Below are 56,072 nucleotides of genomic sequence, written 5' to 3'. Positions count from 1 at the left end.
TCGTTAAAGAAGTTGCGAAGCATTTTGCCGAGCATCGGCCCTCTCCAAATGACCGGGGTATTCTCTTCCACGAAGAAGCCCATCGAGATGACCTTTACGCCGAACCGTTCAACGGGAACGATTCGGTTGTTTGCCATTTGCGGGCGTTCCTCGATCCCCATCATATCCGGCACGCTGAATCCGTAAATGTCGGCGTCCACGAGACCTACCCGCTTGCCGAGACGCGCCAAGGCAACGGCCAGGTTGACCGTCACCGTCGATTTGCCTACACCGCCTTTGCCGCTCGCGATAGCGATGAACTGTACGCCCGATGCCGCATCCAGAAGATTCGGCGCTTGCTCGGCGGGTGCCGCCTGCTGCGCTGCCCCTGTCTCCTGCACCAAGCGAGCCGCTTCGCTGCGCTCGTAATCGGAGATCGGACGGAACCGCAGATGCACCGACGCGACCCCTTCGCCGGTAAAGGCTTCCGTTATTACCCGCTGCAGCTCGTCTTTATAAGCTTCGTCCTCGGCCGAAAGCAAGAGCGTTGCAGAGACCTGGTTCTCTTTCACCATCATATCACGTACAAATTTCAAATCGGTCAGCGGCAACCCGAATACCGGATCGATCAAATGCTGTACCGACGCTAACAATTGCTCCCTAGTTAACACTCTCGTCACCCCAGCCTTATGGTTGTTATCTCTACTGCTTTCACTGAGGATCATTATACCATAATTTTAATTGGTGCCCACTTTTTCACCGGAGTAATAACGAAGAATGCCTTGATAAATGGAAGCGGCGACCTTTTTCTGGTAGGCCGGATCCCGCAGTATCTTGGCTTCCGGAGGGTTCGACAGAAAGCCGACCTCGACCAGAGCGCTCGGAATCTTCATCGCTTTAAGCAGATAGATTTCCTTATCCGACTGCTTCGCTACCCGGTCGGTATTGTCCAGATTTTTGCGCAGCTCAGCCTGGATTAAGGCGGCCAGCCTGGCGCTGTCGGTTTGACCCGGGTAAAAGAAGGTCTGTGCGCCCGACCACTTCGGCGAGGGGATGGCATTCAAATGGACACTTACCAGAAGATCGGATTTTTGCTGCGTTATAAACTCTGCTCGCTTCAGTAAATCCTCCGTTTTCCTGCGGCTGTACCCTTTGGTCTGCGGATCCGCCAAATCGGTATCATCCTCGCGGGTCATGACGACAAGCGCGCCGGCTTCCTGGAGATAATCCCGGACATAACGGGTGATCGCCAAATTTACGTCCTTCTCGGACAAGCCGTCTTTGCTGACGGCGCCCCCGTCCGGCCCGCCGTGGCCGGCGTCGAGCGCAATGATTTTGCCCGAAAGCGGCATCGTCCAATAGGTCCATGTTTTGGTTGCGGGCAGCTCGTACGTGAACATGAACAGCATCAGTGCGATCAAGAGAGCCGACATTACAATCTTCAGCCCGCTGTGTAAGGTCAGCCAGACAATGACCCTCTTCTTTCTTCCGAACATGAAAAAATCCACCTCACATCCCCATAGACTCCTTACTATCTATATGGGACAGGGTGGACAAATATACGTTACCGCAAAGACAGGCTTAAACTTGATATTCCGGTTCTCTCATGCCTTCAATGAGAATCTTGGCGACCTCCGGACGGGAGAACTCCGGCGGAGGGCACTCTCCCGCGCGCAGCAGCGCCCGGACCTTCGTACCGGACAGCGTGAGATGGTGCTCTTTGCCGTGCGGGCACGTTTTGCTCGAAGCCATATTGCCGCATTTGGTGCAGAAGAAGCTGTGCTCGAAGAACATCGGTGTAATCCCAAGCTCCTCCGCCGTGAAGTTGCGGAAAATTTCCTGCGCCTCATACGTTCCGTAATAGTCGCCAACGCCGGCATGGTCGCGGCCTACGATAAAATGCGTGCAGCCGTAGTTTTTGCGGACCATCGCATGGAATATCGCTTCGCGCGGACCGGCATAACGCATGGCTGCCGGGAACACGCCCAGAAAGACGCGGTCTTCCGGATAGTAATTCTCAAGAAGCGCCAAATAGCTCTTCATCCGCACATTCGCCGGCACGTCATCGGATTTCGTCTCACCTACGAGCGGGTTCAGGAAGAGGGCGTCGACGATTTCCATGGCACATTTCTGAATGTACTCATGGGCACGGTGAACGGGATTGCGCGTCTGGAAGCCGACTACGGATTTCCAGCCTTTTTCCGCGAAAATTTTACGGGTTTCCGCCGGATCGAAGTAAAACTCCTCGAATTTCTCCGGCTTCGGACGGTTGAGCACGCGAACCGGTCCGCCTACATAAGTAGCCGGCTTCGTAAACAGCTTCTGTACGCCCGGATGCTCCATTTCGTCGGTTTTGAACACTTTAACCGCTTCATGCCGTTGATCGACGTCATAGACGCTCTCAACGGTAATGATCCCATATACAATGCCGTCATTTTCCCCGACAAGGGCTACTTCTTCCCCGATCTCAAAGCCGTGAGCCGAATCCGGTTCAACGCCCAACGTAATCGGAATACTCCATACGTTGCCGTCCGCCAGACGCATGCGCTCGACGACGGAGGTATAATCCTGTTCGTTCATAAAGCCTGTCAGCGGGGAAAATGCCCCTACGCCGATCAGATCGAGGTCGGAGACGGTCCAAGCGTTTACTTTCAACCGGTACAGCTTCTCCGCTTTCTTCAGCAGCTGCTCGCGCTCTGCCCCTTCCGCTACGCGGTTAATCAAAGTCCCGCCGTGCGGACGAATGGTTTCTGTCATGGTAAATTCCTCCCAGCCGCGAATTGTTGTTTGTAGTATGACCTCAGCTTATTTATGCAAACCGCATTCCGTCTTCTCAAAGCCTGCCCAACGTCCCGCTCTAGGATCTTCTCCAGCCGCAACCGGACGCGTGCAATGCTCGCAGCCGATGCTTGGGTAATTGCGGTCATGCAGCGGGTTGTAAATGACATTATTGGTGCGGATATAGTTCCAAACATCCTCCGAGGTCCAGCCGGCCAGCGGGTTGAACTTCACCAAACCGAACTTCGTATCGTATTCCACTTTCTTCGTGTTGGCGCGCGTAGGAGCCTGGTCACGGCGAATCCCCGTAATCCAAGCGTCGTAGTTTTTCAAAATATCGGTCAGCGGATCGACCTTCCGGATATTGCAGCACTGCGTAGGATTGCTCTTCCACAGCTCATCGCCGAACTGGGACGCTTGTTCGTCAAGGGTCAGCTTAGGAAGTACTTGAACGAATTCCAAGCCGTAGCGCTCTTGAAGCTGGTCGCGGGTTTCATAGGTTTCTTTGAAGTGGACATTCGTATCCAAGTAAAAAATATCGGTCTTCGGGCTGATCTTCTGGAGCATGTCGACGAGTACGACGTCTTCAGCCCCGAAGCTACAAGCCAGCGTAATGCTTGGGAATCTTTCTACCGCCCAGGCTAAAAGTGCTTCCGGCGATTGATTCTCGAACTCTTCAGCCGCTTGATGGATGAGCGCTTCTTTTTCCAATAAATTCATAGGTATAAGTACCTCCCATATTAATTCCGAGTATTATCATACGATTTATAAAGATTAATTTCATTATATCGTATCCCGACCTTTTGTCAATTTAAAATTTTGTAGGCGCTAGACTATCTTATTAATCTCAAGATCATTAGGTGAACGCGGATATGCAAAAAAAAGCCTCCTCGATCCGAGATCGAAGAGGCTTCGTTGTACAGGATACAAATTAACGCTTGGAGAACTGAGGCGCGCGACGAGCGGCCTTCAAGCCGTATTTCTTACGTTCCTTCATCCGTGGGTCACGAGTGAGGAAGCCGGCTTTCTTCAAGGAGCCGCGGAGCTCCGGATCTGCCTTCAGCAGAGCGCGGGAGATACCGTGACGGATTGCACCGGCTTGTCCGGAAATACCGCCGCCATGTGCAAGAACCAGTACATCATATTTACCCAAAGTTTCAGTCAGGTTCAAAGGCTGCTTAACGATCAGCTTCAAAGTTTCCAGACCGAAATATTCATCCAATTCACGCTTATTGATAACGATCCGGCCTTCGCCTGGTACCAAGCGTACGCGTGCTACCGAGTGCTTACGACGGCCAGTGCCATAATATTGAACTTGTGCCACAAGACAGTCCTCCCTTTAATTAACCGCGAAGTTCCCAAACTTCTGGTTGTTGTGCTTGATGCGGATGCTCAGAACCGGCGTATACTTTCAGCTTCGTCTTCAAACGGCTGCCCAGACGAGTCTTCGGAAGCATACCGTGAATCGCCAGCTCCAACAGGCGCTCAGGCTTGTTGTTCAGCATGTCTCCGGCGGAGGTCACTTTCAAACCGCCTGGATGCAGGGAGTGACGATAGTACATTTTGTTTTGCAGCTTCTTACCGGTCAGTACGATCTTCTCGGCATTGATGATCACGACGAAATCGCCGGTATCGACATGCGGAGTAAATTGCGGCTTGTGTTTGCCGCGCAGAATGGTAGCCGCTTCGCTCGCCAGACGGCCAAGCGTCTTGTCCGCAGCGTCGATGATGTACCATTTGCGTTCAACTTCATTAGGCTTCGCCATATATGTGGTACGCATGAAATGTTCCTCCTAAATCTATATCTGCCATGCAGGTTCGTAATAAATTCATAGTCATTTGTAATGGTTTCAGGACCCGGGGCCGTGGGGTAGCCAGTCAAGAAACACCAATTGATATCTTACACCATTTTGGCCCGGATATCAAGGGGATTTCCGTTATTCCGGATAAAAAACTTCCCACAGCATGAGACCGTGCGGCATAGCCGTCGGCCCGGCAGAAGCGCGGTCCTTCGCCTCCAGAATGGAACGCATATCGAGGCTCGTTCTTTTGCCTTCCCCCACTTGCAGCAGGGTTCCGACAATAATACGCACCATATTGTATAAGAAGCCGCTTCCGGACAAATAAATATGCACAGCAGTCGATTTCAAGTCCTCGTCCCAGGGATCACACTCCAGCCGCGCTTCGTAGATCGTCCGCACCGTAGATTTCTTCGTATTGCGTACCGAACAATAGGAGACAAAATCGTGCTGCCCGACGAGATGCTGCAGCCCTTCCCGCATCTCATCCAAATCCAGACGTGTCGGATGATGGAACTCCATATACCGTTTGAACAGATCCGGATACTTGCCGTACCGGATCGTATAACGGTAAGTCTTTCGTTTGGCCGATCTGCGCGCATGGAAGTGGTCAGGAACGATTCTGGCATGCCGCACCACGATATCGTCTGGAAGCCGGGCATTGAGGGCCAGTGCCCACCGTTCTACGGGGATTTGCGAGGCGGTAACGAAATTAAATACTTGTCCTCTCGAATGCACTCCGGCATCCGTTCGGCCCGAAGAAATCACTTTCACTTCCTCGCCGGTAAGTATCTTGATTCCCTGCTCCAGACATTCCTGAACGGTAATTTTGCCGGGCTGGACCTGAAATCCATGATAAGCCGTACCGTCGTAGCTGACGGTCATACATATGTTTCTCACGGCCGACCTCCGTGTATCCCCAATCCCTTTTCAGCCTACAAAAAAAAGGGTTTCATCAGAATCGTAAAGATCCCGTCCACCCTTTCCTATCCTTTGATTAAGCTCGATCAACCAGCTCTAGGTAAACCATAGGAGCTGCATCGCCGCGGCGAGGTCCGAGCTTCAAGATGCGAGTATAGCCGCCTTGACGCTCAGCGTAACGAGGAGCCAGATCAGCAAACAGCTTTTGAATCGCATCCTGGTTCTCATTCGCAGCTTCACGACGAACGAAAGAAGCCACTTGACGACGAGCGTGCAAGTCTCCGCGCTTAGCCAGGGTGATCAGTTTCTCCGCAATGGAACGCAGCTCCTTAGCTTTCGCTTCAGTTGTTTGGATGCGTTCATGTATGAACAAGTCGGTTACTAGGTCGCGAAACAATGCTTTCCGCGCGCTAGAGTCACGACCCAACTTTTGGTATGCCATGGGTAGATCCTCCTTCTGCTTGATTATGGAGGTTCCGTCTAAGTACGCTTAATCTTCCATCCGCAAGCCCAAGCCAAGCTCTTCGAGCTTTTCTTGCACTTCTTCGAGAGATTTGCGGCCCAGATTCCGAACCTTCATCATATCTTCTTCGGTTTTAGTAATCAATTCTTGCACCGTGTTGATGCCTGCGCGCTTCAGGCAGTTGTAGGAACGTACAGAAAGATCCAGCTCTTCGATAGTCATCTCAAGCACTTTCTCTTTCTTGTCCTCTTCCTTCTCTACCATGATCTCGGCATCCTTCGCTTCGTCGGTCAAACCGACGAACAGCAAGAGATGCTCCGTCAAAATTTTGGCGCCCAAGCTTACGGCTTCTTCCGGTCGGATACTACCATCGGTCCAGACTTCGAGGGTTAGCTTGTCATAGTTTGTGACTTGGCCGACACGAGTGTTCTCCACACTGTAGTTGACGCGGGTGATTGGAGTATAAATCGAATCGATCGGAATGACGCCGATCGGCTGATCTTCCCTCTTATTCTTATCCGCAGCAACATATCCGCGGCCGCGGCTGGCATGAATTCTCATGTGCAGACGGGCATCGGATGACAGCGTCGCAATGTGCAGATCAGGGTTCAGGATTTCCACATCGCTATCGCCTCGAATATCGCCGGCCACAACAGCTCCTTCCCCTTCAGCATCAATCTCCAACACTTTCTCTTCATCGGAGTGAATTTTGAGGGACAACCCTTTCAGGTTAAGGATAATCTCCGTCACGTCTTCCATAACACCAGGAATGGTGGAGAATTCGTGGAGAACTCCGTCGATATGCACGGAGTTGACAGCAGCCCCCGGTAAGGATGACAGCAGGATCCGGCGAAGCGAGTTGCCAAGCGTCGTACCGTAGCCTCTTTCCAAAGGCTCTACGACAAACTTGCCATACGTTCCGTCTTCGCTGGAAAGAACCGTCTCTATCTTCGGCTTTTCGATTTCGATCATGGTTTAACCCTCCTTCAAACGTCGTTTCCCTCGGGATAACATAAGACGCATAGAACGTGCAGTATGCCTATCCAAATAGTATTCACAACTTTTGGATATTTATACCACTTAGCTTAGCAATCCTGAATTAGACACGACGACGTTTTGGAGGGCGGCAGCCGTTATGAGGAATCGGAGTCACGTCTTTAATCAGGTTTACTTCCAAACCTGCTGCTTGCAAAGAACGGATAGCCGCTTCACGGCCTGCTCCAGGACCTTTAACCATAACTTCAACAGCTTTCATGCCATGCTCCATTGCAGCTTTTGCAGCGGATTCGGCAGCCATTTGAGCGGCGAAAGGGGTGCTTTTGCGGGAACCCTTGAAGCCCAGGTTACCTGCGCTTGCCCAGGAGATTGCGTTGCCGTGCGGATCCGTGATCGTTACGATCGTATTGTTGAACGTAGAGCGGATGTGCGCTACGCCGGAATCGATATTTTTACGGTCACGACGTTTGGTACGAACGACCTTATTCTTTGGTCTAGCCATTTTGAGTTACCCCCCTTACTTCTTCTTATTAGCTACCGTACGACGAGGACCTTTGCGCGTACGAGCGTTGGTTTTGGTACGTTGTCCGCGAACAGGCAGGCCACGGCGGTGACGAACGCCGCGATAGCAACCGATCTCGATCAAGCGCTTGATGTTCAGGGCGATTTCACGGCGAAGGTCGCCTTCCACCTTCAGCGTCTTGTCGATGATATCACGGATTTTGCTCACTTCATCTTCCGTCAGATCGCGAACGCGAGTCTCCGGATTGATACCGGTTTGCGCAACGATTTTTTGTGCCGTTGTATTACCGATCCCGAAAATGTAAGTCAACGCGATAATAACGCGTTTGTCACGAGGTAAATCTACACCAGCGATACGTGCCATTTAGTCAGGCACCTCCTTATCCTTGTTTTTGTTTATGCTTCGGATTTTCACAAATGACCATAACGTTTCCTTTGCGGCGAATGACTTTGCATTTCTCGCAAATCGGCTTGACCGATGGTCTTACCTTCATGGTTGTTACCTCCTCCAAGTTTTCCGAAGGAAAACTAGTTCGTAAGAGTGTGCTTAAGTTTGCGATGCATCTCAGCTTCACAGTACTGCTATATGTTGTACGGAGCCTTCCTGCTTAACCTCGCTAAACCACATTACTATAGTTTAACATAAGAAAGCCCGCAATGTAAGGCTCGGTGTAACTTTCCAACCCGATCCTTGGTGTTGATTCCGATTTATTTAAAACGATAGGTTATACGGCCTCTGGTCAAATCATACGGCGAAAGCTCGACAGTCACTTTATCGCCCGGAAGAATCCGGATAAAGTGCATTCTGATTTTACCGGATACATGAGCAAGTATCTTATGACCGTTCTCCAGTTCCACCTTGAACATTGCATTCGGAAGAGGTTCAATCACTGTACCTTCAACTTCAATCACATCTTCTTTGGCCACAGTCATTCTCCTTTCTCTAGCGCTTCGTCTGCTGGTTCCACATACTTATTCAGTGCAAATCGCAGCTTCCCGTTCGTAACACGGCCCGTCTCCCGTATACTGTCCGCAACTTCCGGACTCGTCAGGGGCAGAAGCTCGAGATGAAGTATATTTTTCTTCTTGGGCTGATCGAATTTCCGTTTGTCGCCGTCTGCAATCCACACGTATCGTTGGTCTACGACGCCGATAATGACGGCGTACTTCCCGGAGTCTCTTCCTCGATTCACCCAAACGATTTGTCCGATATGCGGAGGGTTTAGCATTTCCATCATCTTTACCTATACGCTCTGCTTAGTCAGTATCTCATAACCGTCAGGCGTAATTGCAATGGTATGCTCAAAATGCGCGCACAGTGTGCCATCCACCGTGACAACCGTCCAATTGTCCTCCAGGGTTTTTACATAACGTTCCCCTGCAATGACCATCGGCTCGATTGCCAGTACCATGCCAGGCTTTAAACGCGGGCCGTAACCGGCTTTGCCGTAATTCGGTATTTGCGGCTCCTCATGAAGCTGCGTACCGATCCCGTGTCCGACATATTCCCGAACCACCGAAAAACCTTCATCCTCAATCACTTTCTGTATCGCCGCCGAGATCGTATATAAGCGTACATCCGGCTTCGCTTCCGCGAGGCCTGCATACAAGGATCTTTCCGTCACGTCGAGCAGCTTTTGAGCTGTTTCCGAGATGGTGCCTACACCGTAGGTCCAAGCCGAATCTCCATGGTAGCCTTTATACTGGGCACCGATGTCGATACTGATAATATCGCCGTCTTGGAGCTTGCGGGCACCGGGTATGCCATGAACCAATTCATCATTGACCGAAGCACAGATACTGCCGGAGAAACCGTTATAGCCTTTAAAAGATGGAATTGCACCCTGACTGCGAATAAAGTCTTCTGCGATTTGATCGAGCTCTTTGGTTGTAATATCGGGCTGAATGGACTTTCGGAGCAGCCGGTGCGTCTCGGCCACGATCCGTCCAGCTTCGCGCATCAATTCCAATTCAGCAGCTGACTTACAAATGATCATTCCGCTTGCCCTCGCAATAGTGAACTGATTTGTGCAGTAACCGTATTAATTTCTTGCTCACCGTTAACCTCACGCAATATTCCCTTGTTACGATAATACTCCAGAAGCGGAGCCGTCTTATTGAGGTACTCGTCTAGACGCGTACCTACTTTCTCCTCGGTATCATCCGAACGCTGGTACAACTCACCAGAACATTTGTCGCATACATTCTCAATTGCAGGGGGGTTAAACAAGATATGATACGTAGCTCCACAAGATTTACAGATGCGTCGGCCCGTTAGACGTGCAAGCAGCAAATCACGATCTACACTTAAGTTGATCACGTGATCGATCGATTTTTGCAAAGAAGCCATCATTCCGTCCAGCGCTTCCGCCTGGGAGATGGTCCGTGGAAAGCCGTCGAGCAGAAAGCCTTTGTTGCAATCCGGCTGAGCCAGCCGCTCACGTACGATTCCGTTCGTGATTTCATCCGGAACGAGCAAGCCTTGATCGACGAATTTCTTCGCTTCAAGACCGAGCGCCGTTTCCTGCTTCATAGCCAGTCGAAATGCATCACCCGTCGAAATATGCGGGATCTGAAATTCAGTTACGATTCTCTCCGCCTGAGTACCTTTACCTGCACCAGGAGGCCCCATAAAGATGATATTCATCTGATTTCCTCCCCCAATGCATCTTCCGATGCTAACAGCAATATAGGGGCCGATAGCGGCAAGCACTATCAGAACCGATCCTGAAAGATTCTTTCAGGATGGCAATCCCGTTTATGATCGGCCCTTGGGCGATCTTGAATCGACATTGCCCCCTATTTGCTATTTATTGATGAAGCCTTTGTAATGGCGTTTGATCAGTTGGCTTTCGATTTGTTTCATCGTTTCCAGACCGACACCGATCACGATCAGAAGCGAAGTGCCCCCGATACGAACCGAGTTAGGCAAACCTGCCAAACTGCCAAGAACCATAGGCAGAATGGAGATCGCGGCCAAGAAGAGTGCGCCGGATAAAGTAATTCTTGTCATTACACGCGTCAAGTATACCGAAGTCGTCTTGCCGGGACGGATGCCCGGAATATAACCACCGTTCTTCTTCATCTGATCCGCCATTTGTACAGGGTTGATCTGTACAAAGGTGTAGAAGTAAGTGAACCCGATGATCAGCAAGATATACAACACCATACCGAGCGGCTGCGTATAGTTCAGATTGGTGATGATCCAATCCGCTACCGCGTTGCCTCTCCAGAAGCTTGCAATGGTCGGCGGGAATACCAGCAGCGACAGGGCGAAGATGACCGGAATAACACCCGCCGCGTTAACCTTCAGCGGAATGTGGGTCGATTGACCACCGAACATCTTGCGGCCGACTACGCGCTTGGCATATTGCACCGGAATTTTCCGAACGCCTTGCTGTACGAAAATGACACCGGCGATAATGGCAATAACCACGATCGCGATGATCACCATTTTAATAATGTTTAGGAAAAGCGCATCCCCGGCTTGAGCAAACTGTGTTTTGTAAATTTGCTGAATGCCTGTAGGAATTGCTGCCACAATCCCCGCGAAGATGATAATGGAAATACCATTTCCAATGCCATTCTCGGTGATTTGTTCCCCTAACCACATCAGAAAAGCAGTACCCGCCGTAAGTACGATTGCGATCAAGGCATAGGTTGTGAACGTTGGGTTAATAACCAAACCGTTGTAGATCCGGTTAAACCCGATCGCCAGCCCGAAGGCTTGAACCAAGCCAAGAACAATTGTACCGTACCGCGTGATCTGCCCTAACTTCTTTCTTCCTACTTCTCCTTCTTTGGCCCATTGTGTGAACGTCGGGATGACGTCCATGGATAGGAGCTGCACAATGATTGATGCCGTAATATAAGGCATAATCCCCATCGCGAAGATGGAGAATTGGAACAGCGCCCCACCGGAGAAAGTATTCAGCAAACCGAAAACATCGTTCGAGTTAGCTTGGTCTTGAAGTTTCAAGATGCTTGTGTTGATGTTAGGTACCGGAATAAAAGCACCAATTCTGTAGACGATCAGCACCAGCAAGGTGAACAGGATCCGTTTTCTCAAATCGTCTACTTTTAGAATATTGGATATGGTACGTAACATTAAATCACCTCGGTTTTACCGCCGGCAGCCTGGATTTTCTCTACCGCAGATTGAGAGAACTTGTTGGCTTTTACATTCAGTTGAACCGTTACTTCACCGTTGCCCAAAATCTTGATGCCGTCTTTCGGGTTCTTGACGATGCCGGATTCAAGCAGAACGTCCGGAGTAACTTCCGTACCAGCTGCAAACTTGTTCAGCTCTTCCACATTAACAACCGCGAATTCTTTGCGGAATTGGTTGTTAAAGCCACGCTTCGGCAAGCGACGATACAGCGGGTTCTGACCACCTTCGAAACCAGGACGTACGCCACCGCCGGAACGGGCGTTTTGCCCTTTGTGACCGCGTGTAGAAGTTTTACCCATGCCGCTACCGATACCACGGCCTACACGTTTGCGGGACTTACGAGCTCCTGGAGTAGATGTAAGTTCATGCAATTTCATCGTTTGCACCTCCTCTAAGCTTTGTTATAAATCAATTTATGCTTCGACTTCGTTCACTTCAACCAGATGACTTACTTGATTGACCATACCGCGAATAGCGGCATTGTCAGGCTGCGATACGGTTTGGTGCAACTTCTTAAGTCCAAGAGCGGCAACGGTGCGGCGCTGTGCTTCATTGCGGCCGATCAAGCTGCGCTTGAGGGTAATTTGCAATTGCTTAGCCATGGTATCCCTCCTAACCTAAGAGTTCTTCAACGGTTTTGCCACGAAGCTTAGCAACCTCTTCGGCACGCTTCAGGCGCTGCAAGCCTTCCAGCGTCGCGTTAACCATGTTGATGGAATTCGAAGATCCGAGGGACTTCGTCAGGATATCGCCTACGCCAGCCAGTTCGAGTACGGCACGAACAGGGCCGCCGGCGATCACGCCGGTACCTTTGGAAGCCGGCTTCAGAAGAACGCGGCCCGCTCCGAAATGTCCGGTAACCAAGTGAGGAATGGTTGTTCCAACGATAGGCACGTGAATCAGGTTTTTCTTAGCATCTTCGATACCTTTGCGAATCGCGTCTGGTACCTCACCTGCTTTACCGATTCCGGCGCCTACCCAACCTTTACCGTCGCCCACAACTACGAGCGCGCTAAAGCTGAAACGACGACCGCCTTTTACTACTTTAGCAACGCGGTTGATATGAACGACTTTTTCAGTCAGCTCTAAAGTATTGGGATCAATACGCAAGTCCTTTACCTCCTTGTAAATAGATTAGAATTCAAGACCTGCTTCACGAGCAGCGTCAGCAAGTGCTTTTACACGTCCATGGTACAAGTAACCGCCGCGGTCAAATACAACTTTCTCAACGCCGGCTTTCTTAGCGCGTTCTGCGATAAGAGCTCCGACTTTCGTAGCTGCATCCACGTTACCGCCGTTGCCCAGACCTTCCTTCAGCTCTTTATCTTGAGTGGAAGCGGCAGCGATAGTTACGCCTTTGACATCGTCGATCAGTTGAGCGTACATATGTTTAGAGGAACGGAAAATGTTGAGACGTGGGCGTTCAGTCGTTCCTTGAATTTTCTTACGAACACGAAGGTGTCTTTTCAGACGCGCTTTGTTCTTGTCGCTTTTTGTAATCATTCGAGGTTCACTCCTTTCGAGTTGTTGCGTAAAACCGGGTTAAGCCGTCAGACTAAGAAGCTTACTTCTTCTTACCGGCTTTACCCTCTTTACGAAGAATGCGTTCACCTTCGTACTTGATACCTTTGCCTTTATACGGCTCCGGCGCACGAACGGAACGAATTTTTGCTGCAGTAGCACCAACAAGCTCCTTGTCGATACCTTTAACGATAATTTTGGTGTTGGTCGGCACTTCGAACTCGATACCGTTCGCTGGCTCGATCTCAACCGGATGGGAGTAACCTACGTTCAAAACCAGCTTGTTGCCGGATTTGTTCGCACGGTAACCAACCCCAACCAGATCAAGATTTTTTACGAAACCATCCGTTACACCGCTCACCATGTTTTGCACTACACTGCGGGTCGTACCGTGCAGGGAACGATGCAGTTTGTTGTCAGAAGGGCGCTCAACGGTAAGTTGGCTTTCTTCGACATTCAACTTCATATCTTTATGAAGTTCGCGGCTCAGCGTTCCTTTCGGACCTTTCACCGTAATCAATGTATTGTCTAAAGTCACGTTAACTCCACTTGGGATCGTGATGGGCTTGCGACCAATACGGGACATGTTTTGCACCTCCGTTCATTCAAAATCAGAATTACCAAACGTAGCAGATAACTTCTCCGCCGGCTTTGGATTGACGAGCATCTTTATCCGTCATCACACCTTTGGAGGTGGAGAGGATGGCGATACCAAGGCCGCCGAGTACGCGCGGAACCTCTTGGCTTTTTGCATAAACGCGCAGTCCAGGCTTACTGATTCTTTTCAAACCTGTGATAACACGCTCTTGGTTCGGACCATATTTTAGGAACAAGCGGATAATGCCTTGCTTGTTATCCTCTACATATTCAGCGTCACGGATGAAACCTTCCTTCTTGAGGATCTCAGCGATATCCTTCTTGATCTTCGAAGCCGGAATTTCTACCGTTTCATGACGAACAACGTTTGCGTTGCGAATGCGTGTAAGCATATCTGCAATTGGATCGGACATAACCATGAATGTAAACCTCCTTCCCGAAACTTTGAGTTTTACCAGCTTGCTTTCTTAACGCCAGGAATCTGGCCTTTATATGCCAATTCACGGAAGCAAATTCGGCATATTTTGAATTTCCGCAGTACGGAATGCGGGCGACCACAACGTTCGCAACGTGTATAAGCTTGCACCTTGAACTTAGGCTCACGCTGCTGCTTAATCTTCATCGAAGTTTTTGCCACTTCTCGTTTACACCTCCTGGGGGTTTCCAAACGAAACTTGCTTCGCGGGCAAGTTTTCTTATTTGGTAAACGGCATACCTAATTGGGTAAGTAATTCACGGGACTCTTCATCCGTTTTGGCAGTCGTTACGATAACGATATCCATACCGCGTACTTTATCGACTTTATCGTACTCCACTTCCGGGAAGATGAGCTGCTCTTTCAAACCGAGCGTGTAGTTGCCGCGGCCGTCGAACGCTTTGTTCGATACCCCGCGGAAGTCACGTACGCGAGGAAGAGCGACATTGAACAATTTGTCAAGGAAGTGATACATACGCTCGCCGCGCAGCGTCACTTTTACACCGATAGGCATATTCTCACGCAGTTTGAAGCCTGCGATGGATTTTTTCGCACGGGTAATGACTGGCTTTTGACCTGCAATCAGCTGCAGATCGGAAACCGCCGTATCCAGTACCTTGGAGTTGGAAACCGCTTCGCCAACACCCATGTTGATAACTACTTTCTCGATCTTAGGAACCTGCATCACCGTGCTGTAGCTGAACTTTTGCATCAGCGCGGGCGTGATTTCGTTCAAGAAACGATCCTTCATTCTTGCTGTCATGATGGGATGTACCTCCTTTCCATACTTTTACGTTTAATCGATAACTTCGCCGGACTTTTTCGCTACGCGAACTTTTTGGCCGTTATCCAGTACTTTGTAACCTACGCGAGTAGGCTGCCCGCTCTTCGGATCTACCAGCATCACGTTGGATACGTGGATCGGAGCTTCTTGCGTGATGATGCCGCCTTGCGGATTTTGCTGCGATGGCTTGGAGTGCTTCTTGATCATGTTCACACCTTCAACCAGCACACGGTTCTCACGAGGGAATGCAGCGATAACGCGGCCTTTCTTCCCTTTGTCTTTACCGGTAATAACAAAAACCGTATCGTCTTTCTTCACGTGCAATTTATTGTTATGGGACTCGAGTTTCTTCGGTTGTTTTGGCATTTTGATTACACCTCCTACAAGCTTCCTTGCGAAAGCTTTTTCGTAGCATCCTTACTTGAATGCCTTTATCGGTAATTAGATAACCTCTGGAGCGAGGGAAACGATCTTCATGAAGTCTCTGTCACGAAGTTCGCGAGCTACCGGTCCGAAGATCCGTGTGCCGCGCGGGCTCTTATCTTCTTTCACGATAACTGCCGCATTCTCGTCAAAAGTGATGTAGGATCCGTCTTTCCGACGAGCACCGCGTCTCGTGCGGACGACTACCGCTTTAACAACGTCACCCTTTTTGACAACGCCGCCTGGTGTTGCTTCTTTCACGGAGCATACGATCAGGTCGCCGATGTTAGCCGTACGACGTCCCGTACCACCCAACACGCGGATACACATGAGCGATTTCGCACCAGAGTTGTCAGCTACATTCAATCGAGTAAATGGTTGAATCATTGTGTATTACCTCCTTCCGGACTTCGTAGCCAGAACGTTATATTAAACGATAACCGCTTTTTCGACGATCTCGATCAGTCTCCAGTTCTTGTCTTTGGAGAGCGGACGAGTTTCCATGATGCGAACCACGTCACCGATCTTCGCTTCATTGTTTTCGTCATGAGCTTTGAATTTCTTCGTATATTTAATCCGCTTGTGGTAGAGATCATGCTTCTTGTAAGTCTCAACCGCAACAACAATGGTTTTATCCATTTTGTCGCTGACGACTTTGCCCACTTGCGTTTTACGCTCGTTGCGTTCAGCCATTCTGAGATCCTCCTCTCTCATTCATTAACTAGTGATTCCCAATTCTCTTTCACGCAAAATAGTTTTTGCCCGGGCAATCTCTTTGCGGACTTTCTGAATTTGTACGGGATTATCCAGTTGACCGGTAGCCAGTTGAAAACGGAGGTTAAAGAGTTGCTCTTTAAATCCGGCAATCTTTTGTTCGATCTCAGCAGTGGTTAAGTTGCGAAATTCACTAGCTTTCATTTGCTTCACCACCCACTTCTTCTCTTTTCACAAACTTCGTCTTGATCGGCAGCTTGTGGGATGCGAGACGCATGGCTTCACGGGCGATTTCTTCGCTTACGCCGGCAAGTTCAAAGAGCACTTTACCAGGCTTCACTACGGCAACCCATTTCTCTACATTACCTTTACCGGAACCCATCCGCACCTCGAGAGGCTTCTGGGTGATCGGCTTGGAAGGGAAAATCTTGATCCATACTTTACCGCCCCGCTTGATATAACGGGTCATCGCGATACGGGCAGCTTCGATTTGACGGTTGGTTACCCAAGCCGGCTCCATCGCTTGCAGGCCGTATTCGCCGAAATGAACTTCAGCGCCGCCTTTAGCTTGACCGCGCATATTGCCGCGGTGCTCTTTGCGGTGTTTTACACGTTTAGGAACTAACATGAATTAGTTGCCTCCTTCCGTAACAGCCTTTTTCTTAGCCGGAGGAAGAACTTCGCCACGATAGATCCATACTTTTACGCCAATTCGACCATATGTGGTATGAGCTTCAGCTGTACCATAATCGATGTCCGCACGCAGTGTATGAAGAGGAACCGTACCCTCGCTGTAACCTTCCGTTCTGGCGATCTCAGCTCCGCCTAAGCGACCGCTAACCGATGTTTTGATACCTTTAGCGCCGGATCTCATAGTTCTTTGAATTGCTTGTTTCAACGCACGACGGAACGATGTACGGCGCTCCAGTTGTTGTGCAATGCTCTCAGCAACCAAGATGGCATCGAGGTCTGGGCCTTTAATTTCAGTGATGTTAATATGGATCTTCTTGCCGTTCGTCAGCTTGGACAAGTATCCGCGGATCACTTCGATCTCGGAACCGCCTTTGCCGATAACCATACCTGGCTTCGCAGTATGAATCGTAACGTTCACACGGTTTGCCGCACGTTCGATTTCAATGCGAGAAACAGCAGAGTCTTTCAATTTCGTTTTCAGATATTCGCGGATCTTAACGTCCTCCATGAGCAGATCGCCGAAATCTTTGCCAGCGTACCACTTGGATTCCCAATCGCGAATAATACCAATTCTTAGTCCTACCGGGTTTACTTTCTGACCCACACGTTATCCCTCCTTATTTCTCAGATACCACTAATGTAATGTGGCTGGTACGTTTATTGATGCGGCTCGCACGGCCCATTGCGCGAGGACGGAATCTTTTCAGAGTCGGCCCTTGGTCAACGAAGACTGTTTCAACCACCAGATTGTTAACGTTCAGGGAGTAGTTATGCTCTGCATTGGCAATAGCCGAGTTCAGCAGCTTCTCCACGATCGGGGATGCCGACTTCGGAGTGTGGCGCAGAATTGCGATCGCTTCGCCCACTTGCTTACCACGGATCAAGTCCACTACGAGTTGTGCTTTGCGGGGTGCAATGCGCACATATCTTGCAACAGCTTTGGCTTGTGTCATGGAATGTACCTCCTCTCATTCAAAAAAGCTTTCTTATCCAATCATTGAATTAGCGTTTGCCCGTTTTCTTATCATCACCGGAGTGACCTTTGTAAGTACGAGTTGGCGCAAATTCACCGAGCTTATGTCCAACCATATCTTCCGTTACATAAACCGGTACATGCTTCTTGCCGTCATATACAGCAAAAGTGTGTCCGATGAATTGCGGGAAAATTGTAGAACGGCGCGACCAAGTTTTGATCACGGTTTTCTTCGTGCTTTCGTTGCCCAGAGCCTCTACTTTTTTCAAGAGGTATCCATCAACGAAAGGTCCTTTTTTCAAGCTGCGACCCATGCTTCGTTCCTCCCTTCTTTAACCACACCCGTAAACGAATTACTTCGTGCGGCGGCGAATAATATATTGGTTAGAAGCCTTGTTTTTCTTCCGTGTTTTGTAGCCAAGCGTCGGTTTGCCCCAAGGAGACATCGGGGATTTGCGTCCGATCGGGGAGCGGCCTTCACCACCACCGTGAGGGTGATCGTTCGGGTTCATGACGGAACCGCGCACTTCAGGACGTTGTCCGAGCCAACGGGAACGGCCGGCTTTACCGATTTTGACGAGCTCGTGGTCTTCGTTACCTACGGAACCGATGGTTGCGCGGCAAACTTTGAGCACTCTTCTCATTTCACCGGAGGAAAGACGAACGATAACGTATTGCTCTTCTTTACCGAGCAGTTGCGCTTCTGTACCAGCCGCGCGAACCAATTGACCGCCTTTGCCAGGCTTCAGCTCGATGTTGTGAATCACAGTACCTACAGGGATGTTTTCCATCGGAAGCGCGTTGCCGAGTTTGATGTCGGCGTCCGGTCCGGAAACAACCTGATCGTCTACTTTAAGGCCTTTAGGAGCGATGATGTAACGCTTCTCTCCATCGGCATAGTGAATCAATGCAATGTTAGCGGAACGGTTCGGATCATACTCGATAGTAGCAACGCGACCGGGTATGCCGTCTTTCGTCCGTTTGAAATCGATAATCCGGTATTTACGCTTGTGTCCGCCGCCTTGGTGACGAGTCGTAATTTTACCTTGATTGTTACGTCCTGCTTTCTTGCTCAGAGGAGCCAAAAGCGATTTCTCCGGTGTGGATGTTGTGATTTCTTCAAACGTCGAAACCGACATCGCACGTCTCGCAGGGGACGTTGGTTTGTATTTTTTAATTGGCACGTGGATTCCCTCCTTACTTCAAAAAGTATACTTTAACCTTCAAAGAACTCGAGTTCTTTGCTGTCTGCGCTCAAAGTTACGATAGCTTTCTTCCACTCGGAAGTATAACCGGAGTAACGACCGTAACGCTTCGGCTTAGCCGGCATTCTCAGCGTGTTGACATTCGTCACTTTCACTTTGAAGATCGACTCGATGGCTTGCTTGATTTCCGTTTTGTTGGAGCGAATGTCCACTTCAAAAACGTACTTTTTGTCCGCCATGTATTCGCTGGAACGTTCAGTGATGACCGGGCGTTTAATAATATCGCGAGGGTTCTTCATTACGCAAACACCTCCTCTACCTTTTGCACGGCATCCTTGGTGATGATCAGCTTATCGTATACCATAACGTCCAGAACGTTGATTCCTTCAGCGGCTACAAACTTCACACCTGGAATATTGCGGGCCGACAACGCTACATTCTCGTCATAAGAAGCCGTAACAACCAAAGCTTTGCGATCGACTTTCAAGTTGTTCAGGATGGACGCGAATTCTTTCGTCTTCGGTGCAGCCAGTTGCAATTGATCCAATACAATGATTTCGCTAGCCTTCACCTTGGAAGACAACGCGGATTTGATGGCCAAACGACGAACTTTCTTAGGAAGCTTCGTTGAATAGCTGCGTGGCGTTGGACCGAATACTACGCCACCGCCTTTCCATTGAGGGGCGCGAATGCTGCCTTGACGAGCGCGTCCAGTACCTTTTTGCTTCCAAGGCTTACGACCGCCGCCGCGAACTTCGGAACGACCTTTCGTTTTGTGCGTACCCATACGAAGGGACGCCCGTTGAAGCAGTACCGCTTCGTTCAGAGCGTGAGCATGAGGTTCAATTCCGAATACGGAATCCGCCAGCTCCACTTCACCTACTTGTGCACCACTTACATTATAAACTGCTACTTTTGGCATTTGTTATCCTCCTTTCCCGTTGTATTAAGCCTTCACCGAGGACTTAACGGTTACGTAGCTGTTCTTAGGACCAGGAATGGAACCTTTAATCAGAAGTACGTTCCGCTCAGTATCTACTTTTACGACTTGAAGCTTTTGAATCGTTACGGTTTCCGAACCCATATGTCCTGGCAAGTTTTTGCCTTTAGGAACACGGTTTGCTTGGATCGAACCCATGGAACCAGGACCGCGATGATAACGGGAACCGTGAGCCATCGGACCTCTGGATTGGTTATGTCTCTTGATTACGCCTTGGAACCCTTTACCTTTGGAAACGCCTGTCACGTCAACGAATTCGCCTTCAGAGAAAATGTCAGCCTTGATCTCTTGGCCAACTTCAAACTCAGAAGAACCGCGAAGTTCCTTTACGTAGCGCTTAGGTGTTGCACCAGCTTTTTTCGCATGGCCCAACTCAGGTTTGTTAGCATTCTTTTCTTTCTTATCGTCAAAACCGATTTGGATCGCGTCGTATCCGTCGTTCTCCACATCTTTCTTTTGAAGAACCGTATTCGGACCCGCTTGGATTACCGTAACCGGCACAACCAGACCTTCTGCAGTAAAAACTTGAGTCATGCCCAGTTTTTTACCTAAGATACCTTTACTCATCGTTGACACCTCTTTTCTTGTCTTGTCATGTATTTATTCACATGTGGATAGATTACAATTTGATTTCGATGTCCACACCGGACGGCAGGTCCAAACGCATCAAAGCGTCGACTGTTTGCGGTGTAGGATTCACGATATCGATCAGACGCTTATGTGTGCGCATCTCGAATTGCTCGCGAGAGTCTTTGTATTTGTGAACCGCACGCAGGATCGTGATGATTTGCTTCTCTGTCGGAAGCGGAATCGGACCCGAAACCCCTGCACCGGAACGCTTGGCTGTTTCCACGATTTTCTCAGCGGATTGATCCAGAACTCTGTGATCATAAGCCTTCAAACGAATACGAATCTTTTGCTTTGCCATAGTATTCCCTCCTTTTATCGCCCAATTTAGTATCGGACATACTCCGTGAAAATCTCCTGACGCCGCCCCTATGGCAAAGGAGCCGGGTGTGTCAGCAACCTCTCACATCATCGCAACGTCACAGACCAACGTTCACTATTATATTAAATCCGGGTAAAAAAAGCAAGAAAAAAATATGCCAATGTCTAGAAATGTTTTTCTTCTATATATATGTAGAAAAAAGCCTTCATCCCGGTGGATGAAGGCTTGATCTGTTCAGCGAATTACTTGCTGATGGAAGCAACGGCGCCTGCGCCTACTGTACGGCCGCCTTCGCGGATCGCGAAGCGAGTACCTTCTTCGATAGCGATCGGAGCGATCAGTTCTACCGTTACAGTGATGTTATCGCCAGGCATAACCATTTCAGTTCCTTCTGGCAGAGCGATGATGCCTGTTACGTCCGTTGTACGGAAGTAGAACTGTGGACGGTAGCCAGTGAAGAAAGGCTTGTGACGGCCACCCTCTTCTTTAGTCAGAACGTAGATTTGAGCCGAGAAGTTCGTGTGAGGCTTAACCGAACCCGGTTTAGCCAGAACTTGTCCACGCTCGATGTCTTTACGGTCTACACCGCGAAGCAATGCGCCGATGTTGTCACCAGCTTGAGCGGAATCAAGAAGTTTACGGAACATTTCAACGCCCGTAACAACGGATTTGCGAGTTTCTTCAGCCAGACCGATGATTTCGATCTCGTCGCCGACTTTAACCACACCACGCTCTACACGACCTGTAGCAACGGTACCGCGGCCAGTGATCGTGAACACGTCCTCGACAGGCATCAGGAAAGGCTTGTCAGTGTCACGCTCAGGCGTTGGGATGTAGCTGTCAACTTGCTCGAACAGCTCAACGATTTTGTCGGCCCAAGGACCGTCTGGGTTTTGCAGAGCTTCACGAGCTGCACCGCGGATGATTGGAGTGTCGTCGCCTGGGAACTCGTACTCGTTCAGCAGGTCGCGAACTTCCATTTCAACCAGTTCCAGGAGCTCTTCGTCTTCAACCATGTCGCATTTGTTCAAGAATACGACGATGTAAGGTACGCCTACCTGACGGGAGAGCAGGATGTGTTCGCGAGTTTGCGGCATTGGGCCGTCAGCTGCGGATACAACCAGGATCGCGCCGTCCATTTGAGCTGCGCCGGTGATCATGTTTTTAACATAGTCGGCGTGGCCTGGGCAGTCAACGTGAGCATAGTGACGGTTAGGAGTTTCATATTCAACGTGAGCTGTGGAGATCGTGATACCACGCTCGCGCTCTTCTGGAGCTTTGTCGATTTGGTCGAAAGCTACAGCTGCGCCGCCGTATTTTTTGGAAAGAACAGTCGTGATAGCAGCCGTCAAAGTCGTTTTACCGTGGTCAACGTGACCGATCGTACCGATATTAACGTGCGGCTTATTACGTTCAAATTTCGCTTTACCCATGGATAGAGAGCCTCCTCAAATAATCAATTTTATATTAGGCGCCTTTGTTCTTTGCGACGATTTCGTCGGCAATGGACTTAGGCACTTCCTCATAATGGGAAATTTCCATCGAGTATACGCCTCGGCCTTGAGTACGGGAGCGGAGCGTTGTGGAGTAACCGAACATTTCGGAAAGAGGCACTTTCGCACGGATGATTTGCGCGCCGAAGCGTGCATCCATCCCCTCGATCCGTCCGCGACGGGAGTTCAGGTCGCCCATAACGTCACCCATGTACTCTTCCGGTACGGTGACTTCTACTTTCATGATCGGCTCGAGCAATGCCGGACGGCACTTCTCGGCTGCGGCTTTCAAAGCCATGGATCCTGCGATTTTGAACGCCATCTCGGAGGAGTCGACGTCATGGTAAGATCCATCCACTACGGTAGCTTTGATGTCAACAAGCGGGAAGCCTGCATAAACACCATTCTTCATAGACTCTTCGATACCCGCTTGGATCGGAGAGATGTATTCCTTCGGAATCGCACCACCAACGATTTTGGTCTCGAACTGGAAGCCAGTTCCCGGCTCAAGCGGTTGGAACTCCACCCAACAATGGCCATATTGACCACGGCCGCCGGATTGGCGAACGAATTTACCTTCGACTTTTGCAGCTTGACGGAACGTTTCACGGTATGCAACCTGCGGTTTACCCACGTTGGTTTCCACCTTGAACTCGCGAAGCATACGGTCAACGATGATCTCAAGGTGAAGCTCACCCATACCGGAGATGATCGTTTGGCCAGTTTCTTCGTCCGTATGAGCGCGGAACGTAGGATCTTCCTCGGACAATTTCGCGAGTGCAACACCCATTTTGTCCTGGTCGGCCTTCGTCTTAGGCTCAACAGCGAGCTGGATAACCGGTTCAGGGAAGTTCATGGACTCAAGAACAACAGGGTTCTTCTCGTCGCAGAGCGTATCCCCGGTTACGGTGTCCTTCAAACCAACGGCAGCTGCAATATCACCAGCGTAAACGATGCTGATCTCTTGACGGCTGTTAGCGTGCATCTGGAGGATCCGGCCGATTCTTTCCCGTTTGCCTTTGGTTGCATTCAATACGTAGGAGCCGGAGTTCAGAACGCCGGAGTATACGCGGAAGAACGTCAGCTTACCGACGAACGGGTCAGTCATGATTTTGAACGCAAGCGCTGCAAACGGCTGGTCGTCAGCGGACTTACGAATCACTTCCGTACCGTCTTCTAGCGTTCCTTTGATGTCCGGAACGTCGATTGGCGCCGGCAGGTAGTCGATTACAGCATCAAGCATCATTTGAACGCCTTTGTTACGATAGGAGGACCCGCAGATGACCGGGAAGATCTGTACGTTTACAACCCCTTTACGGAGTGCACCCTTAATCTCTTCGATGGTAAGCTCTTCGCCTTCCAGGTATTTCATCATGAGCTCTTCGTCCAGCTCTGCCACTTTCTCAACAAGCTCAAGGCGGAGTTCTTCCACTTTGTCCTTGTATTCGGCAGGGACTTCGGATTCTACAGGATCTTTACCCAGATCGTCTTTGTAGACATAGGCTCTGCGTTCAACCAAGTCGATCACGCCGATGAAATCATTCTCCGCACCGATCGGATATTGGATGGCAACCGCATTCGCGCCAAGCTTGTCGCGCATGGATTGAACAACAGCCAAGAAATCAGCACCGATAATGTCCATCTTGTTAACGTAAGCAATCCGAGGAACACCATAACGGTCCGCTTGTCTCCAAACGGTTTCGGACTGAGGCTCAACGCCTTCTTTGGCACTGAACACACCAACGGCTCCGTCCAATACGCGAAGGGAACGTTCTACTTCAACCGTGAAGTCAACGTGACCCGGGGTATCGATGATATTGATGCGGTGGTTTTTCCACTGAGCGGTCGTAGCGGCGGAAGTAATCGTAATTCCGCGTTCTTGCTCCTGCTCCATCCAGTCCATCGTTGCAGCACCTTCGTGAACTTCCCCGATTTTGTGCACGCGGCCCGTGTAGAACAGAATACGCTCGGTCGTGGTCGTCTTACCGGCATCGATATGCGCCATGATCCCGATGTTACGCGTATCTTTCAAGGAGAACTCTCTTGCCATGCATTTGTCTCCTTCCTAGGTTTAGGAATTTAATTTTACCAGCGGTAGTGAGCGAACGCTTTGTTGGCTTCCGCCATTTTGTGTGTATCTTCACGCTTCTTAACGGATGCGCCAGTGTTGTTGCTGGCATCGATGATCTCTTGAGCCAATCTCTCTTCCATGGTTTTCTCACCACGAAGACGGGAATAGTTCACGAGCCAACGAAGTCCCAGCGTAGTGCGGCGCTCAGGACGCACTTCGATCGGCACTTGATAGTTGGCACCGCCTACGCGGCGTGCTTTAACCTCAAGAACGGGCATAATATTTTTGATGGCTTGTTCAAAAACTTCCATCGGCTCTTTACCCGTACGTTCTTTGATCAATTCGAACGAGTTGTAAAGAATGGACTGTGCTACACCTTTTTTACCGTCAATCATAATCCGGTTTACCAAACGAGTCACCAGTTTGCTGTTATAAATCGGATCGGGCAATACGTCTCTGCGAGATACTGGACCTTTACGAGGCATAGTTATCCCCCTTTCTCATAAAATAATTCTTAAATAGGATGGTTCTTACTTCTTCACTTTCGGGCGTTTTGCGCCGTACTTGGAACGAGCTTGCTTACGGTTGTTCACGCCTGCAGTATCAAGCGCGCCGCGAACGATGTGGTAACGAACACCCGGAAGGTCTTTTACCCGGCCACCGCGGATGAGAACAACGCTGTGCTCCTGCAAGTTATGTCCGATACCCGGAATGTAAGCCGTAACCTCTACACGGTTAGTCAAACGAACACGCGCATATTTACGAAGTGCGGAGTTCGGTTTTTTCGGCGTCATGGTACCTACACGAGTGCAAACCCCGCGTTTTTGCGGTGCGCTGATGTCGGTTGCTTCTCTCTTCAGAGCGTTGAAGCCTCTTTGAAGAGCCGGGGATTTGGATTTAACAACTTTAGCTTGGCGTCCTTTACGAACGAGCTGGTTAATTGTTGGCATGGTGCCACCTCCTTCAGTAAAATGTCTTGCAATTTCAAGCCCACAGATCCAGGCGAATCATAAATGAACAAAGGAAAAGTTCTTGCCTTGTCATCCGGAAGAATTGAAGACAAAAACATGTTCAAGCTCATTCATTCGCTACCGCCGCTATAGCGGCGCCCACTTCGATTCCACACGCTTTACCTAACATTTTCATGGATTCCACGTATGTGACCTTAACCCCCATTTTCTTGCAGAGGTTAATCATTTTTATCGTAATTCGCGGATCTGCATCTTTGGCAACAAAGACTTCGGCAGCCTTGCCTTGCTCGACTACCTTCGTCGCTTGCTTAGTGCCTATTGTTATCTTCGCAGCTTGCTTCACTTTATCATAAGACATGAAACATATCCTCCAAAGATCAGCTACTATTATAAAATGGCACACTTTGATATATTAGCATCTCACTCATAACCTGTCAAGAAAGTCCGCTTGTCTTCAAAAAGAATTTACATTCCAATTTTTGAAGACAAGCTTCTTTTCTATATGACCTTATTCTACGGTTACAGCTTCCGCTTCGGCGAGCTCCTGATCGGACTCTTCCGCATTCGGATCGGTGATCCGGATGTTACGGTATCTAGCCATCCCCGTACCTGCAGGAATGAGCTTGCCGATAATGACGTTTTCCTTCAGGCCGAGCAGCTGATCGACCTTGCCTTTGATCGCCGCATCGGTGAGCACTCTCGTCGTTTCCTGGAAGGAGGCGGCGGAGAGGAAGGAATCCGTTTCGAGCGATGCCTTCGTAATCCCGAGAAGCACCGGCTTCGCTACCGCCGGCTCTTCGCCCGCGAACAGCGCCACTTTGTTGGCTTCCTCGTATTCGTGCATATCCACGAACGAGCCCGGCAGGAGCGTCGTATTGCCCGCGTCCACGATCCGGATTTTACGCAGCATCTGACGAATCATAACCTCAACGTGCTTGTCGTTGATTTCTACGCCCTGGTTCCGGTATACGCGCTGCACTTCTTGCAGGATGTAGTTTTGAACGCCGCGGATCCCCTTGATGCGGAGCATCTCTTTCGGGTCGATCGAGCCTTCCGTCAGCTCGTCGCCGGCTTCTACATTCTGGTTGACGGTAACGCGAATACGGGAGCCGTAAGGTACGGAGTAGACCTTCGACTCGGCTTCGCCGAGAACTTCGATTTCGCGGCGGTCCTTCGCCTCGCGAATGTCTTTCACAACGCCGTCGATTTCGGAGATGATCGCTTGGCCTTTCGGATTCCGGGCTTCGAACAGCTCCTGAATCCGCGGAAGACCTTGCGTAATGTCGTCGCCCGCAACGCCCCCGGTATGGAACGTACGCATCGTGAGCTGGGTTCCCGGCTCACCGATCGATTGGGCGGCGATAATGCCGACCGCTTCCCCGATCTCCACGTGCTGGCCTGTCGCCAGGTTGCGGCCGTAGCACTTCTTGCAGACGCCGTGTCTCGAACGGCAGCTGAGAACGGAACGAATTTGCAGCTTTTCGATGCCGGCTTCGATAATTTTGTCGGCGATGCCCGCTTCGATAAGCTCGTTGCGGGATACGATCACTTCGCCGGTTTGAGGATGACGGATCGTCTCGAAGGAATAGCGTCCTTCGATCCGGTCGTACAGATCCTCGATAACCTCTTTACCGTCTTGGATGCGGCTGACAAGGAAGCCCTTGTCCGTACCGCAATCCTCGTCGCGCACGATAACGTCCTGTGCCACGTCGACGAGACGACGGGTCAAGTAACCCGAGTCCGCCGTCCGGAGGGCCGTATCCGCGAGACCTTTCCGCGCGCCGTGTGTCGAGATGAAGTACTCGAGTACCGTCAGGCCTTCGCGGAAGTTCGATTTGATCGGCAACTCGATGATTTTACCCGATGGGTTGGCCATCAGACCCCGCATACCGCCCAGCTGGGTGATCTGCGATTTGTTACCCCGTGCTTTGGATTCGACCATCATGTTGATCGAATTGTATTTGTCCAAGGATTTCATCAGGATGTCCGTTAGCTCATCCTTGGCCTTGCTCCAGATCGCGATGACGCGGTCATAGCGCTCGTCGTCCGTAATCAAACCGCGGCGGTACTGGTTCGTTACGACCGTTACCTTCTCGTCGGACTCCTGCATGATCTTGATCTTTTCTTGAGGCACGGTCACGTCCGCCACGGCGATCGTAATCCCCGCTTTGGTCGAATAAGTGAATCCGAGCTGCTTGATGTTGTCAAGAATGATCGACGTTTCGGTCGTATGGTAACGACGGAAGCATTCCGCGATAATCGTTCCGAGGTAGTCTTTGCCGACAGCCTTGGTTTCCGGCAGCTCTTCCATCGCTTTGCGGATGTCTCCGCCCTTCTCGAACACGAAATATTGATCGGAGATCCCGTTCAGGAGGTTTTGCTTGGTCGCCTCGTTGATGTAAGGAAAATCCGCCGGATAAATTTCATTGAAAATGATTTTACCGATCGTCGTGATCAGCATAGCCTCTTGCTGTTCCGGCGTGAAGCTCGTTTTGCCGAGCGCCTTGGCCGGAATCGCAACGCGGGCATGCAGCGCAGCCGCTCCGCGCTGATACAAGGACACAGCTTCCGATACGGTACGGATAATGGTTCCGGAGCCTTTGGAATGCTTGTTCTCCGTACTTAAGTAGAAGCTTCCAAGCACCATATCCTGGGACGGCGTAACGACAGGCTTGCCGTCTTTCGGATTCAAGATGTTGCCGGACGCCAGCATGAGCAAGCGGGCTTCAGCTTGGGCTTCCGCCGAGAGCGGCACGTGTACGGCCATTTGGTCACCGTCGAAGTCCGCGTTATAAGCGGTACATACGAGCGGATGAAGCTTGATAGCGCGGCCTTCGACGAGAATCGGCTCGAACGCCTGAATCCCGAGTCTGTGCAGCGTGGGGGCACGGTTCAGCAGAACCGGATGCTCCTTGATCACTTCTTCGAGCACATCCCATACTTCCGGGCTGATGCGCTCCACTTTGCGCTTCGCGCTCTTGATGTTGTGCGCGAGGCCTTTATTCACAAGCTCTTTCATGACGAACGGCTTGAACAATTCAAGCGCCATTTCCTTGGGCAGACCGCATTGGTACATCTTCAGGCTCGGTCCTACGACGATAACGGAACGGCCAGAATAGTCAACGCGCTTACCGAGCAGGTTTTGACGGAAACGTCCTTGCTTCCCTTTCAGCATGTGGCTGAGGGATTTGAGCGGACGGTTGCCGGGACCCGTAACCGGGCGGCCGCGGCGGCCGTTGTCGATCAGGGCGTCGACGGCTTCCTGCAGCATACGTTTCTCGTTCTGTACGATAATGTCCGGTGCGCCGAGATCAAGCAAACGCTTGAGCCGGTTGTTCCGGTTGATGACGCGGCGGTACAGGTCGTTCAAGTCGGACGTAGCGAAACGTCCGCCGTCCAGCTGTACCATCGGCCGCAGTTCCGGCGGGATGACCGGCAGCACGTCGAGAATCATCCATCCCGGCATGTTCTTGGAGTTACGGAACGCTTCCATGACCTCAAGGCGCTTGATGGCGCGATTGCGGCGCTGGCCTTGGGCGGTCTTCAGCTCTTCCTTCAGCATGTCGACTTCTTTCTCGATGTCGATATCCTGCAAAAGCTTTTTCACCGCTTCAGCACCCATGCCGGCTTGGAACGCATAGCCGTATTTTTCGCGGTAGCTGCGGTATTCTTTCTCGGAAAGCAGCTGTTTTTTCTCCAGCGGCGTATCTCCAGGGTCGGTAACCACATAAGATGCAAAATAGATGATCTCTTCGAGGGAACGAGGAGACATATCGAGCGCCAGGCCCATACGGCTCGGAATTCCTTTGAAATACCAGATGTGGGATACCGGAGCGGCCAATTCGATATGACCCATACGCTCACGGCGCACTTTCTGGCGCGTAACTTCGACACCGCAGCGGTCACAGACTACGCCTTTATAGCGAACGCGCTTGTATTTGCCGCAATGGCACTCCCAGTCCTTTGTCGGTCCGAAGATTTTTTCGCAGAATAGCCCTTCTTTCTCGGGCTTCAGCGTTCTGTAGTTGATCGTTTCGGGCTTCTTCACTTCGCCGCGGGACCAGGAACGAATTTTGTCGGGAGAGGCCAGGCCGATTTTCATGTACTCGAAATTGTTAACGTCTATCAAGGAGCAACCCTCCTCCATGTTTTGTGGAACAAAACCGCGTCGGATGCAGGGGTCGTTAGGGTACACACGGAACGCAAGGCACCCGCCTTACAGCGAGCACCTTGTGTCGTCCCGAATTACTCTACGCCCATTTCCGCGCCTTCAAGATTAAGATTGAGCTTGTCGCTTGTTACTTCGTCTTCGTCGTCCATTTCCTTCATTTCGATCTCTTCTTCGTTCTCGGAGAGGATTTTGACGTCCATACCCAAGCTTTGAAGCTCTTTAATCAATACCTTGAAGGACTCCGGAACGCCAGGCTCAGGAACATTCTCACCCTTGACGATCGATTCGTACGTTTTCACGCGGCCAACGACGTCATCGGATTTTACCGTCAAAATTTCTTGCAGCGTATAAGCGGCGCCGTAGGCTTCAAGCGCCCACACTTCCATCTCCCCGAAGCGCTGTCCGCCGAACTGCGCTTTACCGCCGAGCGGCTGCTGCGTAACGAGAGAGTACGGCCCGGTGGAACGGGCATGAATTTTATCGTCAACCATGTGCGCCAGTTTAATCATGTACATGACGCCTACGGTGACTTCGCGCTCGAACGGTTCGCCTGTGCGTCCGTCGTAAAGCATGGTCTTACCGTTGCGCTGCATGCCGGCTTCTTCCATCGTATCGAATACGTCGTATTCACGAGCGCCGTCGAATACCGGAGTCGCCGTATGAATGCCGAGGTATTTCGCGGCCATGCCCAAGTGAACCTCGAGCACCTGTCCGATGTTCATCCGCGACGGAACGCCCAGCGGGTTCAGGACAACCTCGACCGGAGTACCGTCCGGCATGAACGGCATGTCCTCTTCCGGCAGAATGCGGGCGATAACCCCTTTGTTCCCGTGACGGCCGGCCATTTTATCGCCCTCGGAAATTTTCCGCTTCTGTGCGATGTAGACGCGTACCAGCTGGTTCACGCCCGGAGGCAGCTCGTCGCCGTTCTCGCGGGTAAATACTTTCACGTCAACGACGATGCCGTCCGTACCGTGAGGCACGCGCAAGGATGTATCCCGCACTTCGCGCGCCTTCTCGCCGAAGATGGCGTGCAGGAGGCGTTCCTCCGCCGTCAGCTCGGTTACCCCTTTCGGCGTTACCTTACCGACAAGAATATCGCCTGCGGCGATTTCGGCGCCGACACGGATGATGCCGCGTTCGTCGAGGTTCTTCAGCGCATCTTCCCCGACGTTCGGAATGTCGCGCGTGATTTCTTCCGGTCCGAGCTTCGTATCCCGCGCTTCGGACTCATATTCTTCAATGTGAATGGAAGTATAGACGTCTTCCTTCACAAGCTTTTGGCTCAGCAGGATCGCATCCTCGTAGTTGTAGCCCTCCCATGTCATGAAGGCAACGACCACATTGCGGCCCAGCGCCAGCTCTCCCATCTCCGTGGACGGTCCGTCTGCGAGAATATCGCCGACGCGAACCTGTTCCCCTTTGTGGCAGATCGGACGTTGGTTGATGCAAGTACCTTGGTTGGAACGAAGGAATTTGTGCAGCTTGTGCTTCACAAGATCGCCGTTCACGCGCTTGCCGTCGACCATTTCCTGACGACGTACCCAAATCTCGTTCGCCGAGACTCTCTCAACCACACCGTTGACTTTGGAAACGATACATACGCCGGAATCTTTGGCCGACTTATGCTCCATACCTGTACCGACGAGCGGCGCCTTCGGAATAAGCAGCGGCACGGCCTGGCGCTGCATGTTCGATCCCATGAGGGCACGGTTGGAGTCGTCGTTCTCCAGGAACGGAATCAATGCCGTAGCGACGGACACGACCTGCTTCGGCGATACGTCCATATAGTCGACGCGGTCCTTCGGCAGCGAGGTGATTTCGTCTTTATAACGGACGATGACCGCATCGTTGGCGAAGGCGCCTTCTTCCGTCAGCTCCGCGTTCGCCTGGGCAACGACGTAGTTATCCTCTTCGTCGGCCGTGAGGTACGAAATCTCATCGGTCACGATACCCGTCTTCGGATCCACGCGGCGATAAGGAGCTTCGATGAAGCCGAATTCGTTTACGCGGGCGAACGTCGACAAGGAGTTGATCAAACCGATGTTCGGACCTTCCGGGGTCTCGATCGGACACATCCGCCCATAATGGGAGTGATGCACGTCGCGAACTTCGAAGCCCGCGCGTTCCCGGGTCAAGCCGCCGGGACCGAGGGCGGAGAGACGGCGTTTGTGCGTCAGCTCGGCCAGCGGGTTCGTCTGGTCCATAAACTGCGACAGCTGGGAGCTTCCGAAGAACTCCTTGATCGAAGCGATAACCGGACGAATGTTGATCAGCTGCTGCGGCGTAATGGTGTTCACATCCTGAATCGACATCCGTTCCCGAACGACGCGCTCCATACGGGACAAGCCGATACGGAATTGATTCTGAAGCAGCTCGCCTACGGAGCGCAGACGACGGTTGCCAAGATGGTCAATGTCGTCCGTGCTGCCGATGCCGTGCAGCAAATTAATAAAGTAATTGATAGAGGACAAGATATCAGCAGGCGTGATGTGCTTCACCGATTTATCAATCTTGCCGTTCGCGATAATCTTCACGATCTTGCCGTCTTCAATCGGCGAATACACATTGATGCACTGAAGCGGAATATGGTCGATTTCCGTTACTCCGTTAACAGCCGTGTATTCCTTGTAAGCCACGTTGTTCTCCAGATGCGGCAGAATCGTATCCAGCAAGCGGCGGTCGATCAATTGACCGGCCTCGGCGATAATCTCGCCGGTATCCGGATCAACGAGCGTTTCAGCTAAACGCTGGTTGAACAGACGGTTCTTAATATGAAGCTTTTTGTTGATTTTGTAACGACCGACATTAGCGAGGTCATACCGCTTCGGATCGAAGAAACGAGCGACAAGCAAGCTTCTTGCGTTATCCAGTGTAGGCGGCTCGCCCGGACGCAGACGCTCGTAAATCTCGATCAGCGCCTTATCCGTCGAATCGGTGTTATCCTTATCCAGGGTGTTGCGGATATACTCGTCATCACCCAGCAAATCTATGATTTCCGCATCCGTTCCGAAGCCAAGCGACCGAAGGAGCACGGTAACCGGGATTTTGCGCGTACGGTCGATCCGGACATAGATAATGTCCTTCGCGTCCGTCTCGAGCTCCAGCCAAGCACCGCGGTTCGGAATGACGGTAGCCGTGTACGTTTTCTTCCCATTTTTATCGACCTTGGTGCTAAAATAGACGCTAGGAGATCGAACCAGCTGACTGACGATAACCCGTTCGGCGCCATTAATAATAAAGGTACCTGTCTCGGTCATCAGAGGGAAATCGCCCATAAAGACTTCCTGCTCTTTGACTTCGCCGGTCTCTTTATTGATCAGTCGAACTTTCACACGGAGCGGTGCAGCGAAGGTAACGTCGCGTTCCTTGGACTCATCGACCGAATACTTCGGTTCTCCCAAGCTATAGTCGATAAACTCCAACACCAAATTCCCCGTAAAATCCTGAATCGGGGAAATATCCTGAAACATTTCACGCAATCCTTCATCCAAAAACCATTCGTATGACTTTTGTTGGATTTCAATCAGGTTCGGAACTTCCAGAACCTCATGAATCCGAGCGTACGACCTGCGTTTGCGTCGACCTAATTGAACAAGATGACCCGCCAACTTAGATTCACCCCTCTTGTCTACTCAGTAGAACAAAATAAAAGCTTCTTACGGAAGTCTTCACGTGTAATTACCGTAGAAGTGTCACTTCTTCAGGAAGCTTCTAGAATACCGCATGGGATTGTGAGACCAACCTTCATCTTACCATAATTTTCTTCATACCCTGTAGGTTGCACCTAAAATTTAAACATTATACGTCGAATGAGTAAATTTTATACATCAGGCTCTGAAAAAAATCTTGACATTTTAGTAAACTAAAGACATGTCGACCAATCTTAATGCTGACATTTTATTATGATATCACATCGATGCTGTCAAGTCAACAAAATTCCCATTGCAATTTGAATATTTTTTTGTTCCGCCGGTTACTTATTTTGTCGCTTTGATAATCCAATAACCTTTATCCCGTTCAACTTCTTCTACCTGCTCATAGAGCGATTCTAGCTTCGACCAAGCGGACGGCGCTCCCTGCTTCTTCTGAATCACGACCCAGAGCGAGCCTCCTTGCACCAGTACCTGGTGAGCTTGCTCAAAGATCGCATGCACCGTGTCCTTCCCCGCCCGGATCGGAGGATTGGTCAGCACCGCATCGAAGCTCTGATCCATCACCGCTTCCAGCTTATCGCTCTGCAAGATGCGCACGTTCCGGATGCCGTTGCGCTCCGCATTCTGCTTGGCCAGATTCAAAGCCCGCTCGTTGATGTCCACCATCGTCACTTCGCCTTCCGAAGCCAGCGCTGCCGCCGCCAGACCGATCGGTCCGTAGCCGCAGCCGACATCGAGCACCTTAGCGTTACCGGCCAGCTCCATCGTTTCAATCAGAAGTGCGGATCCGTAATCCACCCCCTTTTTGGAGAAGACCCCGGCATCCGTAACAAACGTAAATTTCCGGCCGCGAAGCGGTTCTTCAATCGTCTGCAAGTCATGGGCCATACTGGGTTTCTTGGAGTAGTAATGCTCGGACAACTCGACAACACACCTTTCCTGCGAAGGATGAAAAGGAAAACCCCTTGAGAGACAAGTCTCTGCAAGGGGTGGCAAGCCTTGAGCGGAATTACTTCACTTCTACAGAAGCGCCTGCTCCTTCGAGTTTCGCTTTTACGGATTCCGCTTCTTCTTTACCTACTTTTTCTTTCAATGCTTTTGGTGCGTTGTCAACCAGGTCTTTTGCTTCTTTCAAGCCGAGGCCCGTGATTTCGCGAACAACTTTGATTACGTTGATTTTGGAAGCGCCAGCGCTTGTCAAGATCACGTCGAATTCAGTTTGCTCAGCAACTTCTGCTGCGCCGCCACCTGCTACTACTGCTACAGGAGCTGCTGCAGTTACGCCGAACTCCTCTTCAATTGCTTTAACCAGGTCGTTCAGTTCCAGTACCGTCATGCCTTTAATGGCTTCCAAGATTTGCTCTTTGCTCATGGTTAAACCTCCGTTATCTTAATAAATTATTTTGGGTGTGATCGGGTAAAGATTAAGCTTCTTGCGCGCCGCCTTCTTGCTTCTCAGCCACAGCTTTAACCGCAAGGGCGAAGTTGCGAACAGGAGCTTGAAGCACGCTGAGCAACATGGACAGAAGACCTTCTCTGGAAGGCAGATCCGCCAGTGCTTTGATTTGGCTGAAATCAACGACTTTGCCTTCGACAACGCCCGCTTTTACTTCCAAAGCGTCGTTCTTCTTAGCAAATTCGGTAAGGATCTTAGCCGGAGCGATGATGTCGCCTTTGCTGAATGCAATGGCGGTAGGACCCGTCAGGTATGCATCCAGGTCGGACAGTTCAGCCGTTGCCGTAGCGCGGCGAACCAACGTGTTCTTCAGCACTTGGAATTCAACACCCGCTTCGCGAAGCTGGGAACGGAGCTCGGTTACTTGCTTCACGTTCAAGCCGCGATAGTCAGCTACGATTGCGCAGGAGCTTTCTTTCAGCTTATCCGCTACAGCAGTAACCTGTTGAGCTTTTTGTTCGATGATTTTTGCGTTTGCCATTTTTGCACCTCCTACAAGTTTTCGTTAGAAAACTACTTCGTAAGCAATAACTTAAGTTTCGTTAGAAAACTACTTTGCAAGCTACCACTAACCATTATCCGTAAACTCCCGAACAATCCAGGAACAAGCACTCATCTGCCGGCAGGGCATCTTCGCCATAAATGCGAAAATGCCTCCGCAGAAGCGCGAAGGCATGATGATTCCACAGCATCTTTGAACTTGCAAAGAAAACCGATCTATAATCATAATACCTCGGCAGGAAATTAAGCTCATGAGAGCACCTGCGGTCTACGGTAAACATATTCGTTTGTCAGAACCTAGATTAGGTTAGCACGGTTCGACATAAAAGTCAACTGCCGAGATTTACCTTATCTGAGGTTGGCTGCATTCACGCGTGCGCTAGGGCCCATCGTGGAGGATACCGCAACGTTCTTCAAGTATATCCCTTTGGCTGCAGCCGGCTTCGCTCTGTTCAGGGCGTCGATCAGCGCTTTGAAGTTCTCAGCGAGCTTCTCTGCGTCGAAAGACACTTTACCAATCGGAGCGTGGATTTGGCCTGCTTTGTCCAGACGATATTCGATTTTACCTGCCTTAATCTCTTGCACGGCTTTCGTTACGTCGAATGTAACCGTACCGGCTTTCGGGTTCGGCATCAAACCTTTACCACCCAGAATACGGCCGAGTTTACCAACTTCGCTCATCATGTCCGGCGTAGCTACGCAGACATCGAAGTCGAACCAGCCTTGCTGGATTTTGTTGATCATGTCTTGATCGCCTACGAAATCAGCGCCAGCCGCTTCCGCTTCTTTAGCTTTTTCGCCTTTGGCGAATACAAGAACACGCTTGGTCTTACCAGTGCCGTGAGGCAGTACTACCACGCCGCGAACGGCTTGGTCTTGTTTACGAGGGTCAACGCCCAGACGGACCGCTACTTCAACGGATTCGTCGAACTTGGCGCGAGCCGATTGTTTCACGAGCTGGATCGCTTCGAGCGTTTCGTAGAACGTCTCGGAGTTGATCAGCTTAGCGGCTTCCAAGTACTTTTTGCCGTGTTTAGCCATTGTAAGTTTTCCTCCTAAGTGGTATTAGCGGAATATCCTCCCACTGGTTTGCAAGGGAATTAGTCTTCGATCACTACGCCCATGCTGCGAGCTGTACCTTCCACCATGCGCATTGCAGCCTCAACGGATGCAGCGTTCAGGTCAGGCATTTTTTGCTCGGCGATTTCACGCACTTTCGCACGTTTAACGGTTGCAACCTTCTTCTTGTTCGGTTCGCCGGATCCTTTTTCGATCCCTGCAGCTACGCGCAGCAATACGGCAGCCGGAGGCGTTTTGGTGATGAACGTGAAGGAACGGTCTTCGAATACCGTAATTTCAACCGGGATAATCAAACCGGCTTGGTCTGCAGTACGAGCGTTGAACTCTTTACAGAACGCCATGATGTTAACCCCAGCTTGACCGAGTGCAGGACCGATCGGCGGCGCCGGATTCGCTTTACCTGCAGGAACTTGCAGTTTTACCATTTTGATAACCTTTTTAGCCATGTCTAATGACACCTCCTTGCTGTAGTATGGCAGATCTTAAGGCCATTAGAGCTTCTCTACCTGATGGTAATCCAGCTCCAGCGGAGTTTCCCTGCCGAACATGTTCACATGCACCTTCAGCTTGCTCTTGTCGATGAGAATTTCTTCAACCGACCCGACAAAATTGGCGAAAGGTCCAACCTTTACGCGCACCGTTTCCTTGAGCTCGAAGTCGATCTTGGGTTTCGGTTCTTCCATGCCCATGTGCTTGAGAATGGCATCCACTTCTTCAGGAAGCAGCGCCGTCGGCTTCGAACCCGATCCGGTCGATCCCACGAACCCGGTGACCCCAGGCGTGTTGCGCACGACATACCAGGAATCGTCCGTCTGGATCATCTCCACCAGAACATATCCCGGATACACTTTGCGCATGACCGTCTTCTTCTTGCCGTCTTTATTCACAAGCTCCTCTTCCATAGGTACGAGGACGCGGAATATCTTGTCCTTCATATCCATGGATTCGACGCGCTTTTCCAAATTCGCCTTAACCTTGTTCTCATACCCGGAATAGGTATGTACGACGTACCATCTTTTTTCCATTTCCCTATGCCACCCGTCAGCCTAGATTATTGAAACACGAGGCGAAGCAGCTCAGAAATTCCCAAGTCCAGAACGTAGAAGTACACCGTCACGAAGGCAACCGTAAACAGCACGACCAGCGTGTAACTGATCATTTCTTTACGGCTAGGCCATTTTACTTTTTTCAGCTCGGACCAGCAGTCCGAAAAAAAAGAAAATGTGTTGCCGAATCCCTGCCTCATTCTAGCCAAAATGGACACAACTACACCTCCATAAAACTAGCGCGTTTCGCGATGAGCCGTTTGTTCATTGCAAAATTTGCAATATTTCTTCAACTCCATGCGGTCTGGATGATTACGCTTGTTTTTGCTGGACGTATAGTTTCTTTGCTTGCAGTTCGTGCACGCTAACGTGATGATTACCCGCATGATGTACACCTCCTACGGACTAGCCCCATGATTTAATACCTTAACCCATAAGCAAAAAAAGCCTCACAGCTTAAGGCTACCTGAATACTTTAGCATACGGCCTTTCCTCTGTCAAGGAAAAAGGATTAACAAGACTGCCTGTCCGCTTCCCTTCCAGTATCGACCAGCCTCCCGAAGATTAAACCATTCCCGCGGCGCAAATTCCATAGAATAGACGCTTGCAAAAAGGGAACGTTTGTTCTATAATGATTTCAAGCAAAAGTTGGCAAAAATGATGCGGCAGATCATCCGCAACAAAAAAAGCACCCTGCCGTTGTAAGGAAGGTGCTCACTACTTATGCGTCCCGAACTTCCAAATATTTCTCCAGCTTGCGCTTTACCCGCTGGAGCGCATTGTCAATCGACTTCACATGACGATCCAAATCCACAGCGATTTCCTGGTACGATCGTCCGTCCAAATACAGCATCAGCACTCTGCGCTCAAGATCGCTCAGAATTTCACCCATCTTGTCCTCGAGTCCGCTGAACTCCTCTTGATTAATGATCAACTCCTCCGGATCGGATACCCGCGAGCCGCAAATGACGTCCAGCAGCGTCCGGTCGGAATCTTCATCATAGATAGGCTTGTCCAGCGAAACATAGGAATTCAAGGGAATGTGCTTCTGGCGTGTGGCTGTCTTGATAGCCGTGATGATTTGGCGGGTGATGCACAGCTCGGCGAATGCTTTGAAAGAGGATAATTTGTCGCCGCGGAAATCGCGAATCGATTTATACAGACCGATCATGCCTTCTTGAACGATATCCTCCCGATCAGCCCCGATCAAAAAATAAGAGCGCGCCTTCGCGCGGACAAAATTCTTATATTTGTTGATTAGGTACTCCAGCGCATCGCTGTCGCCTTCGCGGACCGATTCGACAAGATCTTCGTCTGCCTTGAGATCGTACTCGTACATTCTCAGCTCTTTGAGGTCGACACTCACCACAATCCCTCCGGCCTACGCATGAAAAGATAGGATTAGTATACATTATGTAATCTAGTAACGTCAACCGGAATACCGCTAGCAAAAAGCTGCAAAACCTGATAGAACGGGGCCTTTTACCGCTCTCTCCGCCATTTCTCGAACAAAGCGCGGACATCCGGATTCAGCCGGCTGTCGAACGTATTGCGTTTCTCCGGCTTGTCCTTGTCCTCCTCGATCCGGCGGCGAATTTCCTTGCGCGCTTGTCTGACCTTCACGAGCAGCTCGCCGGCCGGCATTCGGAAGGCTCCCTTACCGAAGATCACATGCTGCTCGATCATATCGGAGGTGGCCACGAATACCTGCTTGCGCCTCCCCGTATGCTCCGTCACGAGACGCTCGATGAGCTCGTCCGCCGTCTCCTTTTCTTTCGTATAATAAACCGGCAGCTTGCTCTGCAGGTACTTGCCGCCCAGCCCCGGCACATAATAAGCATCGAATACGAGGATGACCTTCATCCCGGAGAACGACTGGTATTCCGCCATAATCTCGATGAGACGGTCCCGGGCTTCCTCCAGGCGGATGTCTTTCAGCCGCTGCAGCTCGGGCCATGCGCCGATAATGTTATAACCGTCTACGATCAGAATTTCCTGTATCATGCCTCATCGCCCGCCAGCGCGCCTAACGCGTGGCGAGCCGCTGGCGCACCACTTCATACATAAACACCGAGGCGGCAACGGAAGCGTTGAGCGAATTGATTTGACCGAACATCGGAAGCTGCAGCAAAAAGTCGCACTTCTCGCGGATGAGTCTTCCGATACCTTTATTTTCATTGCCGATCACAATCGCAAGCGGCAAATTCAGATTCGTCTGATAGATCGGCTGCTCGGCTCCCACGTCCGCTCCCGCGACCCAGACGCCCCGCTCCTTCAGTTGCTCGATCGTCTGGGCCAGATTCGTTACGCGAGCGACCGGCACATATTCCACTGCGCCTGCGGAAGTCTTGGATACCGTTGCGGTCAACCCAACCGAGCGGCGCTTCGGAATAATGACGCCATGCACGCCGGTACAATCGGCCGAACGCAGAATGGAGCCCAGGTTATGCGGGTCTTCGATCTCATCAAGGATCAGAATAAACGGCTGCTCGCCTTTGTCCGCGGCACGGGCCAGAATATCGTCCACCTCGGAGTACTGATAAGCCGCCACTTGAGCGACGACCCCTTGATGCTGTACGCCGACGGCCATCTGGTCCAGCTTGCGCTTGTCCGCGAACTGGACGATAATGCCGCTTTGCTTGGCCTCCGCCAGAATCGGCTGGGTGAGCTGCTTCTGCGCCTGCTCGGCGACCCAAATCTTGTTGATGGTTCTTCCGGAACGCAGCGCCTCCAGGACGGAATGCTTGCCTCCGATAAACTCTTCTTCCATGCGGACTCCTCCTTTTCCGTTCCTTTTAGTCAACCTATATATCCGTTCTATTCAGGCTCTATCGTCTCCTGCTCCAAAGACATCAGCATCAAGTACTGAAGCCGGTCCCAGCGCTGCATATAGTACAAATAGCCGATCAAGCTTTCGAAGGCCGTGCTGTGCCGATACTCCAGTACGTCGGCATTCTTGGCGGTGGTTCCGGACTTCGCATTACGTCCCCGTTTCACGACGTCGTGCTCCTCCTCCGTCAGATGGGGAAGCAAGCGCTGAAGCGACTTCGCCTGCGATTTGGCCGATACGTACCGGGTCGACAGCCGGTGAATATGATTCGGACGGTGGTTCGGCTGCGATACCGCATACTGCCGAACGAACACCTCATAGACCGCATCGCCGATATAAGCCAGCACTAGCGGATTCAACTGCTTCGGATCCTTGGCCGGCGGGAACGAGAACAGCTGCCCCGAAAACGATGAATGTTCATCCATATCGATTACCCTACTTCCGCCGCCAACGAATCCCTTGCGCCGTGTCCTCAAGGAGGATGCCGCGACTTGTCAGCAGGTCGCGAATTTCGTCCGCGCGCGCCCAGTTTTTCGCTTTGCGGGCCTCGGTCCGCTCGGCGATCAGACGGTCGACCTCTTCATCGACCAGATCTTCCTCTGCTGCTGCTAGTATGCCCAACACCGCATCCATCGCCTCGAACTGCTTCAGCAGGCTCTCGATTGTTCCTTTATTCACCGCATCCCGCGTAAGATACTGGTTTGAGACGTTCACTAAATCAAATACGGCCGTAATCGCATCCGGCGTGTTGAAATCGTCGTTCATCTTCGCCTCGAACTGCTCCTGTACTTCACGGATCGACCGGCTCACTTCATCATCCGCTTCGGCGGCTTCGACCGACGCCGCGGGCAACCTGTGCTTCAGGTTCGCCAGGCAGTTCTCAATGCGCGCCAGGCTGTTCTTCGCCTGCTCCACCGCTTCGTCGCTGAAGTTCAGCGGATTGCGGTAATGGCCGGACAGCATGAAATATCGGATCACCTGCGGGCTGATCGATTTCAGCAGCTGGTGCACGTTGATGCCGTTGCCGAGCGACTTGGACATTTTCTCATTGTTAATGTTGACAAACCCGTTATGCATCCAATAACGCGCCATCGCATGGCCGGTCAAGCCTTCGGACTGAGCGATTTCGCACTCATGGTGCGGGAACGTAAGATCCTGCCCGCCGCCGTGAATATCGATCGTTTCGCCCAAATATTTGCGAACCATGGCTGAGCATTCGATATGCCAGCCCGGTCGGCCTTCACCCCAAGGGCTGGACCAGCTAATCTCGCCCGGCTTCGCCGCTTTCCAGAGCACGAAGTCCTGAGGATTCTCCTTGCGCTCATCCACCTCTACGCGAATGCCGAATTGGAGCTCCTCCATATTTTGATGCGACAGCTTGCCGTACTCGGGGAATTTGGAGGTGCGGAAGAACACGTCGCCCCCGCCTTCATAGGCGAAGCCCTTCTCCACCAGACCGGCAATGAATTCGATGATCTCCGCCATGTTCTGCGTCACGCGCGGATGAAGGGTAGCCTCGCGGACCCCGAGCCCCTTCGTATCCTCGTAATACATTTGCACGAATTTGTCGGCTACTTCCGGTACGGTCGATCCGGTTTCAGCCGCTTTCTTGATCAGCTTATCGTCCACATCCGTGAAGTTGACGACATAATTCACTTCGTAGCCGACAGACTCGAGGTACCGTCGCACGACATCGAAGAAAATGACCGGACGCGCATTCCCGATATGGATAAAATCATATACCGTCGGGCCGCATACGTACATTTTGACTTTACCGGGCTCCAGCGGCTTGAACTCTTCCTTGGCCCGCGTCATCGTATTATAAATTCTCAGCGTCATGATTCGTTATTTCCTCCGTTTTTGGACTTGATATCGACCAGCTCAGCCTTCAACCCATCAATTTGATCCTGCATCTGGCGGAACATATCTACCACCGGATCGGGGAGCTTATCATGCTCGAGCCGTCCTACCCGGACGCCGTCCCGCTTCACCACGCGTCCCGGAATGCCCACCACCGTGCTGTTCGGCGGAACTTCCCCGAGCACGACCGCATTCGTGCCGATCCGGGAGTTGTCTCCCACCGTGAACGAGCCGGTTACTTTCGCTCCGGCCGAGATGACGACGTTGTTCCCGATGGTCGGATGGCGTTTGCCCTTCTCCTTGCCGGTGCCCCCCAGCGTAACCCCGTGATAGAGCAGCACATCGTCGCCGATCTCGCACGTTTCCCCAATGACGACGCCCATCCCATGGTCTATAAAGAACCGTCGGCCGATAACCGCGCCGGGATGAATTTCGATCCCCGTCATGAAGCGGCTTACCTGCGAGATGATGCGGGCAAAAGTATACCGTTTCTTCTTATAAAACCAATGCGCGACCCGGTGCGCCCATAGGGCGTGCAGTCCGGAGTACGTAAATACCACCTCGAACCAGCTTCTGGCCGCGGGGTCGTTCTCAAAGATCGTCGCTATGTCTTCCTTCATTCGGTTAAACATTCGCATCACCTCCACTTTCTATCCGGAACGGTTCTAGGTTTGCTGCATACGCCGGGATAAACGGCAACGCCTTCCAGGCTGTAGTGAAACCCATGAAGTAGAGAAATCCGCTTTGGTACCCGGTTAGGTATCCCCTTCCGGCCGCTGTTGTTATCGGAAACTATTCAATTATTCGCTATTCATCGGTAATTTCCCGATAACAAAGGCGGACGCTAACGCTCCTACAGGGGATACCCCTCCTATACCTTAGCATTTTTCCTGTATGTCCGGGTTTCTCGTCAGTCTGAACGGCTGTGCCGCCCTTGTCTTACAAGGCCCAGCGCGTTTATATAAACTCAAAAACGCCTCTACAGCCTGATTAAGGCTGCAGAGGCGTTCATCTCGCGGTTCCACTCTGCTTGGAGAGCCGTTAACGGCGCAAGGTCCGTTCATTGCTTCTCCATCTCATTCGTTCGTATCGTGAACGTTACGGTAAAGACTACCCTGCGCTGCATGCATCCGCTCGCGTCAGATCGTCTTTACGGCTCCCGGGTGCACTTCCGTTCCAGCGGAATGGACAACTCTCAGCCGGCCTGCTCGCCGGTTGCCCTCTCTGTGATTCCTGCCTTGTAACGTACTTTCCCGTTCGACGCCATGGTCATATATTGATTGATTTAGTATATAAGAAAATCCGCTATATTACAATAATTTCTTAACCCGGCTTAGAACGGTTTCCTTGCCGAGCAAATAGACGGTCATGTTGAGATCGGGACCGTGCATTTGCCCGGTCAGCGCCACGCGGACGGTCATGAAGAGCGGCTTGCCCTTATAGCCTGTTTCCGTCTGAACCGCCTTCAGCATCGCTTTGACGCCGTCGACCTGCAGCTCCTCCGCTTGCTCCACCTGCTTCAAGAAGCTGCCAAGAACCGCCGGAATGTACTCTTCCGACAGATGAGCTTTAGCTTCGTCCTCGAAGACCACTTCCTCACGGAAGAACAGCTCGGAAAGCGGCACGATATCCGCCGCGTAACGCAGCTGGTCCTGATAGAGCCCGATCAGCGCCTCCGCCCACGAACGCTGTTCCTCGCTCAGCTGGGCCGGAAGGCGGCCGGCTTGCTGCAGGTGCGGCAACGCCAGCTCCACGATACGAGAGAGCTCCGCCTTCTTGATATAGACATTGTTCATCCAGTTGAGCTTATCCATGTCGAACACGGCAGGGCTCTTCGAGATCCGGTCCAGATCGAACTGCTCGATCAGCTCTTCCTTGCTGAAAATCTCCTCTTCGCCCTTCGGAGACCAGCCAAGGAGCGCTATAAAGTTCATGATCGCTTCCGGCAAGTAACCGAGTGAATCGTACTGCTCGATGAATTGGATGATCGATTCGTCGCGCTTGCTCATCTTCTTGCGATCCTGATTGAGAATAAGCGATAGATGGGCGAAATCCGGAACCGGCAGCCCCAGCGCTTCGTACATCATGATCTGGCGCGGCGTGTTGGTCAGATGCTCTTCCCCGCGGATAACCAGCGTAATCTTCATCAGATGATCGTCCAGAATAACGGCGAAATTGTAGGTCGGGATGCCGTCCGGCCGCACGATAATGAAGTCGCCGATGCCGTTCGAATCGAATTCCACCCGCTCCCGGATCCGGTCCTCGAAGGCGATCGTACGGTTCTCCGGAACGCGGAAACGAATGGAAGGTTTGCGCCCTTCCGCTTCATACGCTGCGCGCTGCTCCGCGGTCAGGTGGCGGCATTTGCCCGAATACATCGGCATGAGCCCCTCGGCTTCCTGCGCCGCGCGCTCCTGCTCCAGCTCCGCCTCGGTACAGTAGCAAGGGTAGGCATTTCCTTCCCGCAGCAGCTGCTCCACGAACGGGCGGTACAGCTCCAGACGCTCCGTCTGCCGGTACGGCCCGTAAGGCCCCCCGATATCGACGCTTTCGTCCCAATCCACGCCCAGCCAGCGGAGTCCGTCCAGCTGATTGCCTATCCCGGACTCCTGGTGCCGCGTTTGATCCGTATCCTCGAAGCGAATGATGAATTGTCCGCCGTGCTTGCGCGCAAGCAAATAGTTAAACAGAGCCGTTCTGGCCCCCCCGATATGCAGATGCCCCGTCGGACTGGGCGCATACCTCACACGATAATCTACCATTTTCGTTCTCCTCCCGTACTCCCGAGCCAGGCCTTACGGCTTAGTTCATCAAAAATATTATTTGTTATGATAGCACACCTTTTACAAGACAAACAACCGATTGTGCGGCAATGCCTTCCCCGCGTCCCGTGAAGCCGAGCTGTTCGGTCGTGGTCGCCTTCACGTTCACTTGGGAAGGCTCCGCCTCAAGCGCCGCTGCGATCCGTTCGACCATAGCCGGGATGTATGGCGCCATCTTCGGCTTCTGGGCGATAATCGTGCTGTCGATGTTGCCGAGACGATATCCCGCTTCCTTCGCCAACTTCCATACCTGCAGGAGCAGCTCGTAGCTGTCCACATCCTTAAACGCCGCATCCGTATCCGGAAAATGCTTGCCAATATCGCCAAGCCCCAGCGCACCCAGAATGGCGTCGCTGATCGCATGGAGCAGCACATCCGCATCGGAATGGCCGAGCAGTCCTTTCTCATACGGAATGTCCACGCCGCCGATGATGCATTTGCGGCCCTCTGCCAGTTGATGCACGTCAAATCCGCTTCCCACTCGAATCATGTTTCACTCTCTCCCCTGATGTTGCTGATGATCCATTCGGCCCAAGGCATATCCTCGGGCGTCGTGATTTTGATATTATAGTAATCCGCCTCAACTACCTGCACCGGCACGCCCAGCCGCTCGACCAGCATGGCGTCGTCCGTGCCCGCGAACCCGTCCCTCGCCGCCTGCTCGTAAGCCTGCAGCAGCAAAGAAAAACGAAAAGCCTGCGGGGTTTGGATCGCCCACAAGCTGCGTCGGTCGGGGGTTGCTTCAATGGTGCCGGCCGGATTTACGACCTTGATCGTATCCTTCACGGGAACGGCAAGCACGGCGGCGCCGGTTTCCTTCATCTTGCCGAGGCAAGCGAGAATATGCTCCTCCGCCGTGAATGGCCGGACACCGTCATGCACCATGACCCAATCCGCCGAACCGCTTAATTCAAGCAGTCCGCGGTAGACGGAGTCCTGGCGTTCTTGTCCGCCGGCGATGACATGCGTTACCTTCGATAGCCCGTATTCCGCCACATAGCCTTCGCAGCGCTCCAGATCCTCGGCCCCGGTGACGAGCACGATCGAATCGACCGCCTCGAGACGTTGAAACCGTTCCAGCGTATGGACGATAATCGGTTTGTGCTTCAGCAGCAAATACTGCTTGCTTTCCTTCGTGCGCATCCGTGAGCCTTTGCCCGCCGCAACGATCACTACACCCAGCTTGTCCGTCAATAGTTCCACCTGCCAACCTGTATCGGCCTGCCGAAGCGGAGAATCTCCGCCGGCTTCAGCGCATCCCTCTTATCATACCGTGTTAGAGCGCTTTTTCCAATAGCTTCGGCTTCGCGAATATCATCCGGCCTGCCGAGGTCTGCAGCACGCTGGTGACCAGCACGTCGAGCGTCGTCCCGATAAAATCGCGTCCGCCCTCCACAACGATCATGGTGCCGTCGTCGAGATACGCGACGCCCTGCCCGTGCTCCTTGCCGTCCTTGATGACCTGCACCAAAATTTCTTCTCCAGGGAGCACCACCGGCTTCACCGCATTGGCCAGATCGTTGATGTTCAGCACGGAAACTCCCTGCAGCTCGCAAACCTTGTTCAGGTTGAAATCATTCGTGATCACTTTGCCCTGCAGCACCTTGGCAAGCCGGACGAGCTTGCTGTCGACCTCCGAGATTTCATCGAAATCCCCCTCATAAATGAGCACCTTCACGTCCAGCTCTTTCTGGATTTTGTTCAAAATATCAAGGCCCCGGCGGCCCCGGTTCCGCTTGAGCAGATCCGACGAGTCCGCAATATGCTGCAGCTCCTCCAGCACGAATTCTGGAATGACCAGCGTGCCTTCGATGAACCCCGTCTTGCAAATATCCGCTATCCGCCCGTCGATAATGACGCTCGTATCGAGAATCTTGTGTTCTTCGAAGCCCTTCGGCTGCCCTGGCGCCCGTTCTCTTCCGCTGCGCTGCCCCTCGAACATCGAGAGCAGCTCCTCCCTCTTCGTCCGTCCGAGCCGGAAGCCCGCATAGGCGAATAAGACCACGCCAAGCAAATGCACAAGCGGCGGCGTCATACCCGCCTGCTCGAACGGGCTCAGCATCATGGATGACAGCAGCAGGCCGATCATCATGCCGGCCGTGCCGGACAACAGATCGGTCATCGGGATATGGGCGATTCGCTCCTCCCCTTCCTGCAGCATTTGGCCGAAATACGATATTACCCACGAGCTGACCGAATAGAACAGCAGCGCCGCAAGCATGAAGACCCAATACACCTTCGTTTCCCCGATCCCCGGCCCCCACTTTGCTTCTATGAACGTGAAAAATGGCTTTCCTATCGTATCACTCCATTGTACTCCTAGCGCACCGCCAATAACTGCAAACAGTAGCTGATACCATCTTCTCATCATAGATTCACCTCCATAAGATTCATTCAATCGTTCACGTTACAATTATGAACCAAAAGTTTCCGGCCTAATCGTGGCATCCCCGGAAAAAACAAAAAAAGCATTTATTTTCCATCAGGAAAATAAATGCTTTTCATTTTCGCAAGGTTCGGCCTATGGTTAGAACGAGGAGGTCTTTCTTTCAGGTTCTTCTACAGTTTGGTTTCTTTGCTTGCGGGTGACGAGTCGGAAGAGCCGATCAACGTTTTTTTTTAGCCCGTACAGCGCGTAAATCACAAGCGGTACAAAAATCATTTTGGATAAGGTGCCCGGGTAAAGAATCGCTAAAGTAACGGCAGCAACAACGACGACCGGAGTAATCCAAATCGCGGCTTTCGGAATGCCGACCTTTTTGAAATTCGGATATTTAACCGTACTGACCATCAGGTAAGACAGCAGCAGCGTAGAGAGCACCAGCACGAGCGTATTCAATTCTTTATGGAACAACGCAAGCGTACACAGTACGCCGCCAGCCGCCGGAATCGGCAAACCGATGAAGTAACCCGGAGTCCCAGCCACCACATTAAACCGCGCCAAGCGCAGCGCTCCGCAGATCGGGAAGATCGCCGTGACAATCCAAGCCGCAGCCGGATTGATTTCTTTGAAGGCGACCACATACATAATAAAAGCAGGGGCTACACCAAATGAAATCACGTCGGAGAGGGAATCCAGCTCTTTCCCGAATTCGCTTTGCGCGTTAAGCGCTCTCGCCACCCGGCCGTCCAATCCGTCCAGCAGCATCGCTACGATAACAAAGATGGCAGCGAGCTCCGGATTTTCGTTGAACACGAGGATGATCGAGATGATGCCTAGAAATAGGTTCCCAACCGTAAAAACGTTCGGGAGAGATTTCGTTATCATGTATTGTTCCACCTCTGGTTATACTGTACCCAAAATCGCAGAAAGATATTAGGCTACTTTCTTGATTGTATGAAAGTTAGATATGTCTGTCAATGAGGACCTGATCTTGGATTCGCTTCAAGCCCTCTTTAATCGTCCTTGCGCGCACTTCTCCGATACCGTCCACTTCGTCCAGCTCCTCGATGGTCGCCATCATCAGATGGGGCAGCTGACCGAAATGCTCCACGAGATTATGGATAATAACGGCCGGGAGCCTCGGAATCTTGCTGAGCACGCGGTAGCCCCGCGGGGATACCGGCTCTTCTACGCTGCTGCTGGATTGAGGATAGCCCAGCAGCCGGGCGATATGGTAATGATCCAGCACCTCATCGGTCGCCAGCCGGCGGAAGGCGGACATGATCTCTTTCAGCTTCTCTTCCTGAAGCTCCTTCACATAATCCTTCAACAAGAGATAAGCCTCGGACTCCGTGTTGCCCGCGAGCTCCTCCAGCTGCATGCTGATCAAGCGGCCCTCGTTGCCCAGCTCATTGATATAGCGTTTGATCTCCGACTTGATCCGAAGCACCATCTCCACCCGCTGGATCACGCTGGTCACGTCGTGTACGGTCACCAGCTCCTCGAATTCGGACGCTCCGAGATTGGTCAGAGCTTGATCCAGCACGGACTTATACTTCTCCAGCGTTTGAATCGCTTGGTTCGCCTTCGTCAGGATGACGCCGATATCCTTCAAGGCGTACCTCAGATTCCCTTGATACAGCGTGATCACGTTGCGCCGCTGCGAGATGGAGACGACCAGCTTGGACGTCTGCTTCGCGACCCGCTCCGCCGTCCGATGCCGAATCCCGGTCTCGGAGGAGGAGATGGAGGAGTCGGGAATCAGCTGCGTGTTGGCATACAGGATCCGTTTCAGATCCTCGCTGAGAATGATCGCTCCGTCCATTTTGGCCAGCTCGTACAAATAGTTCGGCGAGAAATCGCAGTTGATCGAAAATCCGCCGTCCACGATCTCCATCACTTCCGGACTGTAACCGACCACGATGAGGCCGCCGGTCTTGGCCCGCAGCACGTTCTCCAGCCCTTCACGAAAGGGGGTGCCCGGAGCCACCAGCTGAAGCAGCTGGCTCATCACATCCCTTTTTGCTTCTTCCTTGCTCAACCCTGTTCCTCCTGTTCCCCTACATCGGACTGAGCGCTGCCGTCAGCGCTTCGGATACGGTATTTACGCCGATCATCTTCAGCCCCTTGGGCGGCGTCCAGCCTTTTAAACTTTTTTCCGGCAAAATGACTCGCTTAAACCCAAGCTTCTCAGCTTCTCTTACCCGCTGCTCGGCACGCGAAACGCCGCGAACCTCTCCGGTCAGGCCAACTTCGCCGAAAACCACGTCGAACGGCTGGGTCGGCTGCTCACGGAAGCTCGAAGCGATACTGACCGCTACAGCCAGATCTACGGCCGGCTCATCAAGCTTCACGCCCCCGGCTACGTTCAGGTAGGCGTCCTGATTCTGAAGAAACATACCCATCCGTTTCTCCAGCACGGCAATGATGAGGGACAGCCGGTTATGATCGAACCCTGTGGCCATCCGGCGCGGAGACGGGAAATTCGTCGAGGAAACGAGCGCTTGAAGCTCAACCAGCACCGGGCGCGTCCCCTCCATGCTGGCCACCACCGTCGAACCCGATACCCCTAAGGGACGCTCCGACAGGAACAGCTCCGAAGGGTTGCTCACCTCCGTGAGCCCGCTCTCCCGCATCTCGAAGATGCCGATCTCATTCGTTGAACCGAACCGGTTCTTTACGGCACGTAAGAGACGGTACGAATGATGCCGCTCTCCTTCAAAATAAAGCACGCAGTCGACCATATGCTCCAGCATGCGCGGTCCGGCGATCGCGCCTTCTTTAGTAACGTGGCCTACTAAAACGGTGGCGATTCCTTTAATCTTAGCGATGCGCATGAAATGGCCCGTACATTCCCGCACCTGGGAAACGCTTCCCGGCGCGGAGGTCACTGCGGGATGATACACCGTCTGGATCGAATCGATGACGAGAAAATCCGGTTCGATCTCATCGATCGCCCCTTCGATATGCTCCAGATTCGTCTCGCAAAGGACAAACAGCAGCGGCGACACCGCATTCAGCCGATCGGCCCGAAGCTTCGTCTGACGCACCGACTCCTCACCGGATATGTACAGCACCTTGAGCTCGCGCCTCGTCAGCTCATGCGAGGTTTGCAGCAGCAGCGTCGATTTCCCGATGCCCGGATCTCCGCCGACCAGGATGAGCGAGCCCGGCACGACGCCTCCGCCGAGCACCCGGTTCAGCTCTTTATTATCCGTAACGATTCGCGTTTCCTCGCTGCTTTCTATATTTATGATGGATACCGGCTTTTCTTTCTTACTTGTGAAAGAAGTATGAAGCCCTTGGGACTTGCTGACCGTTTCCACTTCTTCGACAAACGTGTTCCACGACTGGCAGCCCGGGCATTTGCCCAACCATTTAGGGGATTCGTACCCGCACTGCTGACAATAAAATTTCGTTTTCGTTTTGGCCATTCGTTACTCCTATCTATGACTTTCAGGGGCGTGAAGCGCTTTGCCACCTATCAAAGTTTACCATTTTTACATCTCAATGAAAACCCTAGCAGACGCTATCCGCAAAGAAAAAGCACCCGACTCCCGGGTGGCCCGGGAAATCAGGTGCTTCGAGTGCTCTATACCGATTTTAAGCTTGCGATGGGACCGTATCTCGCGTTACCGTAAGCTCGCCATCCTGCTCATCGATGGTCAGCGTATCGCCTTTGGAAATGTTCCCGCGCAGCAGCTCTTCGGACAGCCGGTCCTCGATGTGCTTCTGGATCGCCCGGCGAAGCGGTCTTGCACCGAAGGCCGGATCGTAGCCTTCCTTGGCCAGAAACGCCATCGCCTTGTCGGTAAGAACGAAGTCCACATCCTGTTCTTTCAGGCGTTTGCGAAGATCCGCCGCCATGAGAGAGACGATCTGAGCAATGTGCTTCTCCTCCAGGGAGTGGAACACGATGATTTCGTCGATCCGGTTCAGGAACTCCGGACGGAAGCTTTTCTTCAGCTCGCTCATCACTTTGTCTTTCATGTTCGTATATTCTCTCGCCGAGTCGCTGCTTGCCGTGAAGCCAAGCATGGAATTGCGCTTGATCGCTTCGGCGCCGACGTTGGACGTCATAATGATCAGCGTGTTGCGGAAGTCCACTGTACGGCCTTTGGAATCCGTCAGACGACCGTCTTCCAGCACCTGCAGCAGAATGTTGAATACTTCCGGATGCGCCTTCTCGATCTCGTCGAGCAGGACGACGGAGTACGGCTTCCGGCGAACCTTCTCGGTGAGCTGACCGCCTTCCTCGTAACCGACATATCCTGGAGGCGCTCCAACCAGACGAGAGGTCGAATGCTTCTCCATATACTCGGACATATCGATCCGAATGACGGCATTCTCATTACCGAAGAGCGATTCGGCCAACGCGCGCGCCAGCTCGGTTTTACCTACGCCGGTTGGACCCAGGAAGATGAAGGAGCCCATCGGACGTTTCGGATCTTTAAGCCCTGCGCGAGCCCGACGGATAGCGCGGCTGACCGCTTTCACGGCTTCCTCTTGACCGATAACGCGGTCATGGAGAATATCCTCCATCTTCAGCAGACGCTCAGTTTCTTCTTCCGCAAGCTTCACAACCGGAATACCGGTCCAGCTGGCGACCACTTGAGCGATATCGTCCGGCGTCACTTCGGAATCGGTACGGCCTTGCTTTTCTTTCCACTCGTTCTTCGTAGAATCGAGCTCCTCGCGAAGCTTCTGTTCGGTATCGCGAAGGGAAGCCGCTTTCTCGAACTCTTGGCTCTGCACCGCGGCGTCCTTCTCCTTGCGGATATCCTCCAGACGGCTTTCCAGCTTCTTCAGATCCGGCGGTACCGTGTAAGAGCGGAGCCTTACTTTGGAGCTGGCTTCGTCGATCAGGTCAATTGCCTTGTCCGGCAGGAACCGGTCCGTGATGTACCGATCAGAGAGCTTCACCGCTTGCTCGATCGCTTCATCCGTAATTTTCACCCGGTGATGCGCCTCATAGCGATCGCGCAGCCCGTGGAGAATTTGAATCGCTTCTTCCGGAGACGGCTGATCCACCGTAATCGGTTGGAAACGGCGCTCCAGCGCAGCGTCTTTCTCAATATATTTGCGATATTCGTCGAGCGTCGTCGCCCCTATGCACTGCAGCTCTCCGCGTGCAAGCGCAGGCTTTAAGATGTTGGAGGCATCGATCGCGCCTTCGGCTCCGCCGGCACCGATCAGCGTATGCAGCTCATCGATGAACAGAATGATATTTCCGGCTTGACGAATTTCGTCCATAATTTTCTTCAAACGGTCCTCGAATTCGCCGCGGTACTTGGTTCCCGCAACGACCGAGCCCATATCCAGCGTCATGACGCGCTTATCGCGCAGCGTCTCGGGAATTTCATTGGCGATGATCTTCTGTGCCAAGCCTTCCGCGATAGCGGTTTTACCGACGCCGGGCTCCCCGATCAGAACCGGGTTGTTCTTAGTACGGCGGCTTAGCACTTGAATGACGCGCTCGATTTCTTTGCTGCGCCCGATAACCGGATCCAGGTTACCTTCCTTCGCATACGCCGTCAGGTCGCGCGCCAGACCGTCCAGGGTCGGCGTGTTGACGTTGGATGGGCTGCCGTGGTTCGGAGATACCACTTCGCTGCTGCCAAGCAGCTGCAGCACTTGCTGGCGAGCTTTGTTCAGGCTGACGCCCAGGTTGTTGAGCACGCGGGCCGCTACGCCCTCTCCTTCACGGATGAGGCCGAGGAGGATATGCTCCGTGCCTACATACGTATGTCCGAGCTTGCGCGCTTCGTCCATGGAGAGCTCGATCACTTTTTTAGCACGAGGGGTATAGGCAATGTTGGTTGGCTGTTCTTGACCCCGACCGATCAGCGACTCTACTTCGTCTTGGATCTTCTCCAGTCCCAGACCGAGTGCAATCAACGCTTTGGCGGCGATGCCCTCTCCTTCACGGATCAGACCAAGCAGGATATGTTCGGTTCCAATATTGTTGTGTCCTAGCCGTACCGCTTCTTCTTGTGCCAAAGAAAGCACCTTCTGTGCGCGTTCCGTAAATCTGCCAAACATCATAGAAAACACCTCCAAGATTGGTATATCGATTCCAATGGCCTTCTGTGCTTCGGATTTAGCCTTGCTCGGACATTTTCTCCCGGATGAGCTGCGCTCTCCTTATGTCTCTTTCTTCAGGCGACAGCTTTTCTCCTGCCGTCTGCTGCAAAAACCCGGGCTGCGTCATCACAAGCAGTTCATTGAGCACATGAGGCGATACGTTCTTGATAAATTCCAAATCGATGCCGAGCCTGACATCCGACAGCCGCTGGGCCGCCTCCTTCGAGTCCATGATGGCCGCGTAGGACAGAATGCCGTAGGACCGGCTGACCCGGTCCAGAATCTTCGCTCGGGTCTCATATAAAAGCTTCTGACGGGCCGCGCGCTCGTGTTCGATAATTTGCTTCACAACGCCGTACAGGTTGTCGATAATCTCTTCCTCGGATTGACCGAGCGTAATTTGATTGGAAATTTGAAACAAATTGCCAAGCGCTTCACTGCCTTCGCCATACAGCCCGCGTACGGTGAGTCCCACCTGCGTAATGGCTGAGAGGATTCGGTTGATTTGCTGAGTCAGCACAAGCGCAGGGAGATGAATCATGACCGACGCCCGAATGCCCGTTCCTACATTTGTCGGACAGCTGGTTAAAAATCCGCGTTTTTCATCAAATGCGTAATTCAGCTGCTCTTCGAACAAATCATCGATCTGGCTTGCCAAATCCCAGGCTTCCTTAATTTGAAAACCGGGGCACAGGCATTGTATTCGGATATGGTCCTCTTCATTCACCATGATGCTGATCGATTCGTTATCGCTCAGCATCACCGCTCCGTTACGGGACTCGCTGGCCAGCGCCGGGCTAATCAGGTGCTTTTCCACCAGAACCTTCTTCTGCAGCTCGCTCAGATCGGCCAGCTGAAGCAGCGTGAACCAGCTGATCGTGCCCAGCTCTTCGTTGTTCATTACTTCCGAGATGTGCTCCAAAACTTCCTTCGATTGCTGATTCGTTGCGAGCATGGGGAAAGGATACGATTGCAGGTTGCGGGCGATCCGGATGCGGCTGCTGATGACGATATCCGAGTCCGGTCCAACTCCTTTCATCCAATCGCTAAGCGCATGCTGCGTAAAACGGGCTGCCTCCGTCATAAGACGATCCTCCTTACCGACAAATCACTTGCTTCCATGATCAATTTTCCGCAACCTTCTTCTCCAGCTCCCGGATCTGATCCCGAATCCGCGCCGCTTCCTCGAACTCCTCATGCTCGATCCGGAGCAGCAAATCCTTCTTCAGCTGGTCGATCTCGCGCTTATGCTTTATTAACCCGCCGGAGCGCTTAGGAACCTTGCCAGTGTGAACAATATTCCCATGAACCCGTTTAAACAGCGGATCCAGCTTATCGGCAAAATGCTTATAGCATTCGCTGCAGCCGAAGCGTCCTACCTTGCTGAACTGGCTGTAGGTCAGCCCGCAATTCTCGCAGCGCGTGGGTTGCGCCTTGTTTGCCAGCGTACTGTGCGCCGAAGGCTCAAAATCCAATAATCCGCTAAGCAGATTATGAATCGAAAAGCCGTTGGGCGTGCCCGGAATCAGCTCGCCCTTCTCCCTCGCACACGATTCGCATATATGAAATTCGGTCTTCTCACCGTTCAATATCTTTGTAAAATGCAGCGTCGCTTGCTTCTTTCCGCATTCTTGACAAATCATCTTAACCCTCCTTCACCCCTTAAGCCTCTTACGCAAAAGCAGCTCTTGTCAGCTTCAGATCATTTGCTTAGCAACGAGATGAGCATCGCCTTTAAAATTCTTGCCCGAATTTCATCCCTCAGCGGAAGCTTCAGCGCAAGCACCTCTCTGGCGATGGCCGCCTTCATCATACAGGCTTCCCTTGGAGTAATGTACCCGCCTTCCTCCAATTGATACAGCAGTCCTTCCGACATCGTCTGATCCATATGCGTGCTGATCGTACGAAAGATGTGGTCCATCACGGCTCCATGAGAATTCAGCTCGATCTTCTGGATGCGGATATAGCCGCCTCCGCCGCGCTTACTCTCTACAATGTAGCCCTTCTCCAACGTAAACCTGGTGCTGATGACGTAATTGATTTGCGATGGTACGCAGTTAAACTGATCCGCCAATTCGTTGCGCTGGATTTCAATTACGCCTTCAGGGCTCTGCTGCAAAATCTGCTTCAGATATTGTTCGATCACTTCTGAAACATTGCGCATCAATTCACCCTCCAGCCGAATTAGAAGTAAATTGACTTTGACTTTCTTTGACTTTAAATTCATTATAGCAGATTTCTACAGGAATGCAATATGCTTCAACACAGCTGTATTATAATGTTCGGTTAAGCCGATGCATTTTATACTTTGGTTGGAATGCAAAAAGAACCTATCCGTTCGTCGGATAGGTTCTTTTAACTGCTTGGCGACGTTCTACTCTCCCAGGACCCTTCGGTCCAAGTACCATCGACGCTGGAAGGCTTAACGGTCGTGTTCGGGATGGGTACGCGTGGTTCCCTTCCGCCATCATCACCAAACATAAGTATGGCGATGTCCCCGCCAAGGAACATCATGTATTACAGCTCAGAACGACTTGCGCCCTGAAAACTGGATCGAAACATCGTATCTTTCGCTGAGTAATCTTGCTTTTGCTATGCTTCCGATGTGGTTTTGCTGTCGCAAAACCTGTAGGATAAGCCCTCGACCGATTAGTATTCGTCAGCTCCACGCGTTGCCGCGCTTCC

Annotated in this window: 70 protein-coding genes, 1 rRNA gene and 1 other annotated feature (1 of these 72 running past the window's edge); all 71 genes read right to left on the bottom strand. The window is 51.9% G+C overall.

Translation table 11 applies throughout. The annotated features are described in order from the left end of the window. Positions 1–650 carry the 5' portion of an Mrp/NBP35 family ATP-binding protein gene (locus O9H85_RS34095; protein ID WP_269885824.1) on the bottom strand. Its footprint begins 451 nt before the window's first position, so only the first 650 of its 1,101 coding nucleotides appear in the window; the start codon lies at positions 648–650; the stop codon falls past the left edge of the window. A 66-nt stretch (positions 651–716) separates the two neighbouring features. Beyond that, positions 717–1,475 (bottom strand): N-acetylmuramoyl-L-alanine amidase CwlD, encoded by a 759-nt coding sequence (cwlD, locus tag O9H85_RS34090; protein ID WP_269885823.1) that lies wholly within the window; start codon positions 1,473–1,475, stop codon positions 717–719. 85 nt (positions 1,476–1,560) lie between these two features. Next, positions 1,561–2,736, bottom strand: coding sequence for a sulfate adenylyltransferase (gene sat, locus O9H85_RS34085; RefSeq protein WP_269885822.1), 1,176 nt, complete (start codon positions 2,734–2,736; stop codon positions 1,561–1,563). 48 nt (positions 2,737–2,784) lie between these two features. After that, on the bottom strand, positions 2,785–3,477 hold the full coding sequence (locus tag O9H85_RS34080) for a phosphoadenylyl-sulfate reductase (RefSeq protein ID WP_269885821.1): 693 nt from the start codon (positions 3,475–3,477) through the stop codon (positions 2,785–2,787). A gap of 211 nt (positions 3,478–3,688) precedes the next feature. After that, complete coding sequence (gene rpsI, locus O9H85_RS34075) at positions 3,689–4,081, bottom strand: 30S ribosomal protein S9 (RefSeq protein WP_269885820.1); 393 nt, start codon at positions 4,079–4,081, stop codon at positions 3,689–3,691. Positions 4,082–4,100: 19 nt separating this feature from the next. After that, positions 4,101–4,538 carry a 50S ribosomal protein L13 gene (gene rplM / locus O9H85_RS34070; protein WP_269885819.1) on the bottom strand — a complete coding sequence of 146 codons (438 nt, stop codon included), beginning with the start codon at positions 4,536–4,538 and terminating at the stop codon, positions 4,101–4,103. A gap of 156 nt (positions 4,539–4,694) precedes the next feature. After that, positions 4,695–5,456, bottom strand: coding sequence for a tRNA pseudouridine(38-40) synthase TruA (gene truA, locus O9H85_RS34065; protein WP_269885818.1), 762 nt, complete (start codon positions 5,454–5,456; stop codon positions 4,695–4,697). Positions 5,457–5,553: 97 nt separating this feature from the next. After that, a complete protein-coding gene (gene rplQ / locus O9H85_RS34060) occupies positions 5,554–5,919 on the bottom strand; it encodes a 50S ribosomal protein L17 (protein ID WP_218095089.1) in 366 nt (121 codons plus the stop codon). A gap of 48 nt (positions 5,920–5,967) precedes the next feature. Further along, complete coding sequence (locus O9H85_RS34055; RefSeq protein WP_269885817.1) at positions 5,968–6,912, bottom strand: DNA-directed RNA polymerase subunit alpha; 945 nt, start codon at positions 6,910–6,912, stop codon at positions 5,968–5,970. A 127-nt stretch (positions 6,913–7,039) separates the two neighbouring features. Further along, positions 7,040–7,438, bottom strand: a complete 399-nt coding sequence (gene rpsK, locus O9H85_RS34050; RefSeq protein ID WP_269885816.1) for a 30S ribosomal protein S11 — start codon at positions 7,436–7,438, stop codon at positions 7,040–7,042. 15 nt (positions 7,439–7,453) lie between these two features. Next, positions 7,454–7,822 carry a 30S ribosomal protein S13 gene (rpsM, locus tag O9H85_RS34045; protein ID WP_269885815.1) on the bottom strand — a complete coding sequence of 123 codons (369 nt, stop codon included), beginning with the start codon at positions 7,820–7,822 and terminating at the stop codon, positions 7,454–7,456. Between the two features lie 16 nt (positions 7,823–7,838). Further along, positions 7,839–7,952, bottom strand: coding sequence for a 50S ribosomal protein L36 (gene rpmJ, locus O9H85_RS34040; protein WP_003333770.1), 114 nt, complete (start codon positions 7,950–7,952; stop codon positions 7,839–7,841). 214 nt (positions 7,953–8,166) lie between these two features. Beyond that, positions 8,167–8,385: a translation initiation factor IF-1 gene (infA, locus tag O9H85_RS34035; protein ID WP_009676800.1), complete on the bottom strand. Its 219-nt coding sequence runs from the start codon at positions 8,383–8,385 to the stop codon at positions 8,167–8,169. A 2-nt stretch (positions 8,386–8,387) separates the two neighbouring features. After that, on the bottom strand, positions 8,388–8,696 hold the full coding sequence (locus tag O9H85_RS34030; protein ID WP_269885814.1) for a KOW domain-containing RNA-binding protein: 309 nt from the start codon (positions 8,694–8,696) through the stop codon (positions 8,388–8,390). A gap of 6 nt (positions 8,697–8,702) precedes the next feature. Continuing rightward, positions 8,703–9,455 (bottom strand): type I methionyl aminopeptidase, encoded by a 753-nt coding sequence (map, locus tag O9H85_RS34025; RefSeq protein WP_269885813.1) that lies wholly within the window; start codon positions 9,453–9,455, stop codon positions 8,703–8,705. After that, a complete protein-coding gene (locus tag O9H85_RS34020) occupies positions 9,452–10,105 on the bottom strand; it encodes an adenylate kinase (protein WP_269885812.1) in 654 nt (217 codons plus the stop codon). The genes map and O9H85_RS34020 overlap by 4 nt, the downstream gene beginning before the upstream one ends. Positions 10,106–10,264: 159 nt before the next feature. Beyond that, complete coding sequence (secY, locus tag O9H85_RS34015) at positions 10,265–11,566, bottom strand: preprotein translocase subunit SecY (protein WP_269885811.1); 1,302 nt, start codon at positions 11,564–11,566, stop codon at positions 10,265–10,267. Next, positions 11,566–12,006: a 50S ribosomal protein L15 gene (rplO, locus tag O9H85_RS34010; protein WP_269885810.1), complete on the bottom strand. Its 441-nt coding sequence runs from the start codon at positions 12,004–12,006 to the stop codon at positions 11,566–11,568. The genes secY and rplO overlap by 1 nt, the downstream gene beginning before the upstream one ends. Positions 12,007–12,042: 36 nt before the next feature. Next, complete coding sequence (gene rpmD, locus O9H85_RS34005) at positions 12,043–12,231, bottom strand: 50S ribosomal protein L30 (protein ID WP_269885809.1); 189 nt, start codon at positions 12,229–12,231, stop codon at positions 12,043–12,045. A 10-nt stretch (positions 12,232–12,241) separates the two neighbouring features. Next, positions 12,242–12,739 (bottom strand): 30S ribosomal protein S5, encoded by a 498-nt coding sequence (gene rpsE, locus O9H85_RS34000; protein ID WP_269885808.1) that lies wholly within the window; start codon positions 12,737–12,739, stop codon positions 12,242–12,244. Between the two features lie 24 nt (positions 12,740–12,763). Next, entirely contained in the window at positions 12,764–13,132 is a 369-nt protein-coding gene (rplR, locus tag O9H85_RS33995; RefSeq protein WP_269885807.1) for a 50S ribosomal protein L18, read from the bottom strand. Positions 13,133–13,193: 61 nt separating this feature from the next. After that, positions 13,194–13,736, bottom strand: coding sequence for a 50S ribosomal protein L6 (gene rplF / locus O9H85_RS33990; protein ID WP_269885806.1), 543 nt, complete (start codon positions 13,734–13,736; stop codon positions 13,194–13,196). Positions 13,737–13,767: 31 nt separating this feature from the next. Then, positions 13,768–14,166: a 30S ribosomal protein S8 gene (gene rpsH, locus O9H85_RS33985; RefSeq protein WP_269885805.1), complete on the bottom strand. Its 399-nt coding sequence runs from the start codon at positions 14,164–14,166 to the stop codon at positions 13,768–13,770. Positions 14,167–14,198: 32 nt separating this feature from the next. Continuing rightward, positions 14,199–14,384 (bottom strand): type Z 30S ribosomal protein S14, encoded by a 186-nt coding sequence (locus O9H85_RS33980; RefSeq protein ID WP_166245964.1) that lies wholly within the window; start codon positions 14,382–14,384, stop codon positions 14,199–14,201. Between the two features lie 58 nt (positions 14,385–14,442). Then, on the bottom strand, positions 14,443–14,985 hold the full coding sequence (gene rplE, locus O9H85_RS33975; RefSeq protein WP_269885804.1) for a 50S ribosomal protein L5: 543 nt from the start codon (positions 14,983–14,985) through the stop codon (positions 14,443–14,445). A gap of 33 nt (positions 14,986–15,018) precedes the next feature. After that, positions 15,019–15,372 (bottom strand): 50S ribosomal protein L24, encoded by a 354-nt coding sequence (gene rplX, locus O9H85_RS33970; protein ID WP_269885803.1) that lies wholly within the window; start codon positions 15,370–15,372, stop codon positions 15,019–15,021. 75 nt (positions 15,373–15,447) lie between these two features. Then, positions 15,448–15,816, bottom strand: coding sequence for a 50S ribosomal protein L14 (rplN, locus tag O9H85_RS33965; RefSeq protein ID WP_013921151.1), 369 nt, complete (start codon positions 15,814–15,816; stop codon positions 15,448–15,450). Between the two features lie 42 nt (positions 15,817–15,858). Next, positions 15,859–16,122, bottom strand: coding sequence for a 30S ribosomal protein S17 (gene rpsQ, locus O9H85_RS33960; RefSeq protein ID WP_269885802.1), 264 nt, complete (start codon positions 16,120–16,122; stop codon positions 15,859–15,861). Between the two features lie 24 nt (positions 16,123–16,146). Next, positions 16,147–16,347 carry a 50S ribosomal protein L29 gene (gene rpmC, locus O9H85_RS33955; RefSeq protein ID WP_269885801.1) on the bottom strand — a complete coding sequence of 67 codons (201 nt, stop codon included), beginning with the start codon at positions 16,345–16,347 and terminating at the stop codon, positions 16,147–16,149. Further along, a complete protein-coding gene (rplP, locus tag O9H85_RS33950) occupies positions 16,337–16,771 on the bottom strand; it encodes a 50S ribosomal protein L16 (RefSeq protein ID WP_269885800.1) in 435 nt (144 codons plus the stop codon). The genes rpmC and rplP overlap by 11 nt, the downstream gene beginning before the upstream one ends. A gap of 3 nt (positions 16,772–16,774) precedes the next feature. Beyond that, a complete protein-coding gene (rpsC, locus tag O9H85_RS33945) occupies positions 16,775–17,440 on the bottom strand; it encodes a 30S ribosomal protein S3 (RefSeq protein WP_269885799.1) in 666 nt (221 codons plus the stop codon). A gap of 13 nt (positions 17,441–17,453) precedes the next feature. Then, positions 17,454–17,789, bottom strand: a complete 336-nt coding sequence (rplV, locus tag O9H85_RS33940) for a 50S ribosomal protein L22 (RefSeq protein WP_269885798.1) — start codon at positions 17,787–17,789, stop codon at positions 17,454–17,456. 49 nt (positions 17,790–17,838) lie between these two features. Then, the gene (rpsS, locus tag O9H85_RS33935) at positions 17,839–18,123 is read right to left on the bottom strand and encodes a 30S ribosomal protein S19 (RefSeq protein WP_269885797.1); all 285 of its coding nucleotides are present in this window, start codon (positions 18,121–18,123) and stop codon (positions 17,839–17,841) included. Positions 18,124–18,162: 39 nt separating this feature from the next. Next, positions 18,163–18,993 carry a 50S ribosomal protein L2 gene (rplB, locus tag O9H85_RS33930; RefSeq protein WP_269885796.1) on the bottom strand — a complete coding sequence of 277 codons (831 nt, stop codon included), beginning with the start codon at positions 18,991–18,993 and terminating at the stop codon, positions 18,163–18,165. A gap of 32 nt (positions 18,994–19,025) precedes the next feature. After that, positions 19,026–19,313 carry a 50S ribosomal protein L23 gene (gene rplW / locus O9H85_RS33925; protein WP_269885795.1) on the bottom strand — a complete coding sequence of 96 codons (288 nt, stop codon included), beginning with the start codon at positions 19,311–19,313 and terminating at the stop codon, positions 19,026–19,028. Then, on the bottom strand, positions 19,313–19,936 hold the full coding sequence (rplD, locus tag O9H85_RS33920; protein WP_269885794.1) for a 50S ribosomal protein L4: 624 nt from the start codon (positions 19,934–19,936) through the stop codon (positions 19,313–19,315). The genes rplW and rplD overlap by 1 nt, the downstream gene beginning before the upstream one ends. A 24-nt stretch (positions 19,937–19,960) precedes the next feature. Beyond that, positions 19,961–20,581, bottom strand: coding sequence for a 50S ribosomal protein L3 (rplC, locus tag O9H85_RS33915; RefSeq protein ID WP_269885793.1), 621 nt, complete (start codon positions 20,579–20,581; stop codon positions 19,961–19,963). Between the two features lie 52 nt (positions 20,582–20,633). After that, a complete protein-coding gene (gene rpsJ / locus O9H85_RS33910; protein WP_006212922.1) occupies positions 20,634–20,942 on the bottom strand; it encodes a 30S ribosomal protein S10 in 309 nt (102 codons plus the stop codon). 263 nt (positions 20,943–21,205) lie between these two features. Further along, the gene (gene tuf / locus O9H85_RS33905) at positions 21,206–22,396 is read right to left on the bottom strand and encodes an elongation factor Tu (RefSeq protein WP_269885792.1); all 1,191 of its coding nucleotides are present in this window, start codon (positions 22,394–22,396) and stop codon (positions 21,206–21,208) included. A 34-nt stretch (positions 22,397–22,430) separates the two neighbouring features. Beyond that, positions 22,431–24,506 carry an elongation factor G gene (fusA, locus tag O9H85_RS33900; RefSeq protein ID WP_269885791.1) on the bottom strand — a complete coding sequence of 692 codons (2,076 nt, stop codon included), beginning with the start codon at positions 24,504–24,506 and terminating at the stop codon, positions 22,431–22,433. Positions 24,507–24,541: 35 nt separating this feature from the next. Further along, positions 24,542–25,012, bottom strand: coding sequence for a 30S ribosomal protein S7 (rpsG, locus tag O9H85_RS33895; RefSeq protein ID WP_269885790.1), 471 nt, complete (start codon positions 25,010–25,012; stop codon positions 24,542–24,544). Between the two features lie 45 nt (positions 25,013–25,057). After that, positions 25,058–25,477, bottom strand: coding sequence for a 30S ribosomal protein S12 (rpsL, locus tag O9H85_RS33890; protein WP_269885789.1), 420 nt, complete (start codon positions 25,475–25,477; stop codon positions 25,058–25,060). Between the two features lie 127 nt (positions 25,478–25,604). Then, positions 25,605–25,856, bottom strand: coding sequence for a ribosomal L7Ae/L30e/S12e/Gadd45 family protein (locus tag O9H85_RS33885; protein ID WP_269885788.1), 252 nt, complete (start codon positions 25,854–25,856; stop codon positions 25,605–25,607). Positions 25,857–26,006: 150 nt separating this feature from the next. Beyond that, on the bottom strand, positions 26,007–29,627 hold the full coding sequence (gene rpoC / locus O9H85_RS33880) for a DNA-directed RNA polymerase subunit beta' (RefSeq protein ID WP_269885787.1): 3,621 nt from the start codon (positions 29,625–29,627) through the stop codon (positions 26,007–26,009). Between the two features lie 116 nt (positions 29,628–29,743). Further along, on the bottom strand, positions 29,744–33,280 hold the full coding sequence (gene rpoB, locus O9H85_RS33875) for a DNA-directed RNA polymerase subunit beta (RefSeq protein ID WP_269885786.1): 3,537 nt from the start codon (positions 33,278–33,280) through the stop codon (positions 29,744–29,746). A 369-nt stretch (positions 33,281–33,649) separates the two neighbouring features. Continuing rightward, positions 33,650–34,246, bottom strand: a complete 597-nt coding sequence (locus tag O9H85_RS33870; RefSeq protein WP_269885785.1) for a class I SAM-dependent methyltransferase — start codon at positions 34,244–34,246, stop codon at positions 33,650–33,652. Between the two features lie 88 nt (positions 34,247–34,334). Next, positions 34,335–34,697, bottom strand: a complete 363-nt coding sequence (rplL, locus tag O9H85_RS33865) for a 50S ribosomal protein L7/L12 (RefSeq protein WP_269885784.1) — start codon at positions 34,695–34,697, stop codon at positions 34,335–34,337. A 52-nt stretch (positions 34,698–34,749) separates the two neighbouring features. After that, positions 34,750–35,262: a 50S ribosomal protein L10 gene (gene rplJ / locus O9H85_RS33860; RefSeq protein WP_269885783.1), complete on the bottom strand. Its 513-nt coding sequence runs from the start codon at positions 35,260–35,262 to the stop codon at positions 34,750–34,752. Between the two features lie 155 nt (positions 35,263–35,417). Next, positions 35,418–35,574, bottom strand: a sequence feature (ribosomal protein L10 leader region). A gap of 56 nt (positions 35,575–35,630) precedes the next feature. Then, a complete protein-coding gene (gene rplA / locus O9H85_RS33855; RefSeq protein ID WP_269885782.1) occupies positions 35,631–36,323 on the bottom strand; it encodes a 50S ribosomal protein L1 in 693 nt (230 codons plus the stop codon). Between the two features lie 59 nt (positions 36,324–36,382). Then, the gene (rplK, locus tag O9H85_RS33850) at positions 36,383–36,808 is read right to left on the bottom strand and encodes a 50S ribosomal protein L11 (protein WP_269885781.1); all 426 of its coding nucleotides are present in this window, start codon (positions 36,806–36,808) and stop codon (positions 36,383–36,385) included. Between the two features lie 45 nt (positions 36,809–36,853). Continuing rightward, positions 36,854–37,387, bottom strand: a complete 534-nt coding sequence (nusG, locus tag O9H85_RS33845) for a transcription termination/antitermination protein NusG (RefSeq protein ID WP_269885780.1) — start codon at positions 37,385–37,387, stop codon at positions 36,854–36,856. 26 nt (positions 37,388–37,413) lie between these two features. Further along, entirely contained in the window at positions 37,414–37,626 is a 213-nt protein-coding gene (gene secE, locus O9H85_RS33840) for a preprotein translocase subunit SecE (RefSeq protein ID WP_269885779.1), read from the bottom strand. 18 nt (positions 37,627–37,644) lie between these two features. Beyond that, positions 37,645–37,794, bottom strand: coding sequence for a 50S ribosomal protein L33 (gene rpmG, locus O9H85_RS33835; RefSeq protein ID WP_014372565.1), 150 nt, complete (start codon positions 37,792–37,794; stop codon positions 37,645–37,647). 335 nt (positions 37,795–38,129) lie between these two features. Then, complete coding sequence (gene sigH, locus O9H85_RS33830; protein WP_269885778.1) at positions 38,130–38,774, bottom strand: RNA polymerase sporulation sigma factor SigH; 645 nt, start codon at positions 38,772–38,774, stop codon at positions 38,130–38,132. A 116-nt stretch (positions 38,775–38,890) separates the two neighbouring features. Then, entirely contained in the window at positions 38,891–39,412 is a 522-nt protein-coding gene (locus O9H85_RS33825) for an NYN domain-containing protein (protein ID WP_269885777.1), read from the bottom strand. A 22-nt stretch (positions 39,413–39,434) separates the two neighbouring features. Further along, positions 39,435–40,178, bottom strand: coding sequence for a 23S rRNA (guanosine(2251)-2'-O)-methyltransferase RlmB (gene rlmB, locus O9H85_RS33820; protein WP_269885776.1), 744 nt, complete (start codon positions 40,176–40,178; stop codon positions 39,435–39,437). Positions 40,179–40,225: 47 nt separating this feature from the next. Next, entirely contained in the window at positions 40,226–40,663 is a 438-nt protein-coding gene (locus O9H85_RS33815) for a Mini-ribonuclease 3 (RefSeq protein ID WP_269885775.1), read from the bottom strand. A gap of 10 nt (positions 40,664–40,673) precedes the next feature. Next, positions 40,674–42,077 carry a cysteine--tRNA ligase gene (gene cysS, locus O9H85_RS33810; RefSeq protein ID WP_269885774.1) on the bottom strand — a complete coding sequence of 468 codons (1,404 nt, stop codon included), beginning with the start codon at positions 42,075–42,077 and terminating at the stop codon, positions 40,674–40,676. Beyond that, entirely contained in the window at positions 42,074–42,730 is a 657-nt protein-coding gene (gene cysE, locus O9H85_RS33805) for a serine O-acetyltransferase (protein WP_269885773.1), read from the bottom strand. Before cysE ends, cysS begins: the two co-directional genes overlap by 4 nt. Before the next feature lie 678 nt (positions 42,731–43,408). Next, positions 43,409–44,860, bottom strand: coding sequence for a glutamate--tRNA ligase (gltX, locus tag O9H85_RS33800; protein ID WP_269885772.1), 1,452 nt, complete (start codon positions 44,858–44,860; stop codon positions 43,409–43,411). Positions 44,861–44,924: 64 nt separating this feature from the next. Continuing rightward, positions 44,925–45,410, bottom strand: a complete 486-nt coding sequence (ispF, locus tag O9H85_RS33795; RefSeq protein WP_269885771.1) for a 2-C-methyl-D-erythritol 2,4-cyclodiphosphate synthase — start codon at positions 45,408–45,410, stop codon at positions 44,925–44,927. Beyond that, complete coding sequence (gene ispD / locus O9H85_RS33790) at positions 45,407–46,114, bottom strand: 2-C-methyl-D-erythritol 4-phosphate cytidylyltransferase (protein ID WP_269885770.1); 708 nt, start codon at positions 46,112–46,114, stop codon at positions 45,407–45,409. The genes ispF and ispD overlap by 4 nt, the downstream gene beginning before the upstream one ends. An 82-nt stretch (positions 46,115–46,196) precedes the next feature. Next, entirely contained in the window at positions 46,197–47,291 is a 1,095-nt protein-coding gene (locus O9H85_RS33785) for a PIN/TRAM domain-containing protein (protein ID WP_269885769.1), read from the bottom strand. 156 nt (positions 47,292–47,447) lie between these two features. Beyond that, positions 47,448–48,188, bottom strand: a complete 741-nt coding sequence (pssA, locus tag O9H85_RS33780) for a CDP-diacylglycerol--serine O-phosphatidyltransferase (RefSeq protein WP_269885768.1) — start codon at positions 48,186–48,188, stop codon at positions 47,448–47,450. 76 nt (positions 48,189–48,264) lie between these two features. Further along, positions 48,265–49,344, bottom strand: a complete 1,080-nt coding sequence (gene disA, locus O9H85_RS33775) for a DNA integrity scanning diadenylate cyclase DisA (RefSeq protein ID WP_269885767.1) — start codon at positions 49,342–49,344, stop codon at positions 48,265–48,267. Positions 49,345–49,363: 19 nt separating this feature from the next. Then, positions 49,364–50,737, bottom strand: coding sequence for a DNA repair protein RadA (gene radA / locus O9H85_RS33770; RefSeq protein WP_269885766.1), 1,374 nt, complete (start codon positions 50,735–50,737; stop codon positions 49,364–49,366). Positions 50,738–50,906: 169 nt separating this feature from the next. Continuing rightward, positions 50,907–53,348, bottom strand: a complete 2,442-nt coding sequence (gene clpC, locus O9H85_RS33765) for an ATP-dependent protease ATP-binding subunit ClpC (RefSeq protein ID WP_269885765.1) — start codon at positions 53,346–53,348, stop codon at positions 50,907–50,909. A gap of 55 nt (positions 53,349–53,403) precedes the next feature. Continuing rightward, positions 53,404–54,471, bottom strand: a complete 1,068-nt coding sequence (locus O9H85_RS33760; protein WP_269885764.1) for a protein arginine kinase — start codon at positions 54,469–54,471, stop codon at positions 53,404–53,406. A gap of 40 nt (positions 54,472–54,511) precedes the next feature. Further along, a complete protein-coding gene (locus tag O9H85_RS33755) occupies positions 54,512–55,030 on the bottom strand; it encodes a UvrB/UvrC motif-containing protein (protein WP_269885763.1) in 519 nt (172 codons plus the stop codon). 59 nt (positions 55,031–55,089) lie between these two features. Further along, positions 55,090–55,551, bottom strand: a complete 462-nt coding sequence (locus tag O9H85_RS33750; protein WP_269885762.1) for a CtsR family transcriptional regulator — start codon at positions 55,549–55,551, stop codon at positions 55,090–55,092. A 197-nt stretch (positions 55,552–55,748) separates the two neighbouring features. Further along, a 5S ribosomal RNA gene (rrf, locus tag O9H85_RS33745) occupies positions 55,749–55,865 on the bottom strand. Between the last annotated feature and the right edge of the window lie 207 nt (positions 55,866–56,072).

The sequence above is a fragment of the Paenibacillus gyeongsangnamensis genome (assembly GCF_027533625.1).
Lineage (GTDB): Bacteria > Bacillota > Bacilli > Paenibacillales > NBRC-103111 > Paenibacillus_G > Paenibacillus_G gyeongsangnamensis.
Note: the sequence above shows the minus strand (reverse complement) of the source record. Positions and strands in the feature narration are given on the sequence as shown.

Coding starts and splice junctions, on each gene's coding strand:
- cwlD (WP_269885823.1), bottom strand. CDS start 1,475: ATGTTCGGAAGAAAGAAGAGGGTCATTGTCTGGCTGACCTTACACAGC.
- sat (WP_269885822.1), bottom strand. CDS start 2,736: ATGACAGAAACCATTCGTCCGCACGGCGGGACTTTGATTAACCGCGTA.
- O9H85_RS34080 (WP_269885821.1), bottom strand. CDS start 3,477: ATGAATTTATTGGAAAAAGAAGCGCTCATCCATCAAGCGGCTGAAGAG.
- rplM (WP_269885819.1), bottom strand. CDS start 4,538: ATGCGTACCACATATATGGCGAAGCCTAATGAAGTTGAACGCAAATGG.
- rplQ (WP_218095089.1), bottom strand. CDS start 5,919: ATGGCATACCAAAAGTTGGGTCGTGACTCTAGCGCGCGGAAAGCATTG.
- O9H85_RS34055 (WP_269885817.1), bottom strand. CDS start 6,912: ATGATCGAAATCGAAAAGCCGAAGATAGAGACGGTTCTTTCCAGCGAA.
- rpsK (WP_269885816.1), bottom strand. CDS start 7,438: ATGGCTAGACCAAAGAATAAGGTCGTTCGTACCAAACGTCGTGACCGT.
- rpsM (WP_269885815.1), bottom strand. CDS start 7,822: ATGGCACGTATCGCTGGTGTAGATTTACCTCGTGACAAACGCGTTATT.
- rpmJ (WP_003333770.1), bottom strand. CDS start 7,952: ATGAAGGTAAGACCATCGGTCAAGCCGATTTGCGAGAAATGCAAAGTC.
- O9H85_RS34030 (WP_269885814.1), bottom strand. CDS start 8,696: ATGATGGAAATGCTAAACCCTCCGCATATCGGACAAATCGTTTGGGTG.
- map (WP_269885813.1), bottom strand. CDS start 9,455: ATGATCATTTGTAAGTCAGCTGCTGAATTGGAATTGATGCGCGAAGCT.
- O9H85_RS34020 (WP_269885812.1), bottom strand. CDS start 10,105: ATGAATATCATCTTTATGGGGCCTCCTGGTGCAGGTAAAGGTACTCAG.
- secY (WP_269885811.1), bottom strand. CDS start 11,566: ATGTTACGTACCATATCCAATATTCTAAAAGTAGACGATTTGAGAAAA.
- rplO (WP_269885810.1), bottom strand. CDS start 12,006: ATGAAATTGCATGAACTTACATCTACTCCAGGAGCTCGTAAGTCCCGC.
- rpmD (WP_269885809.1), bottom strand. CDS start 12,231: ATGGCTAAGCAATTGCAAATTACCCTCAAGCGCAGCTTGATCGGCCGC.
- rplR (WP_269885807.1), bottom strand. CDS start 13,132: ATGATTACAAAAAGCGACAAGAACAAAGCGCGTCTGAAAAGACACCTT.
- rplF (WP_269885806.1), bottom strand. CDS start 13,736: ATGTCCCGTATTGGTCGCAAGCCCATCACGATCCCAAGTGGAGTTAAC.
- rpsH (WP_269885805.1), bottom strand. CDS start 14,166: ATGGTTATGTCCGATCCAATTGCAGATATGCTTACACGCATTCGCAAC.
- rplE (WP_269885804.1), bottom strand. CDS start 14,985: ATGACAGCAAGAATGAAGGATCGTTTCTTGAACGAAATCACGCCCGCG.
- rplX (WP_269885803.1), bottom strand. CDS start 15,372: ATGCCAAAACAACCGAAGAAACTCGAGTCCCATAACAATAAATTGCAC.
- rplN (WP_013921151.1), bottom strand. CDS start 15,816: ATGATTCAACCATTTACTCGATTGAATGTAGCTGACAACTCTGGTGCG.
- rpsQ (WP_269885802.1), bottom strand. CDS start 16,122: ATGGCTGAACGCAACGAGCGTAAAACGCAAGTGGGCAAAGTCGTCAGC.
- rpmC (WP_269885801.1), bottom strand. CDS start 16,347: ATGAAAGCTAGTGAATTTCGCAACTTAACCACTGCTGAGATCGAACAA.
- rplP (WP_269885800.1), bottom strand. CDS start 16,771: ATGTTAGTTCCTAAACGTGTAAAACACCGCAAAGAGCACCGCGGCAAT.
- rplV (WP_269885798.1), bottom strand. CDS start 17,789: ATGACACAAGCCAAAGCTGTTGCAAGATATGTGCGCATTGCACCCCGC.
- rpsS (WP_269885797.1), bottom strand. CDS start 18,123: ATGGGTCGCAGCTTGAAAAAAGGACCTTTCGTTGATGGATACCTCTTG.
- rplW (WP_269885795.1), bottom strand. CDS start 19,313: ATGAAGAACCCTCGCGATATTATTAAACGCCCGGTCATCACTGAACGT.
- rplD (WP_269885794.1), bottom strand. CDS start 19,936: ATGCCAAAAGTAGCAGTTTATAATGTAAGTGGTGCACAAGTAGGTGAA.
- rplC (WP_269885793.1), bottom strand. CDS start 20,581: ATGAGTAAAGGTATCTTAGGTAAAAAACTGGGCATGACTCAAGTTTTT.
- rpsJ (WP_006212922.1), bottom strand. CDS start 20,942: ATGGCAAAGCAAAAGATTCGTATTCGTTTGAAGGCTTATGATCACAGA.
- tuf (WP_269885792.1), bottom strand. CDS start 22,396: ATGGGTAAAGCGAAATTTGAACGTAATAAGCCGCACGTTAATATCGGT.
- fusA (WP_269885791.1), bottom strand. CDS start 24,506: ATGGCAAGAGAGTTCTCCTTGAAAGATACGCGTAACATCGGGATCATG.
- rpsG (WP_269885790.1), bottom strand. CDS start 25,012: ATGCCTCGTAAAGGTCCAGTATCTCGCAGAGACGTATTGCCCGATCCG.
- rpsL (WP_269885789.1), bottom strand. CDS start 25,477: ATGCCAACAATTAACCAGCTCGTTCGTAAAGGACGCCAAGCTAAAGTT.
- O9H85_RS33885 (WP_269885788.1), bottom strand. CDS start 25,856: ATGTCTTATGATAAAGTGAAGCAAGCTGCGAAGATAACAATAGGCACT.
- rplL (WP_269885784.1), bottom strand. CDS start 34,697: ATGAGCAAAGAGCAAATCTTGGAAGCCATTAAAGGCATGACGGTACTG.
- rplJ (WP_269885783.1), bottom strand. CDS start 35,262: ATGGCAAACGCAAAAATCATCGAACAAAAAGCTCAACAGGTTACTGCT.
- rplA (WP_269885782.1), bottom strand. CDS start 36,323: ATGGCTAAACACGGCAAAAAGTACTTGGAAGCCGCTAAGCTGATCAAC.
- rplK (WP_269885781.1), bottom strand. CDS start 36,808: ATGGCTAAAAAGGTTATCAAAATGGTAAAACTGCAAGTTCCTGCAGGT.
- nusG (WP_269885780.1), bottom strand. CDS start 37,387: ATGGAAAAAAGATGGTACGTCGTACATACCTATTCCGGGTATGAGAAC.
- rpmG (WP_014372565.1), bottom strand. CDS start 37,794: ATGCGGGTAATCATCACGTTAGCGTGCACGAACTGCAAGCAAAGAAAC.
- O9H85_RS33825 (WP_269885777.1), bottom strand. CDS start 39,412: ATGATACAGGAAATTCTGATCGTAGACGGTTATAACATTATCGGCGCA.
- rlmB (WP_269885776.1), bottom strand. CDS start 40,178: ATGGAAGAAGAGTTTATCGGAGGCAAGCATTCCGTCCTGGAGGCGCTG.
- O9H85_RS33815 (WP_269885775.1), bottom strand. CDS start 40,663: ATGGATGAACATTCATCGTTTTCGGGGCAGCTGTTCTCGTTCCCGCCG.
- cysS (WP_269885774.1), bottom strand. CDS start 42,077: ATGACGCTGAGAATTTATAATACGATGACGCGGGCCAAGGAAGAGTTC.
- cysE (WP_269885773.1), bottom strand. CDS start 42,730: ATGTTTAACCGAATGAAGGAAGACATAGCGACGATCTTTGAGAACGAC.
- gltX (WP_269885772.1), bottom strand. CDS start 44,860: ATGGTAGATTATCGTGTGAGGTATGCGCCCAGTCCGACGGGGCATCTG.
- ispF (WP_269885771.1), bottom strand. CDS start 45,410: ATGATTCGAGTGGGAAGCGGATTTGACGTGCATCAACTGGCAGAGGGC.
- O9H85_RS33785 (WP_269885769.1), bottom strand. CDS start 47,291: ATGATGAGAAGATGGTATCAGCTACTGTTTGCAGTTATTGGCGGTGCG.
- pssA (WP_269885768.1), bottom strand. CDS start 48,188: ATGATAACGAAATCTCTCCCGAACGTTTTTACGGTTGGGAACCTATTT.
- radA (WP_269885766.1), bottom strand. CDS start 50,737: ATGGCCAAAACGAAAACGAAATTTTATTGTCAGCAGTGCGGGTACGAA.
- clpC (WP_269885765.1), bottom strand. CDS start 53,348: ATGATGTTTGGCAGATTTACGGAACGCGCACAGAAGGTGCTTTCTTTG.
- O9H85_RS33760 (WP_269885764.1), bottom strand. CDS start 54,471: ATGACGGAGGCAGCCCGTTTTACGCAGCATGCGCTTAGCGATTGGATG.
- O9H85_RS33755 (WP_269885763.1), bottom strand. CDS start 55,030: ATGATTTGTCAAGAATGCGGAAAGAAGCAAGCGACGCTGCATTTTACA.
- O9H85_RS33750 (WP_269885762.1), bottom strand. CDS start 55,551: ATGCGCAATGTTTCAGAAGTGATCGAACAATATCTGAAGCAGATTTTG.